The sequence below is a fragment of the Citrobacter sp. HN-141 genome (genome assembly GCF_033341895.1).
Lineage (GTDB): Bacteria > Pseudomonadota > Gammaproteobacteria > Enterobacterales > Enterobacteriaceae > Citrobacter.
In genome coordinates this window covers 115343-171567 of the sequence record NZ_JAWPBF010000004.1, presented here as the reverse complement: position 1 = coordinate 171567, position 56225 = coordinate 115343, and the positions used below count along the sequence as shown (strand labels likewise).

Genomic DNA, 56225 nt, shown 5'->3' with positions numbered 1-56225 from the left:
GATGGCGACTCCATAATTCTGGATGCGGGCAGTACGGTGCTGCAGATGGTGCCGATGCTCAGCCGCTTTAGCAACATCACCGTCATGACCAACAGCCTGCACATTGTTAATGCGCTTTCAGAGCTGGACAACGAGCAAACCATCCTGATGCCCGGCGGAACATTCCGCAAAAAATCTGCGTCATTTCACGGACAGCTGGCAGAAAATGCCTTTGAGCAGTTCAGCTTTGATAAACTCTTCATGGGCACCGACGGCATCGATCTCAATGCCGGCGTAACCACATTTAATGAGGTGTTTAGCGTCAGTAAAGCGATGTGCAATGCCGCTCGCGAAGTCATTCTGATGGCTGACTCGTCAAAATTTGGTCGCAAAAGCCCCAATGTTGTGTGTAGTCTGGAAAGCGTCGACAAATTGATTACCGATGCGGGTATTAATCCTGCGTTTCGTCAGGCGCTGGAAGCAAAAGGGATTGAAGTGATTATAACCGGAGAGACCAATGAGTGATGCACTACTGAACGCGGGCCGTCAGACGTTAATGCTGGAATTACAAGAAGCCAGCCGACTGCCAGAGCGACTGGGCGATGATTTTGTTCGAGCCGCCAATACTATCATCCACTGTGAAGGAAAAGTGATTGTTTCCGGGATTGGCAAGTCAGGCCATATTGGCAAAAAAATCGCGGCAACCCTCGCCAGTACAGGCACGCCCGCCTTTTTTGTGCATCCGGCAGAAGCGCTGCACGGCGACTTAGGAATGATTGAAAGCCGCGATGTCATGCTGTTTATCTCCTACTCTGGCGGGGCTAAAGAGCTGGATCTCATCATTCCACGCCTGGAAGACAAATCCGTCACCCTGCTGGCAATGACCGGAAAACCAACCTCGCCACTGGGCCTGGCAGCCAAAGCGGTGTTGGATATTTCAGTAGAGCGCGAAGCCTGCCCGATGCGTCTGGCACCAACCTCCAGCACCGTCAACACGCTGATGATGGGCGATGCGCTGGCAATAGCCGTGATGCAGGCACGCGGGTTTAACGAAGAAGATTTTGCCCGTTCCCATCCGGCCGGTGCGCTGGGCGCGCGTCTGTTAAATAAAGTGCATCACCTGATGCGTCGTGATGATGCAGTGCCACAAGTGACGCTCACCACCAGCGTCATGGATGCCATGCTGGAACTGAGTCGTACAGGTCTGGGTCTGGTAGCGGTCTGCGACGATCAATCGCTGGTGAAAGGTGTCTTTACCGACGGCGACCTGCGCCGTTGGCTGGTCGGCGGTGGTGCGCTCACGACTCAGGTAAGCGAAGCGATGACCCATAATGGCGTCACGCTACAGGCGCAGAGCCGTGCGATTGATGCCAAAGAAGTTCTGATGAAGCGCAAAATCACTGCCGCGCCGGTGGTGGATGAAAACGGTAAGCTCACCGGCGCTATCAACCTGCAGGATTTCTATCAGGCAGGGATTATTTAATCCTTCAGTCCAAGACGCTTCGCCAGCCGGTGCAGGTTGGCGACGTCTGTTTCCAGTGCCCGCGCACTTGCCGCCCAACTGTGATTATTCTGCGTCAGCGCCCGACGAATCATCTCCCGTTGGAAAGACTCTGTTGCCTCACGCAGGTTATGATGTAGCGGAACCTCGGGAAGAACCTGCGACGGCAGGACAGAACTGTCATCCTGTAAAGCAAAATGCTGTGCTTCCAGAACCACTTCATCCCCTGCCCTTGTCGCCCTTGCCAGCACCACCGCCCGGTGAATGGCATGTTCCAGTTCACGAACGTTTCCCGGCCAGCCATAATTCAACAAATGGCTACGCGCGCCGGGGCTTAACACCACACGGGAAAGCCCCAGTCGCAGCCGACATTGCTCGCAAAAATATCCCGCCAGCAACACGACGTCCTCACCGCGTTCGCGCAGCGGTGGCACAGAAAGTGGAAAGACGCTCAGGCGATGAAACAAATCCGCGCGGAAATTCCCGGCCAGCACCTCTTCACGCAAATCGCGGTTGGTTGCTGCCAGCACGCGTACGTCAACGCGCAGACTGCGATCGTCCCCCACGCGCTGAATATCCCCGTACTGCAATACGCGCAGCAGCTTGGCCTGTAGCGCCAGCGACAATTCACCTATCTCATCCAGAAACAGCGTACCGTTGTCCGCCATTTCAAACTTGCCGCTACGGTTGCTGATAGCCCCGGTAAACGCCCCTTTGACGTGACCAAACAGCTCGCTTTCCGCCACGCTTTCCGGCAACGCCGCGCAGTTCAGATACACCAGTGGATTGACCGCACGCGGTGAACCTTCATGGATGGCCTTCGCCACCAGCTCTTTCCCGGTTCCCGTCTCACCGCTGATCAAAACATTGAGATCGGAGCCCGCAACAATCTCGATCTCTTTTTTCAGTTGCATCATATTGGGCGACAGGCCAATCATTTGCGTTTCTTTCACCTGCTCGAAGGCCGTTGACGAGCCTGGCAGCATGTTCTGGCTTTCCAGCTGCTCAATCAGCAGCGCATTACTGAGCGCGCCCGCCGCCAGCGCGGCAATCAGCCTAAGCTCTTCATCACTGAACACATCGAACTGATCGGGCTCCATGCCATCCAGCGTGAGCGCCCCGATCAGATTTTGTCCGGCAAACAGCGGCAATCCGATACAGGCATGCACCTTCAGGCTCTCCTGACCGGGGATCAGCCCATCATAAGGATCGGGCAAATCGCTGTCGGCGGGGAAACGCACCACATCCCCGGCACGGGCAATCGCCTCCAGCCGCGGGTGCCCCTCCAGCGTAAAGCGCCTGCCGAGAACATCCTGCGTCAGTCCATCGATCGCCAGCGGAATAAATTGTCGGGATTCATAGCGCAACAATGCCGACGCATCGCACTCCAGCACCTGGCGTAACGTCGTGATCAGGCGTTGAAAACGGTCCTGATGCCCAATACCGCTTTGTAATTCAATGGCGATGCCCGCCAGCACGTCTACAGAAAAGCTCATGACCACCTCATTGTCATTTTGACAATTTATATTGTCATATTGACAATGAAATGAATAGTCATTTTGACTACCTCTTTGTAGGCAATAAATATTAAATCTTTATAAATCAAATGAATAAAAAGTTGGCACGCAACCTGCAATAAGCAAAACATCTTTTTTAGAAAAACGCGAAATTAATTACTGAGGTTGCTATGTCTATTCTGGTTAAAAATAACATTCATTGGGTTGGCCAACGTGACTGGGAAGTTCGTGATTTCCACGGAACCGAATACAAAACGCTGCGCGGCAGCAGCTACAACAGCTATCTTATCCGTGAAGAAAAAAATGTCCTGATCGATACAGTAGACCACAAGTTTAGCCGTGAATTCGTGCAGAACCTGCGCAGTGAAATCGACCTGGCAGATATCGATTACATCATCATTAACCATGCGGAAGAAGACCACGCCGGGGCGTTGACCGAGCTGATGTCCTGCATCCCGGATACCCCGATTTACTGCACAGCCAACGCCATTGACTCCATCAACGGTCACCACCATCACCCGGAATGGAACTTTAACGTGGTGAAAACCGGTGATTCACTGGACATTGGTAACGGCAAACAGCTGATCTTCGTGGAAACACCGATGCTGCACTGGCCGGACAGCATGATGACCTACATGACCGGTGATGCGGTACTGTTCAGTAACGACGCCTTTGGCCAGCACTATTGTGACGAACGCCTGTTCAATGACGAAGTGGATCAGACGGAGTTGTTCGAACAGTGTCAGCGCTACTACGCCAATATCCTGACCCCGTTCAGCCGTCTGGTCACACCGAAAATCACGGAGATCCTCGGCTTCAACCTGCCGGTCGATATGATTGCCACCTCCCACGGTGTGGTATGGCGCGACAACCCAACACAAATCGTGGAGATGTACCTGAAATGGGCGGCGGATTATCAGGAAGACCGTATCACCATTTTCTACGACACCATGTCGAACAACACCCGCATGATGGCCGATGCGATTGCCCAGGGTATCAACGAAGTGGACCCGAACGTCGCGGTGAAAATCTTCAACGTTGCCCGCAGCGATAAAAACGAAGTCCTAACTAACGTCTTCCGCTCTAAAGGCGTGCTGGTCGGGACCTCAACCATGAACAACGTGATGATGCCGAAAATCGCCGGTCTGGTGGAAGAGATGACCGGCCTGCGTTTTCGTAACAAACGCGCCAGCGCCTTCGGTTCACACGGCTGGAGCGGCGGTGCGGTAGACCGTTTGTCCACTCGCCTGCAGGATGCAGGTTTTGAAATGTCACTGAGCCTGAAAGCAAAATGGCGTCCGGATCTGGATGCGCTGGAACTGTGCCGCCAGCACGGTCGAGAAATTGCACGTCAGTGGGCACTTGCTCCGCTGCCGGAAACCCACGTGAAAGCCGTCGCCGAGGAAGAAGCCTGTGCCTGTGCCGCTGCGGCTGCCGCGGACCTCGGCCCAAGCATGCAGTGCAGCGTGTGCCAGTGGATCTACGATCCAGCAAAAGGTGAGCCGCTGCAGGATGTCGCACCGGGTACACCATGGAGCGACGTGCCGGACAACTTCCTGTGCCCGGAATGTTCATTAGGTAAAGACGTCTTTGACGTACTGGCAACGGAGGCAAAATGAGCCGCGGAATTGTCATTATTGGTTCGGGCTTTGCCGCCCGCCAGTTAGTCAAAAATATCCGTAAACAGGATGCAACGGTTCCGTTGACCCTGATTGCCGCTGACAGCATGGATGAGTACAACAAGCCCGATCTCAGCCACGTGATCAGTCAGGCACAGCGCGCAGACGACCTCACCCGCCAGTCGGCGGGGGAGTTTGCCGAACAGTTTAACTTACGCCTGTTTCCACATACCTGGGTTACTGATATCGATGCAGATGCTCACATGGTGAAAAGCCAGGAGCAGCAATGGGAGTACGACAAGCTGGTACTGGCAACGGGCGCATCGGCTTTTGTGCCACCTGTTTCCGGGCGTGAGTTAATGCTTACTCTGAATAGCCAGCAAGAGTACCGCGCTTGTGAAACTCAGCTGCGTGATGCCCGGCGGGTACTGATTGTCGGTGGCGGTCTGATTGGCAGTGAACTGGCGATGGATTTCTGTCGTGCCGGCAAAGCGGTGACGCTTATCGATAACGCCGCCAGCATTCTGGCCTCGTTAATGCCGCCGGAAGTCAGCAGCCGTTTGCAGCATCGTCTGACCGATATGGGTGTGCATCTGCTGTTGAAATCGCAACTGCAGGGTCTGGAGAAAACCAGCACCGGTATCCGCGCCACGCTCGATCGTCACCGTAGTGTCGAAGTTGATGCAGTGATCGCTGCAACCGGTCTGCGCCCGGAAACCGCACTGGCGCGTCGCGCCGGATTGAACATCAATCGGGGCGTTTGCGTCGACAGCTACTTGCAAACCAGTCATCCGGACATCTATGCGCTCGGTGACTGTGCGGAAATTAACGGTCAGGTACTGCCTTTCCTGCAACCGATTCAGTTAAGCGCCATGTATCTGGCGAAAAACCTGCTCGGTGGTAACGCGCCGTTGAAGCTGCCCGCCATGCTGGTAAAAGTCAAAACGCCGGAACTGCCGTTACACCTGGCGGGGGAAACCCAGCGCCGCGATCTGAACTGGCATATTGCCGCCGAAGCGCAAGGGATGGTCGCCCGAGGGATGAACGACGAAGGTCAATTGTGTGCCTTCGTCGTCAGTGAAGACCGGATGAAAGAAGCCTTCGCACTGCTGAAAACATTGCCCGTGTAAGTCTGTGGCGCCGGATGGCGGCTTCGCCTTATCCAGCAACGCGGCTACTGATTTTTAACCTCACGCATATGGATGTGCGTTGCCACTTGTCGGTATGCCCCGACATGCTTTTCTTGCCCCGCCAGTCCCGGGGCTTTTTTTATTTTTGCCCTAACGCTCGCGCCGCGGCAATCACCCCCTGCCCCAATGACAATCCACCGTCACCCGCCGGTAAACGCTGCGGGAACAATAACGTAAAATCAGCCAGGTAAAATGCCAGTCGGGCTGACAATAAACGGTTATGCATTACACCGCCGCTGAATACTAACGTCTTAATCCTGCGCGCTTCGGCCTGTTCCCGCATCAGGGTGGCAAACCCACGCGCCAGCGCATCGTGAAACGCCCACGCTCTTTCTGTAGATTTAGCCTGCCAGTTCAGCCATTGCTGCCAAAAAGCCGCTAAGTCCAGATGGTTGCCATCAAGCGGCACCGTGACAGGATGATCAACGCCAGCACATTGCGATGCCATCGTCTCCAGGGCACAGGCCGCTTCGCCCTCGTAACTCAGCGATTCCGGCGCGCACTGGAGTGCGGCTGCAACGGCATCAAACAACCGTCCGCACGATGAGGCCTGCGGAGTATTGATCCCTCGCTCGATGGCGCGAGCCAACACTGGCCAGTTTTGCTGTTGCAGCGCTGACGTTTCCGGGTAACGCTGCCAGTCAGGAACAAAACGCAGGCACTGCGCCAACAAATTGCGCCACGGCTGTTTTGCCGCCAGATCGCCGCCGGCCAGCGCCACGGCCGGTAAGCCACCAAGGTGTTCGCATTCGCGATAATTGACCCGCAGACACTCGCCGCCCCACAGCACCCCGTTTTCGCCCATGCCAATGCCGTCCAGCGTCAGGGCAATCACATCGCCACCGTCCAGCGGCCAGCCGTGCTCGGCCAGGCACGCAGCAGCATGGGCATGATGATGCAGCACCGTTTCAGTCGGCAGATTCATCTCGCTGGCCCACTGACTGGAAACATAACCAGGGTGCGCGTCATGGACGATACGCTGCGGCGTAAAGTCATAAGTATTCTGGATCAGGCGCAACGCGTCACGCCACTGATGTTGAATACCATCATCGCTAAGATCGCCCAAATGCTGGCTGATAACCGCCTGCTCACCACGCACCAGACAGAAAGTATTTTTTAAATCTGCGCCTAAACACAACATCGGCGGCACATCGCGAAAGCCCGGCGGTAGCGCAACCGCATCCGGCACGTAGCCCCGGGATCGGCGCAGCATTTCCCCGCTTTGACGTACCACGGAGTCATCCATGCGCTGCACAATTTCACGGTTGTGCAGCAGGAAACCGTCGGCAATCTCACGCAAATCATCCAGAGCCTGCGCATTGGTAATAGCCGGTGGCCTGCCGCTGAGATTGCCGGAGGTCATCACCAGTGGGCAGTTCAGTGCCTGTAACAGCAGATGCTGTAACGGATTAGCGGGTAGCATTACCCCAACTTCCGTCAGCCCGGGCGCAATCTCCTCACTGAGCGCAACCACATCGTGTTTATTCACCAACACGATCGGCGCAGCGGGTGTTGTCAGCAGACGACGAGCGGCATCTGGCAATCCGTTATCATCGGGCAACATCACCGCCAGAGGCTTAGCCGGACGGTGTTTGCGCTGCCTGAGTCGGGCCACGGCATTATCGTTACGGGCATCGCAGACCAGATGAAATCCGCCAATGCCTTTCACCGCCACAATACCGCCCGCTTTCAGCTGTACCACCGCCGCCTGCAGTGCGTCTTCTTTTTCAGCCCGCACGTCAGCACTGATCCATTCCAGATGCGGGCCGCATGCCGGGCAAGCAACGGGCTGGGCGTGGAAGCGACGGTCATACGGATCGCGATACTCTTTGTCGCACTGCGGACAGAGCGGGAAAGACGCCATGACGGTCAACGGACGGTCATACGGCATCGCGCGGATAATCGTAAAACGTGGGCCACAGTGGGTGCAGTTGATAAAGGGATAGCGATAGCGACGTTCGCCGGGCGTGTTCATTTCAACAAGGCATTCAGGACAGGTCGCGGCATCGGGGACAATTTGCGTATTCATCGTTCCGCCCGCGCTCTGTCGAATCGAGAAATCAGCAGGCTGCTTCGTCCAGGCGAATGGTTCTCTCTCAACGCTGTCAATGCGCGCCAACGGTGGACAGTGTTGATGCAACTGCGCAATAAACTCCGCCGGATCTTCCTGTAAGCGCACAACCACACCGTCACCGTCGTTACACACGTCGCCGTGTAGCTGTAGGCGTTGCGCCAGTTGCCAGACAAAGGGGCGAAATCCGACGCCCTGAACCTTGCCGCGAATACGCAGTTGTACGCCGGAGTGGTGGTTTATTGTCATTAAGTAGTCCCGCAGTCATCTATCCCCGTAGGCCGGATAAGGCAAAGCCGCTATCCGGCATAAGTACTACCGTATTTTACGCGGATTTTCAGATATCAGAACAGCAAAGATGCGGTAGAGTCCAGCGCGGCGCGGCGACGTTTTTCGGCGCTCAGTTGCTCAAGCTTATTGCGATCCACATAAATCAGTGCGTGCGTTGGGCAGACCTCCATACAGGCAGGGCCCGCTTCGCGGTGGTGGCACAGGTCGCATTTATTGGCTTCGGCTTTTTCTGCACGAACATTCAGACCCGCGCCGCTGTTACGCACAACCGGACGTACGACCACTTCCATCGCACCGTAAGGGCACGCCACAACGCAGGTTTTACACCCAATGCAGCGTTCCTGCATCACATGGACAAAGCCTTTATCACGGCTGATAGCACCGTTCGGGCAGACGTTAGCGCACGGCGCGTCTTCGCACTGGCGGCACAGCGTCGCCGTGGAGACATTAACGCCTTTGATCACGTGAATGCGGGGTAAAAAAGTTTCAGGGGTCAGCGATGCGCAGTCCTGGTTATCCTGATGGGATACCACGCAGGCCACTTCACAGGTACGGCAACCAATGCATTTATTGGCGTCTGCAATGATGAAACGGTTCATCAAATTCTCCAGCAATGACAGATTATCTGCCGAAACATACACAAATCGTGCCAGAATTTAATTCGCTGTTATTTAAGGCTTTTTATTTAATGCTGGCGCTGTATGGGGTGTCATCGTCACTAGTGACGATGACTAATGACAGCGGTCAACGTGAAACTGACAGGGCAATGGCGTCGCGATCAATCTGCTCGCCGGTGAAACTTTTTGGCGGCGTAAAAACCCCATCTCCCGGCATAAAGATAAGGCGTCCAATCGCGACGCAAATCGCCCATGAAACCTACCCGCATAACACTTTTATTTCATTAATTGCATTCTCAATGTGGAATCCCCCTTCCAGTTTCAGGTTTGCCCCCATGCTTTTTTACTGGCATTTTATTCAGTAGTTTTTCGTCTTAACCATTCAGCACAAGGAAGCGTTCATGTCGGATAAAAATGGCAACACAACCGGGGTAATCACCAAGCCCGTACGCCGTTTAACCGTGGGGTATGTCAGAAAACGCCATGAAGATCGTAAGACAGGTTTCACGCTACGCATCAGCCGACACGCCTCGTTAACGTTGAATGGCGACTGGCTGGAACAGGCCGGGTTCCCTACCGGTACGGCAGTGAAGGTGTCAGTGATGCAGGGAAAATTAATTATTGAGCAAGCAACGGAATAGCAGAGGGTACGAGGAGCAAAACAGGCCGGACGCACAACGCATCCGGCACGGGTACAGTTTAGTCTTCCGGGGCTTCTAACTCAGAGAATCCACCGTGGCCTTCCCACCCAGCTAATCGCTGATACACGGTTTCAACCGCCTCTTTGATTGGCTGTGTCATCGGGTAGTAAAAGCCGACGATATCCGGCTGAATACCGAGGAAAATCACCTCTCCAACATCGTCTTTCAGCTGATCGACCAGGTAGTTCAGCGGCATGTTATGCGTGGTCATCATGAACATCTCGGCAATATCATCAGGATCGATGATACGGATCTCGCCGGGGTTTAACCCCATATCGGTGGCATCCACAATCAACAGACGCTCAGGACGCAGTTCACGGATCGCGACGATATCGTTCTCCGGCGCGCTGCCGCCATCAATGACCACCCAACTACCCTGAGGATTTGCAGCACACATTTCCGCCAACAGCGGCCCCGCGCCGTCATCGCCCATCATGCTGTTACCCACACATAATAAAACGTCAGTCACGGTGTCTCCTCACCATCAGATAGATAGCGCTTTCCTGGTGAATGTCATGAAGCATACTCAGCATCAGCTTGCTCCATTCCTGTTGCTGCGGCGTCTGCACGGCGCGTGCGTCGTCAAACGCGCGCGCCAGCATTTGCACATGGTTAAAATCGATGACGATTTCCCCGTACTTTGGCACACCTTCCATTTTACGTCGGGCTTCGCTGCCTTCGGCAAGTGTAGCAATCCACGCCAGATACTCATCCCATGGACAGGTTAACGCCGCCTCCAGGCAATCGATGACCCCCAGGTGGTGACCAATCGCCAGGCTGTAATAGACAACCTGCTGCGCCTCGGCGGGCGTTGCATCGTTCTCATCAATAAACTTACGGCTCAGTTGACTGAACACCACCGTTTCACTCATCGGATACGCGCCTCTTCGACTACATGGTTAAGATGGGTAACGATCTCAGTCAGACGCGGATCGTTTTCCGCCTCCAGCCAGCGTGCCACCTGCTGCTCACCCTGCCCTAACTGCAGCATATAGTCATCGGCAATCTGGCGACCATAGCGATAACCTGCCAGACGACGCGCTTCTCGATCCACCTTCACGCGCAGCGGTTGAACCATATCCGGGTGCAGAATTTCCGCAGGCTGTGCGTCCAGTTCACCCGGTGCACGTGCATGAATTTTCTGCTCCAGCAGGCCAAGCGCCATCGCAAAACCGTACAGTGTTGCCGCAGGCGTCGGAGGACAGCCAGGAATATACACATCCACCGGTACAATTTTGTCGGTACCGCCCCATACGCAGTATAGGTCGTGAAAAATACCACCGCTGTTACCGCAGGCACCGTAGGAGATACAAATCTTCGGGTCTGGCGCAGACTGCCAGGCGCGCAGTGCCGGAGAGCGCATTGCACGAGTTACCGCGCCAGTGAACAGCAAAATATCCGCATGGCGCGGTGATGGAACGACTTTGATACCGAAACGTTCAGCATCAAACAGCGGAGAAAGCGTCGCAAAGATTTCGATTTCGCAACCATTGCAACCACCGCAGTCCACACGGTAAACATACGCTGAACGCTTGATACTTTTCAGCAGCGACGCTTTCATGCTGGCAATGGATTCATCCACCGTCATCGGTACCGGAATACCGTTGGCATCACGTGGGCCTAATAAATTGCTCATCAGCTGGCCTCTTTCATATGGCGAGTCAGTTCAATACGGTCAGACGGCACCAGACATTTCTGGCGCTTACAGTCCGGGCAGGTCTCAAAGCTGTCACGGTGATTTTCCGCACGGGTGTCACCGTTGTGCTTCAGCAGCGCAATGGCGTAATCAATCTCTTTTTGCACCGCAAATGGACGGTTACATACGCGGCAATTGCACAGCGCAAAGCGAGACTGCTGCAGGAAATCCTCTTTCTTCCACACCGCCAGCTCATACTCCTGCGACAGCTTGATTGCCGCCGTCGGGCAAACTTCTTCGCAGCGGGCACAGAAAATGCAGCGACCTAGGTTGAACTGCCACGCCAGCTCATGGGTGACAAGATCGGTTTCAACCGTCAACGCATTGGACGGACAGGCATTCACGCAGGCTGCGCAGCCAATGCACTGCTGTGGATTGTGTTCCGGCTTACCACGGAAGTTTTTATCGACCGCGATCGGCTCCAGTGGATACGACGACGTCGGCGCCCCGGTTTTGATGACTTTTTTGATAAAGGTAAACATGGCGATTCCTTATTTCAGCGGCGAGTTTTTACGCTCGATGCTGTAGCGCTCAAGTTCTTTGTACGGCACGACTTTGCTCTTCTTCTTACGCACATCAACCACGGTCATACGGTCAGTACAGGAGTAGCAAGGATCGAGGCTACCGATAATCAGCGGGGCATCGGAAACGGTGTTGCCACGCAGCATGTAGCGCAGCGTCGGCCAGTTCGCGTAGGTCGCCGCACGGCAGCGCCAGCGATACAGTTTCTGGTTGTCGCCAGTCATACTCCAGTGGATATCATCTCCGCGTGGCGCTTCAGCAAAGCCCAGTGCGAAACGGTGAGGAATATAGGTAAAGCCTTCCACCATCAACGGACCGCCCGGCAGGTTATCCAGGCCAAAGTCGATCATGTTCAGTGCGGTATAGACTTCGTTGATACGGACTTTCAGACGAGAAATGACGTCACAACCCTGCTCGCTGTGAACTTCCATCGGCAGCAGACCATAACCGACAAACGGGTGATCGGCGCGGGTGTCACGTGCGTGACCGCTGGCGCGGACCATCGGGCCGACGTTACTGAAGTCGCGGGCAATTTCCGGATCCAGACGACCAATGCCAACGGTACGCTGTTCCATGTTCGGCGTGCTGAGCAGCATGTCGACCAGTTCCTGCACGTCACGACGCATTTGCTGCGCCAGTTGACGGGTCTGGATCATGTCTTCTTTCAGCAGGTCACGACGGATCCCGCCGATCAGGTTCAGACCGTATGTTTTACGCGCCCCGGTGAGAATTTCCGCCATTTTCATGGACGTTTCGCGTACCCGGAAGAATTGCATGAAGCCGGAATCGAAACCGGTAAAGTGACAGGCCAGACCGAGGTTCAGCAGGTGCGAGTGCAGACGTTCAACTTCCAGCAGAATGGCGCGGATCATCTGTGCGCGTTCCGGCACCACGATACCCATCGCATTCTCAACGGAGGTAGTGTACGCAGTGCTGTGGGCAAAACCACAGATGCCGCAAACACGGTCCGACAGGAACGTCACTTCGTTATAACCCATGCGGGTTTCTGCCAGCTTTTCCATGCCACGGTGGACATAGAACAGGCGGTAGTCGGCGTCGATGATGTTTTCGCCATCAACAAACAGACGGAAGTGCCCCGGTTCATCGGAGGTCACATGCAGTGGGCCAATTGGCACCACGTTATTTTTCTTGTCGCCCAGTTCGTTGATGAACTCGTAGGTTTCGGCATCGGTAGTCGGCGCCGGGCGCTGACGATAATCCATACTGTCTTTACGCAGCGGATAGAGTTCGTCCGGCCAGTCATCCGGCAGGACCAGACGACGTTCATCCGGCAGCCCCACCGGGATCAAACCGTACATATCACGCACTTCACGCTCACCCCAGACCGCAGCCGGAACGCGTGGCGTAACAGACGGGAATTCCAGTTTATTGGCATCAACTTCAACGCGGACGGTTATCCAGCACTTGGTACCCTGCTCCATCGACATCACGTAGTAAACGGCGTAATGACCGCACAACTGGCGTTCGTCGTTACCAAACAGTACGGACAACCAACCGCCCTGTTTGTAGTACAGGAACTCCACCACTTCAGGCAGATAGTTCACTTTGACGGTAATTGTCAGCTGATCTTTGGTCTGCCAGGCTTCATCTAACACCACACCCGGGAAGGCCTGGTGCAGTGCGGCGAGATAGTGTTGACCTAATTTTTCTTCAGACATGCTCAAACTCTCTTAAATCACGCCACCAGCAAGGAGACGAACGCTAAAAACGCAAACCCAAAACCGGCCCAGGTCACGCGTGAAGTGGCGCAAAAACGCAGACGCGCCATGCTGTTTTCGAACAGGGCGATGACCAGCACGCCGAGGACCAGCTTGACGACGGCAATAACCAGCGCCAGCAGCAGTCCACTGGCGGTGAAGGTTTCCATCTGTCCCCACGGCAAGAATACGCCGACGAACATTTGCAGTACGACCAGCTGTTTGAGGCTAATGCCCCACTTCAGCACCGCAAAACCGCTGCCGCTGTATTCGGTCAGTGGACCTTCCTGCAGTTCCTGTTCTGCTTCCGCCAGGTCGAACGGCAGTTTGCCCATTTCGATAAAGGTGGCGAAGGCACAGGCGCACAGCGCCAGAATCAGCGGGATACTGCGCGCCGCAGGCCAGTGATAAACGGTATCGGCGATATTGCTGATATGAGTTGAACCCGCAACCTGCGCCGCGACCCACAGACCCAGCAGCAGGATAGGTTCAACCAGCACGCCGAGCATCGCTTCGCGGCTGGCGCCAATGGCGGTAAACGGGCTACCGGTATCCAGACCGGCGATAGAAAAGAAGAAACGGGCAATCGCGAACAGGTAAATTAAGGTTATCAAATCACCCAATTGCGGCAGCGGCGAACCCACGGTCACCACCGGCAACGCGGTAGCGATAGTCAGCATCACGCCCACCATCACAAACGGCGTCAGGCGGAAAACCCAGCTGGAATCCGCAGGCGCAATGCTCTGGCGACCCAGCAGTTTGATAATGTCGCGGTATTCCTGCAACACGCCTGGACCGCGACGGTTGTGCAAACGCGCACGCGCCACGCGGGTAATACCGGACAGCAGCGGCGCCACGGCAAACAGCACCAGCGCCTGAATTAACGGATATAAAACACTCATTCTCAGGCTCCTCGTGAAACCACAATCACCACCAGCACCGCCAGTTCAATCAGCGCCAGGCGACGGAACAGAACCGGTGCAGCTGCGTTCTGCCAGCCCGGAACCAGTGATACCGGGTTCAGCCATTTACGCAGTTTGAGTACCGGAGCAAAGGCTTCTTTAACCGGCATGGCAAAGCCGTGCGCGGTGATCACCATTGACTGCTCGTGATCGTAACCACACACCCAGGCCGCACCGCGTGAACGCGACGGCAGGCGGTTGCCTTTGAAAATCGCCATGATGATGAATGGCAGCAGCGGACACGCGATCAGCAGCAGCGTGATCATTGGCTGAGAAACGGTGGTGTTCGCGGTTTCCAACGGCAGCGGAACGGCAGAGGAAATCATCGGCAGCAGCCACGGCGCAGCCACGCCGCCAATCACGCAGCAGATAGCCAGCGCGACGACGCTCACGCCCATCAGGATGGGCGCGCAGCAGGCATTTTCAGCTTCCTTCGTGCGCGGTGCGCCAAGGAACGTCACACCGTAGACTTTCGCCATACACATCACCGCCAGTGCGCCGGTAATTGCCAGGCCAACAGCCAACAGTGGTCCTAACAGACGACCGACAAACGCACCGCTGTTACCCAGCCTGAAGAAGGATTGATAGATAACCCACTCACCGGCAAAACCGTTCAGCGGCGGCAGCGCGGCCATCGCCATCAGGCCAACCAGCATCGCCAGAGAAATCACCGGCATGCGTTTACCGATCCCGCCCAGTTTTTCGATATCACGATGACCGGTACGGAACCAGATGCTGCCTGCGCCCAGGAACAGGACACTTTTGAACAAACTGTGGTTAACCAGATGATACAGACCGCCGGTCAAACCCAGCGCAATCAGCGCCGGTTGATTCAGCGAAATACCGGTCACGCCAGCGCCCAGCCCCAGCAGAATAATGCCGATGTTTTCCAGCGTGTGGTACGCCAGCAGGCGCTGGATATTGTGTTCCATCAGCGCATACAGACCGCCAACAAACGCGGTGATCATGCCCAGCACCAGCAGCGTAACGCCCCACCACAGCGGCGCGTTACCGCCCAGCAGCGACAGGGAGAGAATACCCAGCAGACCCACCTTCATGACGACGGTAGAGAACAGCGCCGCAGCCGGTGCGCTGGCATTGGCGTGTGCCTGTGGCACCCAACCGTGCAGCGGAATGATCCCGGCAAGCAGGCCAAAACCCGCCACGCCCAACAGCCAGATGTCAGACCCGAGCGGCAGCTCCTGGGTGCGCAGGTCAAGCAGACGCAGCTCCAGGGTGCCGTAGCGTTGCCATACCAGGTAGCAGGCAATAGCCAACAGCAGCGTACCGATACGCCCCAGCGCAAACCACAGTTTGCCTTCTTTACTGCATCCGGTGAGGAACACGGCACATAGCGCCATGATTTCCGCCATCACCACCAGCGTACCGAGGTTGCTGGCGACCACCGCACATACCGCCGCGGCCATCAGCAGATTCACCAGCAGGCCGTTAGCTTTCACCTGCGGATGACGATGCCAGTCAATGTTGTACAGGCTGACAAACAGGCCGCACAGGCCCAGCGTAATCAGCCAGATAGCATTCAGCGGAGTAATTTGCAGACTGTGACCAATAAACGGCATCACGCCGCTCACCGCCAGCGCATTAGTCAGAACGGTAAAACCGGCGGCTGCGGTACACAGGCTGCCGACCGCACCGCCAACCCCAGCAATCCAGCCGCTCAGCGATTTATGAAATGAAAACAGAAATGCCAAAACCGCAGCCGCCGTAAACCAGGCTACGCCGCTGTTAATCAGTGAAATTGCGCTCATTTTGCATCCCCACTCTGAGCCTGCTGAAACAAGGTGAGATCGCCGAAATCGGTATTGAAAGTCAGCTCACGCTTACGTTTGCTGGCGCGGGCGATATCCATATTGCTCACCAGGTGCAGGGCTTTGGTCGGGCACATGCGCACGCAGGCCGGACCAAGCTCGTCAAAACTACACAGATCGCATTTCACCGCGATAGCGCGAACGCCCGGAACCCAGTCCAGCAGTGTGCTCACACGCGCAGGAGCCGGCGGAGCCGGAGGCGCTTTTGGCGTATTGGCGTTCGCCGGGATGTGCAGTGGACGGCTGCCGGAAAACTCAATCGCGCCGAACGGACAGGCGATCCCGCACAATTTGCAGCTGACACACAGGCTTTCATTCAGCTGTACGGCGCCATCGACACGGTTAATCGCATTAACCGGGCAAACTGTGGCACAAGGCGCATCTTCACACTGGTGGCAAAGCTGCGGTGCAGATTCTTTTTCATTTAACATCACTTTCAGGCGCGGCATTGACTGCAGGCCATGCTGGCGATGTGTCTCTGAGCAGGCGGCCTCACAGGTGTGGCAGCCAATGCAAAGAGTGGAGTCAGCAATTACAAAACGATTCACCAGGCATTCCTCAGGTGATAGTCATTTTTGACGAAAACATGTCTGTGAAATGTCATTTCGACATTTTTCGACATGCCCATTCCCTAAACCGTCGTGATGCAGAGCAAACCGCATCATGACTCAAGTGGGCAACACCCGAGGCTTAAGCCGGGTTATGTCCTTCAACCAGCTGGCTTAAATTCACCGGCATATTGTTTTCAACCGCGGTGTACAGGCTGTCGTAGACACTGGCGATTTTTTCGAGATAGTGCTCCAGCACCTGCTCGCGATCGCGGTTGCTGATGCGCTCATCGACTTTACCGTCGAGGGTCAACTCTGCCTGTGCAATCAGTTGCTTATCATCACCGTCTTTCGTTTCAACGTAGTACTCGATGGTGTGGCTGTTAAAGCCGTCCGCCAGCGTGACGTAGATAGTGAAGTGTTCAAAAAGGACAAAGCACAAATCCTTGTCCGGCGCGCAGCTCATCGCATGATGCAAACGCGCTTTTGACAGGGTGATCCCCTGAACCAGCGAGTTGCAGTAGATACGCCACTGGTCCTGTAGGCGACGATGCCGTTCAGCGATGTAATCGGCTTTTTCGCTTATTTCCCAAATAGTCATGTCAGGTTACCCGTTTAGCAGAGATGAACAGCCTTAAGCACATTTCATGCCAAAATTAATTTTGTTTATTTTCATATTGTTATGAATTTATGGTGCGGTGACGACATGTCATTTCGTCATCGTCGACATTGTCACGAACGTGAAAATTCAACCTGGCATGTTTATTGCTTTTAAAACGGCAACATCTTAGGAGGCGATATGCACGAAATAACCCTCTGCCAACGGGCACTGGAATTGATTGAACAACAGGCCACCCAACACGGCGCAAAGCGGGTAACTGGGGTCTGGCTCAAAATTGGCGCATTTTCTTGCGTAGAAACCAGCGCTCTCGCCTTTTGTTTTGATCTGGTATGCCGTGGCACCCTTGCAGAAGGTTGTAAACTCCACCTCGAAGAACAAGAAGCCGAATGTTGGTGCGAATCTTGTCAGCAATACGTTACGTTGCTGACGCAGCGCGTGCGTCGGTGTCCGCAATGCAATAGCGATATGCTGAGAATTGTGGCCGACGATGGCTTACAGATTCGAAGAATTGAAATAGGCGACGCCGAAGACTAATTCCGGTGACACCTGCCAGGCCGGATAAGGCAAAGCTGCCATCCGGCAACAGATATACCGCAAGATATAGATCAGGAGTGAGCGATGTGTACGACATGTGGTTGCGCTGAAGGCAACCTATATATAGAGGGTGATGAACATAACCCCCACTCGGCGTTCCGCAGCGCGCCATTTGCCCCGGCGGCTCGCCCGGCACTGAATATTACCGGTGTGAAAACCTCCAGTTTCGCACCGAGCCAGACCGCTGAAGGCGATCTGCACTACGGTCACGGAGAAGCAGGCACTCACGCGCCAGGTATGAGCCAGCGCCGCATGCTGGAAGTCGAAATAGACGTGCTGGACAAAAACAATCGTCTGGCCGAGCGCAACCGCGCCCGATTTGCTGCCCGTCAGCATCTGGTACTGAACCTTGTCTCAAGCCCAGGCTCCGGTAAAACGACGCTGCTGACCGAAACGCTGATGAAGCTGAAAGACAGCGTGCCATGTGCCGTCATTGAAGGCGACCAGCAGACGGTTAACGATGCCGCCCGTATTCGCGCTACCGGCACCCCCGCAATCCAGGTCAACACCGGTAAAGGTTGCCACCTTGATGCGCAAATGATTGCCGATGCCGCGCCGCGCCTGCCGCTTGATGACAACGGCATTCTGTTCATTGAGAACGTTGGTAACCTGGTCTGCCCGGCCAGCTTTGACCTCGGCGAGCGTCATAAAGTCGCCGTGCTCTCTGTTACCGAAGGCGAAGATAAGCCGCTGAAATACCCGCATATGTTTGCTGCTGCATCACTGATGCTGCTCAACAAAGTGGATCTGCTGCCTTACCTTAATTTTGATGTTGAGAAGTGCATCGCCAGCGCCCGGGAAGTGAACCCGGACATTGAAATCATCCTGATTTCCGCCACCAGCGGTGAAGGGATGGATCAATGGCTGGCATGGCTGGAGAATCAGCGATGTGCATAGGTGTTCCGGGTCAAATCCGCACCATTGATGGCAACCAGGCTAAGGTCGATGTTTGCGGTATTCAGCGCGACGTCGATCTGACGCTGGTCGGGAGCTGTGATGAAAAGGGTGAGCCACGTCTGGGCCAGTGGGTACTGGTTCACGTCGGTTTCGCCATGAGCATCATTAATGAAGCAGAAGCGCGCGACACGCTCGACGCGCTGCAAAACATGTTTGACGTTGAGCCGGATGTCGGCGCGTTGCTGTATGGCGAGGAAAAATAAATGCGTTTTGTTGACGAATATCGCGCACCAGAACAGGTGATGCAGTTGATAGAGCACCTGTGCGAGCGTGCCGCTCACCTCTCCTACACCGCTGAACGCCCGCTGCGCATTATGGAAGTTTGTGGTGGTCATACCCACGCTATCTTTAAATTCGGCCTCGATCAGCTCCTGCCCGCAAACGTGGAGTTTATTCACGGTCCAGGCTGCCCGGTGTGCGTCCTGCCGATGGGCAGAATTGACAGCTGTGTCGAAATCGCCAGCCACCCGGAAGTGATTTTCTGCACCTTTGGCGACGCGATGCGTGTCCCAGGAAAACAGGGCTCACTGCTACAGGCCAAAGCACGCGGCGCGGATGTCCGTATCGTCTATTCCCCGATGGATGCGCTGAAGCTTGCCGAGGAAAACCCAACGCGCAAAGTGGTGTTCTTTGGCCTGGGTTTTGAAACCACCATGCCGACAACCGCCATCACTCTGCAGCAGGCCAAACAGCGCGATGTGCAGAACTTTTACTTTTTCTGCCAGCACATCACCTTGATCCCAACGCTGCGCAGCCTGCTGGAACAGCCGGACAACGGTATCGACGCCTTTTTGGCGCCAGGTCACGTCAGTATGGTGATTGGCACTGACGCCTATAATTTCATTGCCTCAGATTTCCATCGCCCGCTGGTGGTCGCCGGCTTCGAGCCGCTTGATCTGCTGCAAGGCGTCGTGATGTTGATCGAGCAGAAAATAGCGGCCCAAAGCCAGGTTGAAAACCAGTACCGCCGCGTGGTACCGGATGCCGGTAACGCGTTAGCCCAGCAGGCTATCGCCGACGTGTTCAGTGTCAACGGTGACAGCGAATGGCGGGGTCTGGGCGTGATCGAATCTTCCGGCGTTCACCTGACGCCTGATTATCAGCGTTTTGACGCCGAAGCACATTTCCAGCCAGCGCCGCAGCAGGTCTATGACGATCCGCGCGCACGTTGCGGAGAGGTGCTGACTGGCCGATGCAAACCGCATCAGTGCCCATTATTTGGTAAAACCTGTAACCCGGAGACCGCATTTGGTGCCCTGATGGTCTCCTCCGAAGGAGCATGTGCCGCCTGGTATCAGTATCGTCAGCAGGAGTGTGAAGCATGAACAGCGTACAACTCGCCCACGGTAGCGGCGGTCAGGCTATGCAGCAGTTGATCAACAGTCTGTTTATGGAAGCTTTTGCTAACCCGTGGCTGGCAGAACAGGAAGATCAGGCGCGCCTGGAACTGGCGCAGCTGGTCGCAGAAGGCGATCGTCTGGCGTTTTCAACGGACAGCTACGTTATCGACCCACTGTTCTTCCCCGGCGGCAACATTGGCAAGCTGGCAATCTGCGGTACGGCTAACGATGTCGCGGTCAGCGGCGCGATACCGCGCTACCTCTCCTGCGGTTTTATCCTCGAAGAGGGTCTGCCAATGGACACGCTGAAAACCGTCGTGAACAGCATGGCAGCAACCGCCCGTGAAGCGGGGATTGCTATCGTAACCGGCGATACCAAAGTTGTGCAGCGCGGTGCCGCGGACAAACTGTTCATCAACACCGCCGGTATGGGCGCGATTCCCGCCAATATTCACTGGGGTGCGCAAACCCTGAGCGTGGGTGATGTGCTGCTGGTAAGTGGTACGCTTGGCGATCACGGTGCGACTATCCTCAACCTGCGCGAACAGCTGGGGCTTGATGGCGAACTGGTCAGCGACTGTGCGGTGTTAACGCCGCTTATCCAGACGCTACGCGATATTCCTGGCGTGAAAGCGCTGCGTGATGCCACCCGCGGCGGCGTAAATGCGGTAACACATGAGTTTGCGGCCTCTTGCGGATTTGGCATTGAGTTGTCTGAAGCGGCACTGCCGGTGAAACCTGCCGTGCGTGGCGTTTGCGAACTGCTGGGTCTGGACGCGCTCAACTTTGCCAACGAAGGCAAGCTGGTGATTGCCGTTGAACGTCAGGCTGCTGAAGCCGTGCTCGCCGCACTCCACGCCCATCCTTTAGGACGCGATGCCGCGCTGATTGGTGAAGTGGTTGAACGTAAAGGCGTACGTCTTGCCGGACTGTACGGCGTGAAACGGACCCTCGATTTACCACACGCCGAACCATTACCTCGTATATGCTAGCAGCCGGTTGGCAATCTGTTCCTGGCCGGATAAACCGCGTTTGGGTCGTTATCCGGCATTAACACTGTATTACTGCCTGATGGCGCTTTGCTTATCAGGCCTACGGTTTGAATACCCGACCCATCCGGCAATAATTTACGACTTATACCTATAATTCATTTACCGTTTTCGCACCGTTCTGCGGTGTTTTCCCTGGAAAAGCAATATGTCGTATACACCGATGAGTGACCTCGGACAGCAAGGCCTGTTCGATATTACTCGTACATTATTACAGCAGCCCGATCTTCAGTCTCTTAGTGAGGCGCTTTCGCAGCTGGTCAAGCGTTCAGCGCTGGCCGACTGCGCGGCTATTGTGTTATGGCAGGCACAGACGCAGCGTGCGCGTTATTTTGCAACGCGTGAAAATGGTAAACCCATCGACTATGAAGACGAAACGGTGCTGGCACACGGTCCGGTACGCCGTATTTTGTCTCGCCCCGATGCGCTGCACTGCAACTATCATGAGTTCACGGAAACCTGGCCACAGTTGGCTTCAGGTGGACTGTATTCTGAATTTGGCCACTACTGCCTGCTGCCGCTGGCGGCGGACGGACGCATCTTTGGCGGCTGCGAATTTATCCGCAACGAGGATCGCCCGTGGAGTGAAAAAGAGTACAACCGGCTACAGACCTTCACCCAGATAGTCGGCGTCGTTGCGGAACAAATTCAAAGCAGGGTCAGCAACAACGTCGATTACGATTTGCTGTGTCGCGAACGTGACAACTTTCGTATCCTGGTCGCCATCACCAATGCAGTACTCTCCCGACTGGATATTGACGAACTGGTCAGCGAAGTCGCCAAAGAGATCCACCACTATTTCGACATTGATGCCATCAGCATCGTATTACGCAGCGATCGCAAAAATAAGCTGAGCATCTACTCCACCCACTATCTGGATGAGAATAATCCGGCTCACGAACAAAGTGAAGTGGACGAAGCGGGCACGCTTTCCGAGCGAGTATTCCGCAGCAAAGAGATGCTGCTGATTAACCTGAGCGAACGCGATACCCTGGCGCCTTATGAACGCATGCTGTTCGAAACCTGGGGTAACCAGTTACAAACGCTGTGCCTGCTGCCGCTGATGTCCGGCAATACGATGCTTGGCGTGCTCAAACTGGCGCAGTGTGAAGAAAAAGTTTTCACCACCGCCAACCTGAAACTGTTGCGCCAGATTGCCGAACGCGTAGCCATTGCGGTAGATAACGCGCTTGCCTATCAGGAGATACATCGCCTGAAAGAACGTCTGGTCGATGAAAACCTGGCGCTGACCGAGCAACTGAACAATGTGGACAGTGAGTTCGGCGAAATCATCGGTCGCAGCGAAGCCATGTACAGCGTACTCAAACAGGTCGAAATGGTGGCGCAAAGCGACAGCACCGTCTTAATTCTGGGTGAGACAGGTACGGGTAAAGAGCTGATCGCCAGAGCGATTCATAATCTGAGTGGACGTAATACCCGCCGGATGGTGAAGATGAACTGCGCAGCAATGCCTGCCGGATTACTGGAAAGCGACCTGTTTGGTCACGAGCGCGGCGCGTTTACCGGGGCCAGCACACAGCGAATTGGCCGTTTCGAACTGGCGGATAAAAGCTCACTGTTCCTCGACGAAGTCGGTGACATGCCGCTGGAACTCCAGCCGAAGTTACTGCGTGTACTTCAGGAGCAGGAATTTGAACGCCTGGGCAGCAACAAGCTGATCCAAACCGACGTTCGGTTGATCGCCGCCACCAACCGCGATCTGAAAAAGATGGTTGCCGATCGGGAATTCCGTAACGATCTGTATTACCGGCTGAACGTTTTCCCGATCCATTTACCTCCGCTGCGCGAGCGCCCGGAAGATATCCCACTGCTGGTGAAAGCCTTCACCTTTAAAATCGCTCGCCGGATGGGGCGCAATATCGACAGTATTCCTGCCGAAGCGCTTCGTACCCTGAGCAGCATGGAGTGGCCGGGTAACGTCCGCGAACTGGAAAACGTAGTGGAACGCGCCGTTCTGCTGACCCGAGGCAACGTACTGCAATTATCCCTACCGGATATCACCACGCAGACGCCCCCCCCTCCGGTCGCAACTGAAGTCGCACAGGATGGCGAAGATGAATACCAGCTGATTATGCGGGTACTGAAAGAGACCAATGGCGTTGTCGCCGGCCCTAAAGGTGCTGCGCAGCGGCTGGGGCTAAAACGAACCACGTTGTTGTCGCGTATGAAGCGATTAGGTATTGATAAGGATGCGCTGGTTTAGCCATTGTGGCTATACTGGGTGATAACTCAACGAAAGGAGGCAGTATGGCAGTATCAGCACGTAATCAATTAACCGGTACAGTCAGTGCAGTTGCCACTGGCGCAGTGAATGATGAAGTTGAACTGACGCTGGCTGGCGGCGCAAAACTGGTCGCGATTGTGACCCATAGCAGTCAGCAGGCACTGGGTCTGGCGAAAGGAAAAGAAGCCATTGCGCTGATCAAAGCGCCGTGGGTGACGCTGGCGACTGAAGACTGCGGTCTGAAGTTCTCTGCCCGCAACCAGTTTGCCGGTAGCGTTTCACAGGTCACCGAAGGCGCCGTTAACGCCACCGTACACATCAAAACTGATGCCGGTTTTGACATTGTCGCGGTCGTGACGAACGAAAGTCAGCAAGAGATGAAACTGAGCCAGGGAAGCCGGGTCATCGCGCTGATCAAAGCCTCGGCCATTCTTATTGCCACCAAAGCGTAACCGCTATCCGGTATCGGATAGTTAATGCCCGATGGCGCTACGCTTATCGGGCCTACGCGACGGTGCACTTGCTCTTGTAGGCCGGATAAGGCATCACCGCCATCCGGCACAAAATAACCAGATTACTTCTTGCGCTGATATTTCTCAGGTAATTCCGGGACAGGACGCTTGTCATCAATCAGATGGCGAACGGTCAGAATCGGGTGACGCCAGAGCATTCTCGGCCCGGCCCAACGCATAATTTGCTTCATCTCTTCCCGTTTGGCTGGCTGATAGCAGTGTACCGGGCACTGTTTGCAGGCCGGTTTTTCCTCGCCAAACACGCACTTATCGAGGCGCTTTTGCGCATAAGCAAACAATGCATCGTAATGCCCCTGCTCATCTGAAGCTTCCGGACACTGGCTTTCGTACAGCGAGATCATCTTTTGGATCGTCATTTTTTCACGAGCAATACGTTTGCCGGACATGAGGCCTCCACAATTAAGTTGCATAAATAATACACCTTAATCGTGAAGGCAACCAAGACCCGAGTACCGCTTACTCGTCACAACGGCTAAATTGCCCTGCGTTTATAAGGACGGTAGTGCGGTAACCAAAAGTTATCTTTTATGCTTTGCAACAGCGCGTCGTCGCTCATATTACCTGCTACACCCGACTGCTGTGCCGCCTTACCGACCTCAAAGGCAATGCTACGGGTCACCTCGCAGATTGTCCCAATCTCCGGCAACAGAGCGCCTTCCCCGTTACGCACCAACGGGGAAGCATCAGCCAGCGCACGACTTGCCGCCATCAGCATAGCCTCTGTTACGCGTGTCGCGCCGCTGGCAATAGCCCCCAGACCGATGGCCGGGAAAACATACACATTATTGCACTGCGCCACCGGAATGGAGCATCCATTAAATTCAATCACACCGCAGGGACTGCCGGTCGCGATGATGGCCTGTCCCTCGGTCCAGCGAATGATATCTTCTGGTCGCGCTTCCATTCTCGAAGTGGGATTCGACAACGGCATAACGATCGGACGGTCGCAGTATTGGTACATCGTGCTAATGACCTCCTGCGAGAACAATCCAGCCTGACCTGACACACCCAGCATAACCGCCGGTTTAGCATTGTGGATCACCTCCAGTAACGACGGTGTCTGCCCCTCATACTGCCAGTCAGATACAGCCTCGGGAGGCTGCGCCAGCGGTTGCTGGAAATCAGCTAAGGTATTATTGGTGGTCATCACCAGACCGTCGCGATCCACCATAAAAATGGTCCGTCTGGCTTCGGTCTGGCTCATTCCTTCACTGATACGGCAGGCAATAATATGCCGGGCGATCCCACATCCTGCAGCACCCGCCCCGACAATTACGATTGATTGCTGACGGAAGTCACGACCGCTGCCTCGGCAGGCAGCAACCAGAGTCGCCAGAGCCACCGACGCCGTGCCCTGAATATCATCATTAAAACAGCACAGCTCATCGCGATAACGGTCCAGCAGCGGCACGGCGGTATGCTGGGCAAAATCTTCAAATTGCAGCAGAACGTTAGGCCAGCGCCGTTTTACGGCAGCAATAAACATTCCAATAAATGCGAAATAGTCTTCACCAGTTATGCGCGGATGACGCCAGCCGATATAGCGCGGATCGTCCAGCAGCCGCGTATTGTTCGTACCGACATCCAGCAAAATAGGTAGCGTATTCGCCGGATTTACCCCGCCACAGACGGTATAGAGCGACAGTTTCCCGATAGGAATCCCCATGCCGCCAACGCCCTGGTCACCTAGCCCCAGAATGCGCTCACCATCGGTGACGACGATGACCTTGATATCGTGCCGCGGAATATCATGCAAAATATCGTCAATACGATCGCGATCGGGCCAGGAGATAAAGACACCGCGTGCACGACGATAAATCCACGAGAATTTTTCACAGGCTGCCCCGACTACCGGGGTATAAACGATGGGTAGCATCTCTGGCAGATGCTTTTTCAACAGGTAATAAAATAACGTTTCGTTAGTATCCTGGATATTACGCAGGTAAATATGTCGAGCGTTGTGGGATTCAGCCTCAAGATATTGTTGATACGCCCGTTCGGCTTGTTCATCAATATTCTCAATGGCGCAAGGCAGTAGCCCACTCAGGTTAAAGTCATGCCTTTCTTGCTGCGTGAAGCTGCTTCCCTTGTTTAATAACGGCGACTCAAGCAGTAACTTCCCCGTAAACGGGACGTATAAAACATCGTTTGTCACGTTGCCATCCATAAATTACAACCAGATAAAAAAATAAGAGCCTGCATTTGCAGGCTCTCGGGATTCAAATCAGGACATAGTTGGCAACCAGCATCGCCGCGATACCGGCCAACGCTGGAAGCAGCGTTCTTCTGACGATCATAAACGGTGAACATTCTCCTGCTTTACTCACCGCAATAATGATTCCAGCCACTGGGGACATTGAGCGCCCCATTCCCGCCATTAACTGCATAGGCAGGATCATATTGACGGCGCTCTCACCAAATTTTGCCGCAATGGAGGGTGCCAGGCCGGAGAAGGAGAAAAAGGCGGCAACGCCAGAGCCCGTCAGGACGGCGGTTACGCCCACCAGCGCGGTCATCACCAGGGTCATGCTGGTAAAGCCCAGTCCTGCGTTTTGCACTGACTGTAACAGGTAGTCCACCGCGCCAATTTTCTGCAGCCCCTGGGCATAGATATCCGCACACACCAGCAAGGAAACGATGCTGGTAAACATGCTGCCCATCCCTTTGAAAAAGACCTGTATCCCTTTGCAGCAGCTTTTGAAATCTCGGGTAGCCACCAGTTCAAAGATAAATGCGACGACAGCGCCAAGGATCATCGCCGTGACCACGTCTATTTTGATGGACTTGATAACCAAAGGGCTAAAGACCAGCACCAGTACGACAGGCAGGACGGGTAACAGCGCGTAAATAGCGGGTACCTTTCGGCCTTCTTCTTCCGCTTGCGCCACGCTTTGCGCCCCCGGTACGAAGCCATCTTTTTTGTCGAAATACTTCGCGGTAAAGTAAATCACCACCGCCACAGCCAGCATCACCACCACCGCCACCGGCATCTGGTAATGGGCAAAGTAGATAGCACTTTCCATGCCAGCATGTTTAGCCGCCAGATTCGCCGTACCTACCGCGGGCCCTAGATCCATAAACGCGCACAGACCAATCATCGCGGCCGCAGAGGCTTTACTGACCCCCAGACGAACCAGAACCGGAAAGAATGTCACCAGCAGCAACATCGCCAGTCCCGCCGCACTTGAAATTGCCACATGCAGAAGCTGTGCACAGATATACCCCAGCGCGAGGATCAGATAAGGCGCTTTAATTACCTGCAGCGGACGAATGCACATATTGACCATCGCATTCGACGCTTTAATGTGATCCATATAGCTGGCAAATCCACCCGCAGCCATGATGATAAGACCAATACCTGCAATTTGTGTGGTAAGCGATTCTTTTGCAAAGCTAAAGATATCCAGCCAGGTTGACCCCGTAGATTTTGCTTTATCATAGAGAATGCTGTTTTCAGGGTAAAAAAGTACAGTAATGGTCAATAATGCCAGTCCAGCGAGTAATAAAACAGTTTGCGGCTGATAATTTTTCACAATTAACCATGCAGCAATAACTGTTATCACTATTGCTATAATAAACGCCGTCATAATAACAATTCCTATGCCATACAAATTTGGTAGGGTTACCCGTCATCTCATCATAGCTTATGTAGGATTGTAAAAAACCACACCCATATATAAGCAGCAATAATATGTCCGTAAATTTATCGTATTACACACTCAAATATTGAGATTTAATTGTAATGGGTTGTGTGGCTGTAAAATACGGGAAAGGTGTTTTCCCACCCCTTTTTGTGAGTAAGATCGCAACTCATCTGAATATGGTCGCACCGTCCAAAGAAGGCTGGATACGGGTTTCCAACATATTCATTCTATGATTGACGTCGAAAGCGTATTACCCTATAACAACGTTGATATACAACAGCCATCGGGTGTTATCCATGTACAAAAAAAACACATTAAGTCTGGATGAGTATAACTCACTTACTCTTAATATGGGTGATCTGACTGAATCTGAGTGTCGACTTAATGAGTATATTAATAAACACTTCAATGAACTTCCCTATCATGGCATTGTTGATCTCTCGCAAAATGCGATGGTCAGCAAAGCAACCATTGGCCGATTTTTAAATAAAATTGGGTTTACGGGTTATGCTGCTTTCCGCAAAGCATTAGACATTACGCTGTCTAAGAATAAAATATCTGCACCTTTTGAGAAAAATATCAAACTGCGTAACAATCCCAGCATCACAACCGAAAGTATCGTTACTAATTTCACCCACAAAGTATCAGAATTATTTAATCAATTTAAAAATAACATCGATATTGAAAGTCTTAATGCGTTTATCGATCTGGTACTGAATAATAAACGTCATATTTATGTCGTCGGCCCTTCATCTTCTCATGCAATGGCGACGCATTTTTGTACACTGCTAAAGTACTTTCGCAGTGACATCACTCTGTTACCGACGGACATCAGCGAACTCCCCAAATGTCTCATCAATATTGAGGAAGAGGATGTCCTGATTGTGTTCTCCTACTATCGATTTAATCGAGTTGCCCTCAATATTGCGAAGTGGTTCAGAAAAAAGAATGCCGTCGTGGTACTGGTTACCAACTCAGAAGCGAACCCTTACGGTAAATTCTGCGATCTGCAGTTTGTTCTTCCCAGCGACGTACAGTCCATTTTTCAAAGCCGTATACTCGGCTTCTTTTTTATCGAACTCATATTACATCTGGCTTATGAGAAAGGCGATAGCGAGGGGAATTTTGCCCAACTGGAGGAATTATTTGTCTTTTTCGAAACGTTTTCTGCATCAGCACACAACACTTAGCACCGCCAGCCGCCAGGAGAGTTATCCCTCCCGGCAGCAAGACGAATCAGGCAATCTCTGCCGTTTTCGCGCGATCGAACTCAGCTATAGTTTCAGCGATGAGCGCATCGTTAGCCCCGATATATGACAGCGGCTCGCAGGCGGTGGTAATTTCCTCTACAGACAATGATGCGCGGATTTCCGGGCTAGCCTGCACGATCTCCATGAAGCTGTGCTCTCCGGTTGCATGCTTTAGCATGTTTTTCAATAAGTTATAGGCGGACTCTCTGCCGATTTTGGCGGCAAGTTTCATCGTCAGTGATTCCGACATAATAAAGTGCTTCGAGCAATCGAAATTAGCACGCATCTTCTCTTTATTAATGATGAGATGCGAAAGCAGATTCTTTGCGCGTGTCAGGCTGGTCGATAAAGCATTAGAGGCCTCCGGGAGGATTGTCCAGTTTAATACCCTCATTGAGGCGGCGCGTACATCCTGTTGATCCAGCATGGCCGGAGCGCCAGATGCATACATCCATCCCATCCTTGCCAATGTTTGCATCATGTTACTGGCGCGTGGATTAACTTTGTGCGGCATCGTGCTCGACCCTCCACCGCCTTCTCCCTCCAGCACTTCAGCGATCGGTGTGCGCCCCATTGTTTCGACATCGTTGGCCAGACGACACAACGTGCCGTGAACAAGGGCAAAAAACTGCACAACTTCAACAACCGCATCCTGGCTGGCATTATTAATGCCGCAGGGCACATTCAGACCCAGCGCTCGCATCAGCCGTTCACGCGTTTCCATTCCCTGCTCGCCCACGGAGGCCAGATTACCTACCGCGCCGCCAAAAAGCCCGGTGACCGCACGCGGGTACAGTTGCTGGAGTCTTATCAGATGGCGGTTAACCTCCACCAGATAACTGCAAACATGCAGCCCCCATGTTGTCGCAGAGGCATCCACTGAATTAGTGCGCGCAACCATCACCGTTCTGGTATGACGTATTGCCATCGCTTTCATCACTTCGCCAACATCGAGCAATTGCTCGCGCAGCAGCTGCAACGTTTGTTGCAGTCTCATCGCCATGCCAGAGTCCAGCAGGTCCTGGGTAGTACATCCCCAGTGCAGATACTGACTTACTAACGGTGTACCGCAAGCAGAAATCTGATCGATCAGCGGTTTTATCGCCATACCAACCGTCTGTGTTTCCTGTGCAAGGGCCGGCCAATCTATCTGTATTTCCCTGCACGTTTTTTCAATTTCGACGGCGGCTTGCTCAGGGATAATCCCTAGCTCACCTTGCACGCGAGCGACGGTTTCCTCAAATCGCAACCAACACCGCAGCAGATTGTCGTCAGACCATATTTCCCGCATCCGACCTTGGGTGAACAATGAAGAATAAAGATCAGAATCAAATACCGTTGTTTGCTTACCGAACATACAGCGCCTCTCCGGCCAATGAATGCGTCATAATCGAAAATGTGATTAATCAATTTTGCGGGATCTGTTTTCTAAATTATAGGGGAAAATAGTATTCCCACCCCAAAAAAGGCCATGAGAATACAATATTCCCATTTTCAGTTTTTCCACCAAGTAGAAATGCGATGTACTTCACAGTAATTTGTGAATTATATTTTAAGTAGACGTAATATTTCAGAAAAAACGCGCATTAAATATAAAAACCATTAATACAATAGTAAAATTAGTGATATTTATGCGTGAATAATCACATTTAATTACGAGAAAAAATAATTCCCATACCGCTAACACTCCTTTCCCACAAACAATTATCCCGCTGTGAACTTTATTTTATGGTCAGGAAACTAATGCTGGTTTGAGGGATGATATGAAGCTAAAAAACTATTCACTAATATTACTAATGGGTATGAGTTCCTCGGCGTTCGCCTTAAACGTCTATAATAAGGATGGAAATACGCTGGATATCTATGGCCGTGTTGAGGGTAAAATTGCGAGTGGCCAGAATTCATTTGCTGGCAGTGAAAGCCGAAGCGATCTGGGTGGTCGTGTAGGTATTTACCTCACCCGAGATCTGGATCTTTTGCCAGATACCAAAATCGTGGGTCGCCTGGAATGGCAGGTGCGTACCGAAAAAAATGATAACAATACCGGTGAAAGCGATATGGAAGCCCGCTATTCCTATGTCGGTCTGTCAAATAAAACATGGGGTGAACTGATCACCGGGAGAACCAAAAACCCGTTGTATCAGGTCATGAAAATGACCGATAAGTACAAAAACTTCACCCCTAATATCTACAGCTATGGCATTACAACCATTGATGATTCGTACCAGTTCAACCGACAGGACGGCACCGTTCAATGGAACGCCAAATTTGCCGGTAACGAAATTCAACTGGCATGGGTCTCCGGTAATGGCAACAGCGATAACGAAGCCCTGGATTACGGCGCGATGGCCAGCTATCGCAAGTCTTTCAAATTTGGTGATTTTAGAATTACACCAGCACTCGCGGCCAGTCGTTACAAACGACAGGATGGCGTAGTGACCACCGATGGGCGTAATCAAAACGATCAAATTATGGGAGGGTTACAATTCAGCTATAAAGCCTATGAGGTCGCGGTAACCGCATTGCGTACTTCTATTTCTCGCGATAACAAAAGCGATAATAATTATAAAGGGATGGATTCACTTATTTCCTACAACTTTGGCACCGTCAAGGTTCTCACCGGATATAGTTTTCTAAATGAAGATGGTAAAGATATTGCGGAAAAAGAAGACTGGCGTGCTGAAGCGCAATTAACATTAGCTGAGGATACGTGGTTATCATTTACTTACGATAAAGAATTCGCCAGTAAGAACAAAAAAACCAATGATGATGCGCTCATCGTTGGACTTCGTTATGATTTCTAAGAGATAACTGATGAAAAAGATAACTTTACTTACTGCAGCAACGGCCCTGGCACTGAGCAGTATCTGTGCTCACGCAGATACGTTATTGGCGCCTTCCGCACATGCGAAAATGGATGGCGAGAATAAAATCGTCGCGCTGTATGGCAACTCGTTCACGTTCTATAACAACAATATCAATACCCGATTACGAGATTTGACGCAGTCTTTACTGCCTGATCATGCCAAAGGCTATAAGTATCGGGGTATCACGATTTCCAGCGGTCATTTAGGCTGGCAGATTGAGAATATGCGCTACCAGAATACGTTACAGAAATGGGATGTGGTGGTGCTACAGGGAAACTCCACAGAAACGATTTCAAAGAAAGAAAGCACCCGACAAAACTTCGTTGGCTCTGCCACCCAAATGGCCGACATGGCACATAAAGCGGGTGCAAAAGTTGTCTATTTCATGACCTGGCCGAAAAAAGACAAACCCGAAGACAGCCAAAAACTGGCGGACGCTTATATCTCGATTGCGCAGAAAACGGGGGGATATGTCGCTCCGGTAGGTCTCGCTTTCGAGAAAGCGCGCAAGACCCATCCGGAAATCAACCTGTATTATCATGATGGTGTCCACCCTTCTATTTCTGGTACGTATCTCGCCGCCTGCGTATTCTTCGCCACCCTGTATAACCAGTCTCCGGTCGGCGGCGCGCTTCCTGTTGATACAGACATGACCCCTGCCACCGCCAAAGCGTTACAACAGGTAGCATGGGAAACCGTCACTGAATTCCAGAAGTCATAATCTCCGTTTTTTTCGTCCCCTTCACGCCGGCAATCGTGCCGGTGTGAAACGTATTATCCCCCGTCTATTCCTTAGCACCCTACGCAAATAAGAATTATTTTCATTTGTTTATGCCATGTGCTATATAACATAGCAAAGGCTATATTAGATGATTAATTAACCACTTTGTTGTGAGGGATACTATGCCGCATCTGCCTCGTCTGAAGTCTGTTCTCCTTGCCAGTCTGTTGACGGCACTTGCGCTGTCGCCTGCCTGGGCGAAAGAAAAGTTCAAGGTCATCACGACGTTTACGATCATTGCTGATATGGCAAGCAATGTGGCAGGCGATGCGGCGGACGTCAGTTCAATTACCAAACCCGGGGCAGAGATTCACGAATACCAGCCCACGCCAGGCGACATTAAGCGGGCGCAGGGTGCGCAGTTAATTCTCTCTAATGGTCTCAATCTGGAGCTCTGGTTCGCCCGCTTCTACCAACATCTGTCCGGCGTACCGGAAGTGATGGTCTCAAACGGCGTACAACCGATGGGCATCAGCGAAGGGCCATACAATGGAAAACCCAATCCGCATGCCTGGATGTCGGCAGACAACGCCCTGATTTACGTGGATAACATTCGTGATGCGTTAATGAAGTATGACCCGGAAAACGCAGCGACCTACCAGAAGAATGCCGAGCGCTATAAAGCAGAAATTCAGCAAACGCTCGCGCCGCTCCAGGCCGAACTTGCCAAAATTCCTGCCGATAAACGCTGGCTGGTCACTAGCGAAGGGGCGTTCTCCTATCTGGCACGCGATAACGATCTGAAAGAACTGTACTTATGGCCGATCAACGCCGATCAACAAGGTACGCCGAAACAGGTACGCAAGGTGATCGATACCCTACGGGCGCATCAGATCCCCACGGTATTTAGCGAAAGTACCGTATCCGACAAACCCGCGCGTCAGGTAGCCCGGGAGTCTGGCGCACATTACGGCGGCGTGCTGTACGTCGATTCACTCAGCGCTGCCGACGGCCCGGTCCCGACCTATCTGGATCTACTGCGCGTCACCACGCAAACCATTGTTAACGGCATCAACAAGGGTCTGGAGAGCCAACCATGAGTCACTCTGCGATTACCGTAAATCAGGTTACGGTGACGTATCGCAACGGTCATACCGCACTGCGGGACGCCACTTTTCAGGTTCCGGGCGGCTCAATTGCCGCTCTGGTCGGCGTAAACGGTTCGGGAAAATCAACGCTTTTTAAAGCGCTGATGGGGTTTGTCCAGCTGGCGCAGGGGGAAATCTCTATCCTGCAACAGCCGGTCAGCAAGGCGCTAAAACAGAATCTGATTGCTTATGTGCCCCAGTCTGAAGAGGTGGACTGGTCGTTTCCGGTGCTGGTGGAAGATGTGGTCATGATGGGACGTTTTGGCCATATGGGCTGGCTGCGTCGACCAAAACAAATTGACCACGCCTGCGTGGATGCGGCACTGGCGCGGGTTGATATGCTGGACTATCGCCATCGTCAGATAGGTGAACTGTCCGGTGGGCAGAAAAAGCGTGTTTTTCTGGCAAGGGCCATCGCACAGGACGGACAGGTTATTTTACTGGATGAACCCTTCACCGGCGTGGATGTAAAAACCGAGGCACGTATCATCGGTCTGCTGCGTGAACTGCGTGATGAGGGTCGAACCATGCTGGTTTCCACCCATAACCTGGGCTCGGTCACCGAGTTTTGTGATTACACTGTAATGATTAAAGGCACCGTGCTGGCAAGCGGCCCAACTGACACCACCTTTACCACCGAGAACCTTGAACTAGCATTTAGCGGCGTTCTGCGTCATGTTGCGCTGAGCGGCGGTGAACAGCACGTGATTACCGATGATGAGCGCCCGTTTATTTCGCGTCGCGCGGCACGCGAAGGGGAATAGTCATGAACTGGCTGACAGAACCCTTTGGTTACCAGTACATGCTCAACGCCATGTGGGTTTCGGCGATGGTCGGCGGCCTGTGCGCGTTCCTCTCGTGCTACCTGATGCTCAAAGGCTGGTCGCTGATTGGCGATGCGCTATCGCATTCCATCGTACCCGGTGTTGCCGGAGCCTATATGTTAGGACTTCCCTTCGCGCTGGGGGCATTTCTTTCCGGCGGACTGGCGGCGGGCAGTATGCTGTTTCTCAATCAGCGCTCACGCCTGAAAGAAGATGCCATCATCGGGCTGATATTTTCCTCTTTCTTCGGTATCGGGCTGTTTATGGTGTCGCTCAATCCGATGTCGGTGAACATCCAGACCATTATTCTCGGCAACGTGCTGGCGATTGCGCCGGAAGATATTTTGCAACTGGCGATCATCGGCGTTATCTCACTGACCATCCTGCTGCTGAAGTGGAAAGACCTGATGGTGGTCTTTTTCGATGAAAACCATGCGCGCTCTATCGGTCTGAATCCTGGTCGGCTGAAGCTGCTATTTTTTACGCTGCTCTCCGTTTCCACCGTTGCCGCACTGCAAACCGTCGGCGCATTTCTGGTCATTTGCCTGGTGGTCACGCCTGGCGCGACCGCCTGGTTGCTGACGGATCGCTTTCCACGCCTGCTCACTATCGCGGTCGCTATCGGTAGCCTGACCAGCTTTTTTGGTGCCTGGCTAAGCTACTGGCTGGACGGTGCAACCGGAGGAATTATTGTGGTTCTGCAAACGCTGTTATTCCTGCTGGCGTTCGTGTTTGCGCCCAAACACGGTCTGCTGGCAAACCGCCGCCGCGCCCGACGGGTGAACAAGGAGTCCTCATGTTCTTAACCACATTACTGGAACCCTTTCAGTTCAGCTTTATGGTCAACGCGCTGACCATCTCCGTTATCGTCGCCATACCCTGCGCGCTGCTGTCGGTCTTTTTGGTGTTGAAAGGTTGGGCGCTGATGGGTGATGCCATGAGCCATGCGGTCTTTCCGGGGATTGTACTGGCCTGGATTGCGGGTATTCCGCTGGCGATTGGCGCTTTTGTCGCCGGACTGTTCTGCGCGGTCGCCACCGGGTATCTTGACGATAACAGCCGTATCAAGCGCGATACCCTGATGGGGATCGTCTTTTCCGGTATGTTTGGCGCCGGACTGGTGCTGTATGTGTCAATCCAGTCTGAAATTCATCTGGACCATATTTTGTTCGGTGACATGCTGGGCGTTTCGCTGGGCGATATTGCGCAAACTGCGGTTATCGCTTTAGGGATAGCGCTTATCATCGGGCTCAAATGGAAAGATCTGCTGCTGCATGCGTTCGATCCGCACCAGGCAAAGGCCAGCGGTCTTAACACCACACTGCTGCATTATGGTCTGCTGTGTATGATCGCCCTGACTATCGTCGCGACGCTAAAGTCGGTAGGTATTATTTTGTCGATCTCCTTGTTGATTGCCCCCGGTGCGATTGCGATTTTAATGACACGCAGGTTCGCCCAGGCATTGTTACTGGCTACCGCCATATCGGTTGCAACGTCATTTATGGGTGTATACCTGTCATTTTTCATCGACAGTGCCCCCGCGCCGACGATTGTCGTTTTATTTTCCCTGCTGTTTGTCATCACCTTTATTTATTCAACGCTGCGCGATCGTCATTCCGAGAGTCGGCTTCAGTCGCATGATGTATAAATAACATTTAATGGCATACTGACTAATATTTCTGACGTTGATAAATAGCCATGACATTAATATAGCCTCCTGCAGGAGGCTATATTAACCGTAGATTACAACATCTGTTTATGCCGCGGAATAAGCAGACAGTTTCCCCCGATTGAGCGTAATTTTTCCGTCATTCACCAGCTCCTGTAATACCTTATGAATAGCACTGCGCGAGATATGATTGCGGGTCAAAATGAAGGTATATACGGATGTTTTCTCACGTACCGCGGGCTCCATCCCCCAAATATATTTGACGTGTTCAATAATCAGCTCACGAATGGTTCTGTGCGATTGCAATGTTTCACGCTGGAAATAGCGTTGCAGATGGTGCGCCAGGATATCAAATGCCTGCTTCCAGAGATTTTTAGCGGAAAATAAAAGATCGGCGTTCTGTACACTCATGGCCCACATTTCACAATCGGTGTCGCAGCGTAAATAGTGTCCAGCGACCTCCGTGCGCATTTGCGGTAGTCCAAGGATCGCCGGCGCAGAAATACTTACCGTCACTAAGTCATTTTCTACACGATATACAGAGACCGTCCCTTTCTCCAGAAACAAGATATTTCCATCGACTTTCAGATCTATGCGCTGACGTTTTTTACGCAAGGACAGCCAGGCGTTATCCGATTTCTTTATTTCATCACCAATCAGCACTACAGATTTGTCTATTTCGTTCTGGAACATGGGACTCTCTAACGCAAATAATTGCTTCATCAAAATAATGGTGGAATTTAGTTAACGGACAAAATAAATGTCAGCTTTAATACAAGCTGACATTTATCCCTATCTACCTCTACCACCAGCATTCCCTGGTGCTTTTGACGCGCTAACGGCACTGACGTTGTTCTCGCGTGGTGGCGTCGAGCAGTATATTGCGCTGTCCACAAAGAATTAATGTTTATCACCTTTGTCATCACAATTTCGTCTTTTTGCTCTTTGTACAATAGCCAAAAAGACACAATTCATTGATTTATATGATCTTTATTTTCATTAAAAAGTTACTATTGTTGTAATATTATGCTATCGAATTGCAACACTGCGCGGTTCTGGCGTCTTTTTTGGACAAAGTGTTATCATGAGCCACTGACCACTGGGTGCATCATCAAGAGCTGAGGCATTATGTCCGAGACTGGCAATGTCAGTTATCTAATTGAAAATAAAATAATCTTCACGCCAGGCACACAGTGTCTGACGCGGGTAGACCATCCCGAGCTGCAGATAAAACTTAAACACTCGGCATCACTATGTCTTTTATTACTTATTCAACATCGCGGAAAGGTCGTCTCACAGAACGAATTGCTGGAGTTTGGCTGGGGTAGCAATCATCGCCAGGTCAGCTTCAATGCCTTTTATCAGAGCATCCTGTCTTTACGCAAAAGCCTGCTGCAACTGGAGCTGGAGCTGGAGCAAACGTTCATCACAACGATACCTCGCAAGGGACTGATTATTAATGAAGAGTTTGAAATCCTGGAGATTGCAACACCGGAGAGTATCCCTTTATCCATTGACATACCGGTAGCACCCGAATCTGGCTTAACGCCAGGAGCGGGTATAGAGGCGTTGTTGGCAGAGACACCACGTAAACCACGGGTAACCCCCACTGAAACGATAATGATGGCACTGACACTGATAATCTGCGTGCTGATCGTATTCCCGTGGAAAAGCAGTGATGATTATTTTTCCGGATATATTGCTGCGCCACAAGTATCAACTGACTGTCAGTATTATTTTAATAACGATGCCAGTAATTTTTCCCGGCATACTGCGTTTATCGACAAAAATCCTGCGTTGTGTCAGGACAATAAATTTATCTATATCACGACCTATCCGGAATCAAAAAAATTGTCGGTGCTGTTGTGCCGCTCGCCAATGAAAGGCGAACAAGAAAACGCGTGTCAGTCAGTCTATTACCCACGGTATGATAGCTAATGAATTTACTTCCTCGCACTCCCCGCTTCCGTACCCAGACGGGTATTATCCTGATGCTTTGCCTTTGCGTAATTGCAATTGCCAGCATCTGGCGGCTCGGCAATAATCATAATCACTTGCATAATCTTTCCTGTCGGGCAGCCATTGATATCGTGCGTAATACCGCCTCGTTTAAGGGGATCATTGATATCAAAAGCGGTGATACTAAAGGTATTGTGAATATTGATGGCATTATTAGTGACACCACTAATAATGAACAGACTGTACAACGCATGGTGCTCTTTACGCACTCCAGTTACGGCACCAGCCCGGTATGGGTCTCACAGAAAATTCATGTATCAAATCGTGAAACGGCTCCCGCCAGTTTAATCCAGCAGATCCTGCCCGATTTCTTCCTGACCAACACCAGCGTCTCTAATGTCGATCTTTTCGCACTGAACAGAGATACCTATCTGATTACCAAAGAAGGGATCCCCTATCTGTACTGCCAGAATTATGCTCTGCCGGAAAATGAGTAATCGCCAGGCATTCTGCCGGTACAACCGACGGATGAATCTCAGTGGTTGTCAGTGATAAGATACAGCATTCAGTCTGAGCCAACGCTCACCGTTACTGTCTTTTAGGCGGCTTTCGAATGACAAATTTGTGGGTTTATGTGAGTTTCCAGGGGCTCACATGAGACTTCCCCGGTACCCAAAAAGATTAAAAAAAGAGCAAAGGCGATATGAAAGAGTCACTTGATACGGACTTCACCAACCATACCCCCATGATGCAGCAGTATCTCAAGCTGAAGGCTCAGCACCCGGAGATCCTGCTGTTTTACCGCATGGGCGACTTTTACGAACTGTTTTATGACGACGCGAAACGTGCGTCGCAGCTACTCGATATCTCGCTAACCAAACGTGGCGCATCGGCAGGCGAGCCCATCCCGATGGCGGGCATTCCCCACCATGCGGTGGAAAACTACCTCGCTAAGCTGGTCAATCAGGGGGAATCTGTCGCTATTTGTGAGCAGATTGGCGATCCGGCGACCAGCAAAGGGCCGGTTGAACGCAAAGTGGTACGCATCGTCACGCCGGGTACCATCAGTGATGAAGCGCTGTTACAGGAACGTCAGGACAACCTGCTGGCCGCCGTCTGGCAGGACAGTAAAGGTTTTGGCTACGCCACACTGGACATCAGCTCCGGGCGTTTTCGCGTCAGTGAACCCGCAGACCGCGAGACAATGGCTGCGGAACTGCAGCGCACCAACCCTGCCGAGTTGCTGTATGCCGAAGATTTCGCAGAAACATCGCTGATCGAGGGCCGTCGCGGCCTGCGTCGTCGTCCGCTGTGGGAGTTTGAAATTGATACCGCCCGCCAGCAGTTAAACCTGCAGTTTGGCACTCGGGATCTGATCGGCTTTGGTGTGGAAAACGCGCCGCGTGGGTTATGCGCTGCCGGCTGCCTGCTGCAATATGTAAAAGATACCCAGCGCACCTCACTGCCACATATTCGCTCCATCACCATGGAACGCCAGCAGGACAGCATCATTATGGATGCCGCCACGCGCCGCAATCTGGAAATTACCCAGAACCTGGCCGGTGGCGCAGAAAACACGCTGGCATCAGTGCTTGATTGTACCGTGACGCCAATGGGTAGCCGTATGCTCAAACGCTGGCTGCATATGCCGGTGCGCGATACGCAGATACTGATCGAGCGCCAGCAGACCATCGGCGCGCTACAGGATGCCACCAGCGAATTACAACCCGTGCTGCGTCAGGTGGGCGATCTGGAACGTATTCTGGCGCGTCTGGCACTACGTACCGCGCGTCCACGCGATCTGGCGCGTATGCGTCACGCCTTCCAGCAATTACCGGAACTGCGCGCTCAACTGGAAAACGTAAACAGCGCTCCCGTGCAGATGCTGCGCGAAAAAATGGGCGAGTTCACAGAACTGCGTGAACTGCTGGAGCGTGCCGTGGTTGATGCCCCGCCAGTGCTGGTACGCGATGGTGGCGTTATCGCACCGGGCTATAACGAAGAGCTGGACGAATGGCGAGCGCTGGCTGATGGCGCAACTGATTATCTGGACAGACTGGAGATCCGCGAACGCGAGCGCACCGGCCTGGACACATTGAAAGTTGGATTTAACGCCGTCCACGGTTACTACATTCAGATCAGCCGTGGACAGAGCCACCTGGCGCCGATTAACTATGTGCGCCGTCAGACGCTGAAAAATGCCGAGCGCTACATCATTCCTGAGCTGAAAGAGTACGAAGACAAAGTTCTGACCTCAAAAGGTAAAGCGCTGGCACTGGAAAAACAGCTGTATGACGAGCTGTTCGACATGCTGTTGCCGCATCTGGCGGATTTACAGCAGAGCGCCAGCGCACTGGCAGAGCTGGACGTGCTGGTCAACCTGGCCGAACGCGCTTATACCCTGAACTATACCTGCCCGACATTCAGCGATAAGCCCGGTATCCGTATTGCAGAGGGTCGCCACCCGGTGGTGGAGCAGGTGCTGAGTGAGCCGTTTATCGCCAACCCACTTAGCCTTTCCCCGCAGCGGCGGATGCTGATTATTACCGGGCCAAATATGGGTGGTAAAAGCACCTATATGCGCCAGACCGCGCTGATTGCGCTGCTGGCCTACATCGGCAGCTATGTGCCGGCACAAAAGGTAGAAATAGGTCCAATCGACCGTATCTTTACCCGTGTGGGCGCGGCGGATGACCTCGCATCCGGTCGTTCAACCTTCATGGTAGAAATGACCGAAACGGCCAATATTCTGCATAACGCCACTGAGAACAGCCTGGTGCTAATGGATGAGATTGGACGCGGGACCTCTACCTATGACGGTTTATCTCTGGCCTGGGCTTGTGCTGAAAATCTGGCGAATAAAATCAAAGCACTCACGCTGTTTGCTACCCACTACTTCGAGCTGACTCAGTTACCGGAAAAAATGGAAGGCGTAGCGAACGTACATCTGGATGCGTTAGAGCATGGCGATACCATCGCCTTTATGCACAGCGTACAGGATGGCGCGGCGAGTAAGAGCTATGGTCTGGCGGTCGCGGCACTGGCTGGCGTGCCGAAAGAGGTTATCAAACGCGCACGGCAAAAACTGCGCGAGCTGGAAAGCATCACGCCAAACGCCGCGGCAACGCAAGTTGATGGTACGCAGATGTCACTGCTCAGTGCCCCGGAAGAGACATCACCTGCCGTTGAAGCTCTGGAAAATCTCGACCCGGATTCGCTGACGCCGCGCCAGGCGCTGGAGTGGATCTACCGGTTGAAGAGTCTGGTGTAACGTTGTAATGCCCGATGGCGCTTAGCTTATCGGGCCTACGGCAACAAGCGAGTACTTCTGAAATGGGTGCGAGAGGCCGAAACCAGACCATCAAGACGCGGGGTTTCCCCCGCGTTGTTGCTACTTCTTCGGTTCGTAAGCGAGAACAGCTTTAAACTCCATATTACGCTCTTTGATACTTAACTCGCACAGCGAATCTCGTACCATTAACGTAAATCCCAGCACCGTGAAACACAGCACTACAATCGCCACCAGGGCATATTTTGTCAGCATGTCTTGCCTCCCTGCAAAGAAGAGACTAACATCCAAATTGTTCAGGTTTGTACGCTAGCCTCAGGTTGATAGAACTATCTCCTGGGGCTTTTGTCTTTCCGGGACCTTGCAAATGCTCAAAGCTCAGAAAGCCTCAAGCACCCGTAGCTATTCTATTCCAGGCGTCATCTCCTCGAACAAATTAAGCCATTTGCTATGAGCCTGCTCGCAAAATAACAAGCCCCGGATATTCCGAGGCTTAATATTGGTATGTTCTGCCCGATGACGCTTTGCTTGTCGGGCCTACAAAATACCGCTATGTGTAGGCCGGGTAAGGCGAAGCCGCACCCGGCAATGTTGATTAGCGCTTATCTTCTGCCAGCAGCGGCGGAATACTCGGCACCATCGGTGCGTCATCAATATCCTTCTGCGTCATGCGAAACGCCTGCGGGTAGTGCTCGCGGCTGGTACGCCGTAGCGGTTCGGTATCACGCCAGGTGTACAGACAATGCTGACACTGATATACCGTCCAGACACCTTTCACCGGCGAGACCGCCATCAATTCTATCTGTTCATCAGCACAACGTGGACAAATCATCTGCATCTCCTTATTTACGGTTGGCCAGCATGGCGGTCAGCTTTTCAGCCCAGGCGTGAGTCTCAGGTAAATCACATACCGGCTGGCTGTAATGGCCACGGTTATCCGGGGCAACCGGGGTAGTGGCATCAATAATCAGCTTGTCCGTGATACCTGCCGGGCTGGAGCCAGGGTCCAGTTCCAGTACCGACATATTCGGCAACTGCACCAGATCGCCCGCCGGGTTAACCTTCGACGACAGCGCCCACATCACCTGCGGTAAGTTGAACGGATCAACATCCTCATCAACCATAATCACCATCTTCACATAGCCCAGACCATGCGGCGTCGTCATCGCCCGCAGCCCCACCGCACGGGCAAAGCCGCCGTAGCGTTTTTTAGTGGAGATAATCGCCAGCAAACCGTGGGTATACATGGCGTTAACCGCCTGCACTTCAGGGAATTCTGCTTTCAGTTGCTGGTATAACGGCACACAAGTCGCCGGGCCCATCAGGTAATCGATCTCCGTCCACGGCATGCCGAGATAGAGCGATTCAAAGATCGGCTTCGTACGGTAAGACACTTTATCAATGCGCACCACGGTCATGTTGCGTCCGCCAGAGTAGTGACCGGTAAATTCACCAAATGGCCCTTCTATTTCACGTTTACGGCTTTCGATGACCCCTTCAAGGATCACTTCAGAGCCCCACGGTACGTCAAAACCGGTCAACGGCGCGGTGGCGATCGGGTACGGGCTTTCACGCAGCGCCCCTGCCATTTCATATTCAGACTGATCGTACTTCAGCGGCGTCGCCCCCATCAGCGTGATGATCGGATCGTTGCCAAGGGTGATCGCAATTGGCAGATCCTCGCCGCGTTCTTCCGCTTTATGCAGGTGCAGCGCGATATCGTGCATTGGCACCGGCTGCAGGCCCAGCTTACGCTTGCCTTTTACTTCCATACGGTAAATACCGACGTTCTGCTTACCGAAATTGTCGACATCCAGCGGATCGCGTGAAACCACGCAGGCTTTATCAAGGTAGAAACCACCGTCGCCATCGTTCAGACGAAACAACGGCAGAATATCAAACAGGTTAATATCGTCGCCGTCGACGCTGTTTTCCGTCCACGCCGGATTGGCACGACGTTCTGGCGCAACCGGAAATTTATCCCAGCGGCGAATAAATTCATCGATCTGCTTTTTCACCGGCGTATTCGGTGGTAAACCCAACGAGATAGCGTGGTTCTGCCAGGAGCCGATAGTGTTCATTGCCACACGGGCATCGGTAAATCCACGAATGTTGTCAAACCACAGCGCAGGCGCGCCGTCACCAATACGCCCGGTGGCATTGGCAGCAGCCGCTAAATCCGGTTCAGCGTTCACTTCTTCACTGATTTTCAGCAATTGTCCCTGGTCGTCCAGCGCTTGCAAAAAGCTGCGCAAATCATCAAATGCCATTACTCATTCTCCTGTGAAAAATTCTGCGCCTGCCGTAATCCCTGCCAGCGACGGGCGTTTGGATGCTCCAGACCAAACTGATCGAGCACACGCGCAACGATATGCTGAGTGATGTCATCGACCGTTTGCGGGTGGTTGTAATACGCAGGCATCGGCGGGACCATCGCCACGCCCATACTGGAAAGTGCGAGCATATTTTCCAGATGAATGGTGCTCAGCGGCATTTCACGCGGAACCAGCACCAGCTTGCGTCCTTCTTTTAGCACCACATCAGCAGCCCGCCCCACCAGCCCTTCCGCATACCCAGCCCGAATACCGGCCAGCGTTTTCATGCTACAGGGGATAACAACCATGCCGTCGGTCCGAAACGATCCGGAGGAGATACTCGCCGCCTGATCCGCCGGATGGTGGCAGTAGTCCGCCAGCGCAGACACATCGTGAACGCTATACGGCGTTTCCAGCTCAATGGTCGTTTTCGCCCACTTCGATAACACCAGATGCGTTTCCACTTCCGACATTTGCCGCAGCGCCTGTAGCAGCGCCACGCCAAGCGGCGCTCCCGTTGCCCCGGTCATTCCTACGATGAGTCTCATTCAACCTCTCAATATTGTTCGTGTGCGAACATTTTGCTTAACATACTCCCACAACCGACTCCGGGCAAGGACACCTGGCACAGATAGCTAAAGTCGCGCTTGTTAAAAAATCACGCGTTACCCGCTATGATAGAGGCCGATCGTTTGCCCGGAGTTCCCATGGAGTTACGTAATACCGCGTTTCATTTACTACGCCAGCTTTTTCAAAAGCATACGGCTCGCTGGCAGCAGGCATTACCGGAACTGACTAAACCTCAGTACGCAGTGATGCGGGCCATTGCTGAACGTCCTGGTATCGAGCAAGTTGACTTAACAGAGGCCGCGGTGAGTACGAAAGCTACGCTTGCGGAAATGCTGAGCCGGATGGAAAGTCGGGGGCTGGTAAAACGCGAGCACGATCCGGCAGATAAGCGCAGGCGATTTGTCTATCTGACGCCTGAGGGTGATGCATTGCTTACCCACGTGACACAGCTGGGAGACAGTATAGATAATGAGTTTCTCGGGCGGCTTAGCGCGCAAGAACGCGAACAGTTTACGTATCTGGTGCGTAAGATGATGGGGTAATGTCCCGGATGACGGCTCCGCCTTACCCGGTCTGCATATCCACTAAAGAAAAAGGCCAGTCCCAATAGAACTGGCCTTTCTTGATAGAACTTGTGCTTACTCGCGGAACAGCGCTTCGATATTCAGCCCCTGCGTCTGCAGGATTTCACGCAGACGACGCAGACCTTCAACCTGAATCTGGCGAACACGTTCACGGGTCAGGCCAATTTCACGGCCCACGTCTTCCAGTGTCGCAGCTTCGTACCCCAGCAGACCAAAACGACGTGCCAGCACCTCACGCTGTTTGGCGTTCAGTTCGAACAGCCATTTGACGATGCTCTGTTTCATATCATCGTCTTGCGTGGTGTCTTCCGGACCGTTTTCCTTTTCGTCGGCCAGAATATCCAGCAACGCTTTTTCGGAATCGCCACCCAGCGGGGTGTCTACCGAGGTAATGCGCTCGTTGAGTCGGAGCATACGGCTGACGTCATCAACCGGTTTATCCAGTTGTTCCGCAATCTCTTCTGCGCTCGGTTCGTGGTCCAGTTTATGCGACAACTCACGCGCGGTACGCAGATAGACGTTCAGCTCTTTTACAATGTGAATCGGCAGTCGGATCGTACGGGTTTGATTCATAATCGCCCGTTCGATCGTCTGGCGGATCCACCAGGTCGCGTATGTTGAGAAGCGGAACCCGCGCTCAGGGTCAAACTTCTCGACGGCACGGATAAGCCCCAGATTGCCCTCTTCAATCAGGTCCAGCAACGCCAGACCACGATTGCCATAACGACGAGCAATTTTCACCACCAGACGCAGGTTACTTTCAATCATGCGGCGGCGAGAAGCGACATCTCCACGCAGTGCGCGACGCGCAAAATAAACTTCTTCTTCGGCTGTTAACAGTGGCGAATAACCAATCTCACCAAGGTAAAGCTGAGTCGCGTCCAACACACGCTGTGTGGCCCCCTGCGATAACAGCTCTTCTTCAGCCAGGTCGTTATCACTGGGTTCCTCTTCACTCAAGGCTTTCTCATCAAAAGCCTCTACTCCGTTCTCATCAAATTCCGCATCTTCATTTAAATCATGAACTTTCAGCGTATTCTGACTCATAAGGTGGCTCCTACCCGTGATCCCTAACGGAACTAGCACGTGAAAGCCTGGTTCCGCCGAATTATCGCTGCGGTAAATAGCGCAGCGGGTTTACGGATTTCCCCTTGTAACGAATTTCAAAATGCAAGCGTGTAGAACTGGTGCCGGTGCTACCCATGGTAGCTATCTTCTGCCCCGCCTTGATTTCTTGTTGTTCCCGGACCAGCATTGTATCGTTATGGGCGTAGGCACTCAGGTAATCATCGTTGTGTTTGATGATAATAAGATTACCGTAACCACGCAGCGCGTTACCGGCATACACGACGCGTCCATCTGCGGTCGCGACAATAGCCTGTCCTTTGCTGCCTGCAATGTCGATCCCTTTATTGCCACCTTCGGTAGCTGCGAAGTTTTCGATCACTTTGCCGTCAGTCGGCCAGCGCCAGGTAGAAATCGGCGAACTGGTAGAAGTTGAGCTTGCAGTCGATTCGGTTGCACTAACTGCCGGAGCCGTTACAGGCGCTGTGACGACGGTCCCAGCAGGCTTGTTGTTCGGCAACATTTTGTTAGCACTTTGTTCACCTGAATCCTCAGAATACGTAATTGTTGGTTTCGAAGCAACAGCAACGGTGGAATTTTGTGCAGGGTTGGTCACAACTCCTTGCTGTGCTGCATCCGCCTGGGTGATGGCATTACCACCGGTAATCGGTGCACCCGACGCGTTGCCCACTTGCAGAGTTTGTCCGACATTCAGGCCATACGGGGCCGGAACGTTATTGCGTTGTGCGAGGTCACGGAAATCGTTCCCGGTAATCCAGGCAATATAGAAAAGCGTATCGCCTTTCTTAACAGTATAGGTACTGCCACCCGTATAGCTACCTTTCGGAATATTCCCATATTGACGATTGTACACAATCCGCCCGTTTTCCATCTGGACAGGCTGCTCTGCAACCGGCTGAAGCTGTGTTGGCTGAGTCGCCGGGCGTTGCACCGGTTGGATCTGTGGCGTTTGTTGTACTGTCGCCGTTGATCCCATTTTTGGTGGGGGCGTGATCAGCATACCGGAGCTGGTGTTCGACGATGAGTTGCCGCCAACAGAGCTGACCGGCGCTGGTGGATTCGAGGTGTTTGAACAACCTGCCAGCCATAATGAAACCAGTGACAATGCCGCAATACGGCGAACGGTAAATTTGTGGCTTCCCGCGCTCATTTATCCCCCAGGAAAATTTGGTTAATACCCAGTGACGTAATCACCGTGCAAAGCATCGGACTGGACACTGGAAAACGTGACCACGATACGCTTACTAATTCCAGAATATCCAGGAAAACTCCAGGTATTCAGCAGCGTTAGCTACGCTAGCTCCCCTTTGACTAAGGGAACAAAGCGTACGGCTTCCACGGTGTCGATAATAAATTCGCCTCCCCGACGACGAACCCGTTTCAAAAACTGGTGCTCATCGCCCACGGGCAAGACGAGAATGCCGCCTTCATCCAACTGCATCATCAATGCCGTTGGGATCTCAGGCGGTGCAGCCGTCACAATGATAGCGTCAAACGGCGCTCGAGCCTGCCAACCTTGCCATCCATCACCATGACGGGTCGAAACATTATGTAAATCAAGCTGCTTCAGGCGACGACGCGCCTGCCATTGCAAACCTTTAATGCGCTCAACAGAGCACACGTGATGCACCAGATGCGCCAGGATCGCCGTCTGGTAGCCAGAGCCGGTACCAATTTCCAGTACCCGCGATTGCGGCGTTAGCTCCAGCAGCTCGGTCATGCGAGCCACCATATAGGGCTGTGAGATGGTCTGCCCCTGGCCAATCGGCAGGGCGATATTATCCCAGGCCTTATGTTCAAACGCCTCATCAACGAACTTTTCACGCGGCACAGCGGCGAGTGCATCCAGGACATGCTCATCTCTGATGCCCTGCGCACGTAATTGTTCAAGGAGAGTGTGTACGCGTCTGCTTACCATTGCGTGTCGACTCCCACGCTGTCTAACCAGTCAGAAACAACCTCATGCGCACCGTATGCGGTTAAATCGACATGCAGTGGCGTGATAGAAACATAGCCTTCATCAACGGCAGCAAAGTCCGTATCCGGACCGGCATCGCACTTTTCGCCCGGCGGCCCGATCCAATACAGCGTATTACCACGCGGGTCCTGCTGTGGGATCACCTGATCCGCCGGATGACGGCTGCCACAGCGGGTGACTCGCATACCTTTGATCTGATCCAGCGGTAAATCCGGCACGTTGATATTCAAAATGCGACCGGTGCGCAGCGGTTCACGGCTCAGCGCCCGTAAGATACGACAGGTTACTGCGGCAGCAGTATCGTAGTGTTTATGCCCATCGAGCGAGACCGCCAGCGCAGGGAACCCCAGATGACGACCTTCCATCGCCGCCGCAACGGTACCGGAATAAATAACATCATCACCCAGATTAGGACCCGCGTTAATACCAGAAACGACAATGTCCGGACGCGGACGCATTAATGCGTTTACGCCCAGATAGACGCAATCGGTAGGCGTACCCATTTGCACGGCGATATCGCCGTTATCATAGGTAAACGTGCGAAGTGAGGATTCCAGCGTCAGCGAGTTAGACGCGCCACTGCGGTTACGATCCGGGGCAACCACCTGTACGTCAGCAAACTCACGCAGCGCTTTCGCCAGCGTTTGTATACCGGGCGCGTGGACCCCATCATCGTTACTCAGCAATATACGCATAATCACCCATTGTGTTAATAAGTTCCCTTACAACACTGGTGGCGAAGCTACCTGCCGGTAGCCAGAAGCGCAACTCGACGGTTACGTCATCCCACCAGTTCCAGCTTAATTGTTGTGGATACAGCAACATAGCGCGGCGCGATGCCTCAACTTTCTCGCGCAATAACAGAGACTGTAGCGCGGTTTCGTCAGCAATAGCCGCCTCTTCAAACGCCAGAGCATCGCGCTGAGTTCCCCACTCACCGCAGCCCGGTAGTGCCGCTGTTACCATCAATTCTTTTTCATCAACACGACGCTGTAATTCGGTCTGTTCGTCCCGTGTGGCGACAAACCAGCTTCCGCGTCCCGACAATTGTAGCGCATCGCCGTCAACAACTTGATTAAAGTCTGTTTTTTTCAAGCGTTCATTGACTATCTGATTAAACAACGCGCTACGGGCCGCCGACAACCAAAAACTGCGTTTATTGCGATCGCGCACCGGCGCATCGCTTTGCGCCCAGCGCAGCGCCCCTTGCAGGTTGCTGCCGCCGATACCAAAACGCTGAGCGCCGAAATAGTTCGGGACGCCGCGCTCGCTAATCGCCTGTAAACGCGCTTCAACATCATCACGCTCGCTCACTTCACGCAACACCAGCGTAAACGCGTTGCCTTTCAGTGCGCCTAAACGCAGCTTACGCTTGTGGCGGGCGTACTCCAGCACTTTACAGCCTTCAAGCTCAAATTTGCTTAAATCGGGCATTGCATTACCCGGCACGCGCGCGCACAGCCACTGCTCGGTGACAGCATGCTTATCTTTCTGTCCGGCAAAGCTGACTTCGCGGGCGTGGATTTTAAGGAATTTGGCTAGCGCGTCAGCCACAAAACGGGTGTTACAACCGTTTTTCAGAATACGCACCAGAACGTGCTCGCCTTCGCCATCCGGTTCGAAGCCTAAATCTTCGACGACGACAAAGTCTTCCGGATTCGCTTTCAGAACGCCATGGCCGAGTGGTTTGCCATGGAGATACGTCAAATCTTCAAACGCAGTCATTTCGTTGCCTTAATGAGTAACGCCACCGCTTCACAGGCAATCCCTTCCCCACGCCCGGTGAAACCGAGTTTTTCCGTGGTGGTCGCTTTCACGTTAACATCATCCATATGGCAGCCGAGATCTTCGGCAATAAACACCCGCATTTGTGGAATGTGCGGCAGCATCTTCGGCGCCTGAGCAATAATAGTGACATCCACATTACCAAGCGTATAGCCTTTAGCCTGAATACGCCGCCAGGCCTCACGCAATAACTCGCGGCTATCGGCACCTTTGAACGCAGCATCGGTATCCGGGAAGAGTTTACCAATATCGCCCAACGCCGCCGCACCCAGCAGGGCATCGGTTAGCGCATGTAATGCCACATCGCCATCAGAATGCGCCAGCAATCCTTTTTCATACGGGATGCGCACACCACCAATGATAATTGGGCCAACACCGCCAAAGGCGTGTACGTCAAAACCGTGTCCAATTCGCATTATGCATTCTCCTGATAGACACATCATCCTTCAAGCCGCCTTTGTATTGGCCGCCTCGGTACATCATGAATGATGCTGTGTAGGGGTTGTTCGGGTCAGATAAAATTCCGCCAGTGCCAGATCTTCCGGACGGGTGACTTTAATGTTGTCAGCGCGTCCTTCAACCAGCAGCGGATGAAAGCCGCAATATTCCAGCGCCGAGGCCTCATCCGTAATGGTTGCGCCTTCGTTTAGCGCTCGGGTCAGGCAATCGTGTAACAGCTCGCGTGGGAAATACTGCGGTGTCAACGCATGCCATAAATCGGTGCGTTCGACCGTATGAGCAATCTCGGTCTTACCCGGCTCCGCACGTTTCATGGTGTCGCGTACGGGAGCCGCCAGGATACCGCCGATACGGCTGGTTTCACTTATTGCCAGTAAGCGGGCTAAATCATCCTGATGCAGACATGGCCGCGCGGCATCATGCACCAGTACCCACTGAGCGTCTCCAGCGGCTTGCAAACCAGCAAGGACAGAATCGGCACGCTCATCGCCGCCATCCACCACGGTAATTTGCGGATGCGCTGCAAGTGGAAGTTGGGCAAAGCGGCTGTCGCCGGGACTGATAGCGATAACGACACGCGTCACCCGGGGATGCGCCAGTAGCGCATCAACCGAGTGTTCAAGAATGGTTTTATTGCCAATTGAGAGGTACTGCTTAGGACACTCCGTCTGCATTCGGCGGCCAAATCCGGCAGCCGGCACCACGGCGCAAACGTCCAATAAAGTGGCTGCCATGTTAAATCCTTGGCTGGTTTATCGATTGTTTTGCCCTGCGGTCTGTGCGCGTTTAGACGCGTCAGGGACCAGGCGATAAAACGTTTCGCCCGGCTTAGTCATGCTGAGTTCGTTGCGTGCGCGTTCCTCGATAGCTTCCTGGCCGCCATTGAGATCGTCAATTTCAGCAAAGAGCTGATCGTTACGCGCTTTAAGTTTCGCGTTTGTAGCTTGCTGCGCAGCAACATCATCGTTGACGCGACTATAGTCATGTATGCCGTTCTTACCGAACCACAGCGAATACTGTAGCCAGACCAATAAAGCCAGCAACAGCAGCGTTAGTTTACCCATCCTGCCCCCTGAAAAACGGCATTAACATCCCATAACTTCCGTCGACGATTTTACGTCTGCGGGCGGGAATGCCGCGACAACGCGGGCAAATGTACCACATTTGCCCGTTGTTACGTATACCCCGTGTAAGGAGAACATAATCTCATTGTTGGTTACGGTTTGAATTAGAGCTGCCGGTATGCAGCACCACTCGCCATGACAAAAGGGAAGTGGCCTAGCCCAGCAGCCACAGGAACAAGGCGCCAAACATCGACCCAACCACCAGCAGGGTAAACGTAACGCTTAGCAGCAGCCGTCCCTGCATAAGCGAATGCAGGGCAATACCCGCCACAATGGCGACGGGCAGCAACGCGAGGAAAAAAGGCCAGGTATAAAGGAAGAAAAACAGCGTATTAGGGCCATACATCAGGCACGGGAACCCCAGCGCCAGCAACCACGCGGCAAAACCGACAACGGCACCCGGTAGTGACCAGGTGGTTTCGTCGTCGGCGGCGAAAGTCTCTGACTCTGTAATAGTAATGTTATGGCTGTTACGCATATCTAATCCTGTGACCGTGACTGACCGGGCATGCAAGCTCGGGTGTCTCAGGATCTGATAATATCTTCCTGCCTCAGCAGGTCTAATAATTGAGAGACCAAATTTGTTACTAATTGTTCACCATTCAGATGAATCTCTGGCGATTCAGGCGCTTCGTATACCGAGTCAATGCCAGTAAAATTGCGTAACTCACCCGCCCGCGCTTTTTTATACAACCCTTTTGGATCACGTGATTCACAGGTTGCCAGCGGCGTATCGACAAACACCTCTATAAAACGCCCATGACCCACACGTTCGCGAACCATCTGTCGTTCAGCACGATGAGGGGAAATAAAGGCAGTCAGTACCACTAGCCCCGCATCCACCATCAGGTTAGCCACTTCGCCAACCCGGCGAATATTCTCCTTACGATCGGCATCGCTAAATCCGAGATCGCTGCACAGGCCGTGGCGCACGTTATCGCCATCCAGCAGATAGGTGCTAACCCCCTGCTTGTGCAGCGCTTCTTCCAGCGCTCCCGCTACCGTGGATTTACCGGAACCAGACAGCCCGGTAAACCACAGCACAACACCACGATGGCCGTGGTGTTGCTCCCGCTGTTGCGGCGTAACAGGATGGGCATGCCAGACGACGTTTTCGTCATGCAGCGCCATTATTTTCCTCCCAGCAGATCGCGCGCACCCCAGTGTGGGAAGTGGCGACGCACCAGCGCATTGAGCTCCAGTTCAAACGCGCTGAACGGGGATGCCGTGGCCGGCTCCTGGACGATCGGCTCGCGTACCAGTCCCGCCCCGACGGTGACGTTCGTCAGACGGTCAATGATAATCAGGCCGCCCGTGACCGGATTATGCTGATAGGTATCCAGCACCAGCGGTTCATCAAACGTCAAATTAACCAGACCGATGCCGTTCAGCGGTAAGGCTTCGACTTCACGCTGGGTCAGGTTGTTTATATCGACCTGATATTGCACGCTATCTACGCGTGCGCGGGTCTTCTTACCTGCGACTTTTATGTCGTAGCTCTGCCCTGGCGACAACGGTTGTTCCGCCATCCACACCACATCAACTGCAGCGCTTTGTACTGTCGGCAGCGTTTCACCGGCATCAAGTAACAGGTCGCCCCGGCTAATATCGATCTCATCTTTTAGCACAAGGGTAATAGCTTCACCGGCATGCGCTTCCTGCAAGTCGCCATCAAACGTGACAATCCGGGCGACGCTCGACTCAACGCCAGACGGCAACACTTTGACGCGTTGTCCCACCTTCACACTACCGGAGGCCAGCGTTCCGGCATAACCACGAAAATCAAGATTTGGGCGGTTCACATACTGCACCGGGAAGCGCATCGGCTGCGTATCGACAACACGTTGGATTTCAACGGTTTCAAGCACTTCCAGCAGCGTCGGACCGCTGTACCACGGCATGCTGAAACTTTGCGACGCCACGTTGTCACCTTCCAGTGCTGAAAGCGGTACAAAACGGATATCCAGGTTGCCCGGCAACTGCTCTGCAAAGGTCAGATAGTCTTCACGAATGCGGTTAAATGTCTCTTCGCTAAAATCCACCAGATCCATTTTGTTGATCGCAACGATCAGATGTTTTATTCCCAACAGCGTAGAAATAAAGCTGTGACGGCGGGTCTGATCCAACACGCCTTTACGCGCATCGATCAGCAGGATCGCCAGATCGCAGGTCGACGCGCCGGTTGCCATATTGCGGGTGTACTGCTCATGACCGGGAGTATCCGCAATGATAAATTTGCGTTTTTCGGTGGAAAAATAACGGTAGGCCACATCAATAGTGATACCCTGTTCGCGCTCGGCCTGCAAACCGTCAACCAACAGCGCCAGATCGAGCTTCTCGCCCTGCGTGCCATGACGTTTACTATCGTTGTGCAGCGATGAGAGCTGATCTTCGTAGATCTGTCGGGTATCATGCAACAGACGTCCAATCAGGGTACTTTTCCCATCATCCACGCTACCGCAGGTTAAAAAGCGCAGCAGACTTTTGTGTTGCTGGGCAACCATCCAGGCTTCAACGCCGCCTTCATTAGCAATTTGTTGTGCAAGTGTCGTGTTCATGGCGGCTCCTTAGAAATACCCCTGACGTTTCTTCAGCTCCATGGAGCCCGCCTGGTCGCGGTCAATCACGCGGCCCTGACGTTCGCTGGTGGTTGAGACCAGCATCTCTTCGATGATTTCTGGTAGCGTCTGCGCATTAGATTCCACCGCGCCAGTGAGCGGCCAGCAGCCGAGAGTACGGAAACGCACCATCCGTTTTTTAATAACCTCACCAGGCTGCAGATCGATCCTGTCGTCGTCAATCATCATCAACATGCCGTCGCGCTCAAGCACCGGACGCTCCGCCGCGAGGTACAGCGGTACGATGTCGATATTTTCCAGCCAGATGTACTGCCAGATATCCTGTTCCGTCCAGTTAGAGAGGGGGAATACGCGAATGCTTTCGCCTTTGTTAATCTGGCCGTTGTAGTTATGCCACAGCTCCGGGCGCTGGTTTTTCGGGTCCCAGCGGTGGAAGCGGTCGCGGAAGGAGTAAATACGCTCTTTGGCACGCGATTTCTCTTCGTCACGACGTGCGCCGCCGAATGCTGCGTCAAAACCGTATTTGTTCAGCGCCTGCTTCAACCCTTCGGTTTTCATAATGTCGGTATGCTTGGCGCTACCGTGGACAAACGGGTTGATGCCCATCGCCACCCCTTCCGGGTTTTTATGTACCAGCAGTTCGCAGCCGTAGGCTTTTGCCGTGCGGTCACGAAACTCATACATCTCGCTGAATTTCCAACCGGTATCAACGTGCAGCAGAGGAAACGGCAGTGAACCAGGATAAAACGCTTTGCGCGCCAGATGCAGCATTACGCTGGAATCCTTGCCGATGGAATACATCATCACCGGATTCGAAAACTCGGCGGCCACCTCACGAATGATATGGATGCTTTCCGCTTCCAGTTGCCGCAGGTGGGTAAGTCGTTTTTGATCCATAACCGTTCCTATGTATTGCCGTTATTTTGCTAACGAAGTTCAGATAACCTGACTATAGGGAGGGCAAGAGAGCGAATGAAATTACGAATTGGAATGAGTAGTTCCTCAAAGGAATAACGATTTGGAAAAGCAAAGTTCAAAAAGTGCTTAAGCCGCCGGATTTCGGGCATTTAGGAGCAAATGAAATTGTTTTACTTCGATCACGGTTTCATACTATCGGCTAAAAATTTCTGCTTGGTATTTAAGGACTCACTATGTTTTCCGCATTGCGCCACCTGACTACCGCCCTGGCGCTCGGCGCGTGCTTTATCCTTCCCGTACAGGCAACCTCTTCGAAGCCCGGAGATATGGCAAATACTCAGGCCCGATATATCGCAACATTCTTTCCTGGCCGCGTGACGGGCTCTCCGGCAGAAATGCTCTCTGCTGATTATTTACGTCAGCAATTTCAGCAGATGGGCTATCGCAGTGATATTCGGACGTTTAATAGCCGTTATATTTATACCGCCAAAGACAACCGTAAGAACTGGCATAACGTGACGGGCAGTACCGTCATTGCAGCACATGAAGGCAAAGCACCGCAGCAGATTATTATCATGGCGCATCTCGACACTTACGCCGCGCAGAGCGATGCCGATTCCGATGCTAATCTGGGCGGATTAACCTTGCAGGGCATCGACGATAACGCCGCAGGTTTGGGCGTCATGCTGGAGCTGGCTGACAAACTTAAAAATGTGCCAACACAGTACGGCATTCGGTTTATCGCCACCAGCGGCGAGGAAGAAGGCAAACTGGGTGCAGAAAATACCCTCAAGCGCATGAGTGCAGCAGAGAAGAAAAATACGCTGCTGGTTATCAACCTCGATAACCTGATCGTCGGGGATAAGCTCTACTTCAATAGTGGGAAAAGAACCCCGGAAGCCGTACGAAAACTGACGCGCGACCGGGCGCTGGCAATTGCACGCAGTCGCGGTATCGCCGCCAGTACCAACCCGGGCCTGAACAAAGACTATCCGAAAGGAACCGGATGTTGTAACGATGCCGAGGTCTTCGACAAAGCGGGAATCGCCGTACTCTCGGTAGAAGCAACCAACTGGAGCCTGGGTAAAAAAGACGGTTATCAGCAACGCGCCAAAACTGCCTCTTTCCCCGCCGGTAACAGCTGGCACGACGTGCGTCTGGACAACCAGCAGCATATCGATAAAGCGCTTCCAGGCCGGATTGAACATCGCAGCCGCGACGTCGTACGCATTATGCTGCCGCTGGTCAAAGAACTGGCAAAGGCGGGTAAACCCTGAAGAAGTGGTCCGGTAGGATGTAAATCTTACCGGGCCACTTTCCTGTTACCCTTCGTGCAGCCCACATTCGCGTTTCAG

General features: G+C 53.1%; 58 protein-coding genes and 2 pseudogenes (2 of these 60 running past the window's edge). 25 read left to right on the top strand and 35 right to left on the bottom strand.

What is annotated here, in order from left to right:
- Window positions 1-504: the 3' portion of a glucitol operon DNA-binding transcriptional repressor SrlR gene (gene srlR, locus RYZ59_RS06875; RefSeq protein WP_137382784.1), read on the top strand. It extends 270 nt beyond the left edge of the window; the window shows 504 of its 774 coding nt (coding positions 271-774); the start codon falls outside the window, past its left edge; the stop codon is at window positions 502-504.
- Window positions 497-1462 (top strand): arabinose-5-phosphate isomerase GutQ, encoded by a 966-nt coding sequence (gutQ, locus tag RYZ59_RS06870; RefSeq protein WP_137382783.1) that lies wholly within the window; start codon window positions 497-499, stop codon window positions 1460-1462. The genes srlR and gutQ overlap by 8 nt, the downstream gene beginning before the upstream one ends.
- Here the strand turns inward: gutQ and norR are convergent.
- Window positions 1459-2976, bottom strand: coding sequence for a nitric oxide reductase transcriptional regulator NorR (norR, locus tag RYZ59_RS06865; protein ID WP_318045758.1), 1518 nt, complete (start codon window positions 2974-2976; stop codon window positions 1459-1461). The two genes, gutQ and norR, sit on opposite strands and share 4 nt — an antisense overlap.
- Window positions 2977-3167: 191 nt before the next feature.
- On the opposite strand from norR, the gene norV reads away from it, so the two are divergent.
- Both norV and norW read left to right on the top strand, forming a co-directional pair.
- Window positions 3168-4616, top strand: a complete 1449-nt coding sequence (gene norV / locus RYZ59_RS06860; RefSeq protein WP_202037935.1) for an anaerobic nitric oxide reductase flavorubredoxin — start codon at window positions 3168-3170, stop codon at window positions 4614-4616.
- Window positions 4613-5746, top strand: a complete 1134-nt coding sequence (gene norW / locus RYZ59_RS06855) for an NADH:flavorubredoxin reductase NorW (protein ID WP_318045757.1) — start codon at window positions 4613-4615, stop codon at window positions 5744-5746. The genes norV and norW overlap by 4 nt, the downstream gene beginning before the upstream one ends.
- 139 nt (window positions 5747-5885) lie before the next feature.
- On the opposite strand, the gene hypF is transcribed toward norW, so the two are convergent.
- From hypF to RYZ59_RS24710, 3 genes and pseudogenes are all read right to left on the bottom strand, one after another.
- Window positions 5886-8126 (bottom strand): carbamoyltransferase HypF, encoded by a 2241-nt coding sequence (gene hypF / locus RYZ59_RS06850; RefSeq protein ID WP_318045756.1) that lies wholly within the window; start codon window positions 8124-8126, stop codon window positions 5886-5888.
- A gap of 95 nt (window positions 8127-8221) precedes the next feature.
- On the bottom strand, window positions 8222-8767 hold the full coding sequence (gene hydN / locus RYZ59_RS06845; protein WP_003037366.1) for an electron transport protein HydN: 546 nt from the start codon (window positions 8765-8767) through the stop codon (window positions 8222-8224).
- Between the two features lie 145 nt (window positions 8768-8912).
- Window positions 8913-9020 (bottom strand): annotated as a pseudogene (locus RYZ59_RS24710) (transcriptional regulator); the annotation flags it as partial.
- 166 nt (window positions 9021-9186) lie between these two features.
- On the opposite strand from RYZ59_RS24710, the pseudogene RYZ59_RS06835 reads away from it, so the two are divergent.
- A pseudogene (locus RYZ59_RS06835) lies at window positions 9187-9411 on the top strand (SymE family type I addiction module toxin); the annotation flags it as partial.
- 73 nt (window positions 9412-9484) lie between these two features.
- Here RYZ59_RS06835 and hycI read toward each other — a convergent pair.
- From hycI to hycA, 9 genes are all read right to left on the bottom strand, one after another.
- Window positions 9485-9955, bottom strand: a complete 471-nt coding sequence (gene hycI / locus RYZ59_RS06830; RefSeq protein WP_202037931.1) for a hydrogenase maturation peptidase HycI — start codon at window positions 9953-9955, stop codon at window positions 9485-9487.
- Window positions 9948-10358, bottom strand: a complete 411-nt coding sequence (locus RYZ59_RS06825) for a formate hydrogenlyase maturation HycH family protein (RefSeq protein ID WP_069324564.1) — start codon at window positions 10356-10358, stop codon at window positions 9948-9950. The genes hycI and RYZ59_RS06825 overlap by 8 nt, the downstream gene beginning before the upstream one ends.
- Window positions 10355-11122, bottom strand: coding sequence for a formate hydrogenlyase subunit HycG (hycG, locus tag RYZ59_RS06820; RefSeq protein ID WP_202037930.1), 768 nt, complete (start codon window positions 11120-11122; stop codon window positions 10355-10357). The genes RYZ59_RS06825 and hycG overlap by 4 nt, the downstream gene beginning before the upstream one ends.
- Entirely contained in the window at window positions 11122-11664 is a 543-nt protein-coding gene (locus RYZ59_RS06815; RefSeq protein WP_318045754.1) for a formate hydrogenlyase complex iron-sulfur subunit, read from the bottom strand. The genes hycG and RYZ59_RS06815 overlap by 1 nt, the downstream gene beginning before the upstream one ends.
- 9 nt (window positions 11665-11673) lie before the next feature.
- Window positions 11674-13383, bottom strand: a complete 1710-nt coding sequence (gene hycE, locus RYZ59_RS06810; RefSeq protein WP_005130590.1) for a formate hydrogenlyase subunit HycE — start codon at window positions 13381-13383, stop codon at window positions 11674-11676.
- Window positions 13384-13400: 17 nt separating this feature from the next.
- The gene (locus tag RYZ59_RS06805) at window positions 13401-14324 is read right to left on the bottom strand and encodes a respiratory chain complex I subunit 1 family protein (protein ID WP_318045753.1); all 924 of its coding nucleotides are present in this window, start codon (window positions 14322-14324) and stop codon (window positions 13401-13403) included.
- Between the two features lie 2 nt (window positions 14325-14326).
- A complete protein-coding gene (gene hycC, locus RYZ59_RS06800) occupies window positions 14327-16153 on the bottom strand; it encodes a formate hydrogenlyase subunit 3 (protein WP_318045752.1) in 1827 nt (608 codons plus the stop codon).
- Window positions 16150-16761 carry a formate hydrogenlyase subunit HycB gene (gene hycB / locus RYZ59_RS06795; RefSeq protein WP_043017341.1) on the bottom strand — a complete coding sequence of 204 codons (612 nt, stop codon included), beginning with the start codon at window positions 16759-16761 and terminating at the stop codon, window positions 16150-16152. Before hycB ends, hycC begins: the two co-directional genes overlap by 4 nt.
- A gap of 142 nt (window positions 16762-16903) precedes the next feature.
- Window positions 16904-17362 (bottom strand): formate hydrogenlyase regulator HycA, encoded by a 459-nt coding sequence (hycA, locus tag RYZ59_RS06790; RefSeq protein ID WP_048213032.1) that lies wholly within the window; start codon window positions 17360-17362, stop codon window positions 16904-16906.
- Window positions 17363-17560: 198 nt separating this feature from the next.
- On the opposite strand from hycA, the gene hypA reads away from it, so the two are divergent.
- The 7 genes from hypA to RYZ59_RS06755 all read left to right on the top strand — a co-directional run bounded on the left by hypA (window position 17561) and on the right by RYZ59_RS06755 (window position 24020).
- Complete coding sequence (gene hypA, locus RYZ59_RS06785) at window positions 17561-17917, top strand: hydrogenase maturation nickel metallochaperone HypA (protein ID WP_101741655.1); 357 nt, start codon at window positions 17561-17563, stop codon at window positions 17915-17917.
- A gap of 84 nt (window positions 17918-18001) precedes the next feature.
- The gene (hypB, locus tag RYZ59_RS06780) at window positions 18002-18874 is read left to right on the top strand and encodes a hydrogenase nickel incorporation protein HypB (protein ID WP_202037924.1); all 873 of its coding nucleotides are present in this window, start codon (window positions 18002-18004) and stop codon (window positions 18872-18874) included.
- Window positions 18865-19137: a hydrogenase 3 maturation protein HypC gene (gene hypC, locus RYZ59_RS06775; protein ID WP_061068460.1), complete on the top strand. Its 273-nt coding sequence runs from the start codon at window positions 18865-18867 to the stop codon at window positions 19135-19137. Before hypB ends, hypC begins: the two co-directional genes overlap by 10 nt.
- On the top strand, window positions 19138-20259 hold the full coding sequence (hypD, locus tag RYZ59_RS06770; RefSeq protein ID WP_137382771.1) for a hydrogenase formation protein HypD: 1122 nt from the start codon (window positions 19138-19140) through the stop codon (window positions 20257-20259).
- On the top strand, window positions 20256-21266 hold the full coding sequence (hypE, locus tag RYZ59_RS06765) for a hydrogenase maturation carbamoyl dehydratase HypE (protein ID WP_061068461.1): 1011 nt from the start codon (window positions 20256-20258) through the stop codon (window positions 21264-21266). Before hypD ends, hypE begins: the two co-directional genes overlap by 4 nt.
- Window positions 21267-21471: 205 nt before the next feature.
- The gene (gene flhA / locus RYZ59_RS06760) at window positions 21472-23547 is read left to right on the top strand and encodes a formate hydrogenlyase transcriptional activator FlhA (protein WP_318045751.1); all 2076 of its coding nucleotides are present in this window, start codon (window positions 21472-21474) and stop codon (window positions 23545-23547) included.
- Window positions 23548-23591: 44 nt separating this feature from the next.
- Window positions 23592-24020 carry a molybdopterin-binding protein gene (locus tag RYZ59_RS06755; RefSeq protein WP_003037421.1) on the top strand — a complete coding sequence of 143 codons (429 nt, stop codon included), beginning with the start codon at window positions 23592-23594 and terminating at the stop codon, window positions 24018-24020.
- Between the two features lie 122 nt (window positions 24021-24142).
- Here RYZ59_RS06755 and RYZ59_RS06750 read toward each other — a convergent pair whose 3' ends face one another.
- The 3 genes from RYZ59_RS06750 to dcuC form a co-directional block, all read right to left on the bottom strand.
- Window positions 24143-24487 (bottom strand): nitrous oxide-stimulated promoter family protein, encoded by a 345-nt coding sequence (locus RYZ59_RS06750; protein ID WP_048213037.1) that lies wholly within the window; start codon window positions 24485-24487, stop codon window positions 24143-24145.
- Window positions 24488-24573: 86 nt separating this feature from the next.
- Window positions 24574-26268 (bottom strand): NAD-dependent malic enzyme, encoded by a 1695-nt coding sequence (locus RYZ59_RS06745; protein WP_318045750.1) that lies wholly within the window; start codon window positions 26266-26268, stop codon window positions 24574-24576.
- A gap of 52 nt (window positions 26269-26320) precedes the next feature.
- Window positions 26321-27688: a C4-dicarboxylate transporter DcuC gene (gene dcuC, locus RYZ59_RS06740; RefSeq protein ID WP_318045749.1), complete on the bottom strand. Its 1368-nt coding sequence runs from the start codon at window positions 27686-27688 to the stop codon at window positions 26321-26323.
- Between the two features lie 353 nt (window positions 27689-28041).
- Between dcuC and RYZ59_RS06735 the strand changes: the two genes are divergently transcribed.
- Window positions 28042-28935 (top strand): MurR/RpiR family transcriptional regulator, encoded by an 894-nt coding sequence (locus RYZ59_RS06735; RefSeq protein WP_318045748.1) that lies wholly within the window; start codon window positions 28042-28044, stop codon window positions 28933-28935.
- A 46-nt stretch (window positions 28936-28981) separates the two neighbouring features.
- Here RYZ59_RS06735 and RYZ59_RS06730 read toward each other — a convergent pair whose 3' ends face one another.
- Window positions 28982-30352, bottom strand: coding sequence for an adenylosuccinate lyase family protein (locus tag RYZ59_RS06730; protein ID WP_318045747.1), 1371 nt, complete (start codon window positions 30350-30352; stop codon window positions 28982-28984).
- A 406-nt stretch (window positions 30353-30758) separates the two neighbouring features.
- On the opposite strand from RYZ59_RS06730, the gene RYZ59_RS06725 reads away from it, so the two are divergent.
- The 6 genes from RYZ59_RS06725 (at window position 30759) to sitD (ending at window position 36203) form a co-directional block, all read left to right on the top strand.
- Window positions 30759-31799, top strand: a complete 1041-nt coding sequence (locus tag RYZ59_RS06725) for a porin (RefSeq protein ID WP_318045746.1) — start codon at window positions 30759-30761, stop codon at window positions 31797-31799.
- A 10-nt stretch (window positions 31800-31809) separates the two neighbouring features.
- On the top strand, window positions 31810-32583 hold the full coding sequence (locus RYZ59_RS06720) for a DUF4886 domain-containing protein (RefSeq protein ID WP_318045745.1): 774 nt from the start codon (window positions 31810-31812) through the stop codon (window positions 32581-32583).
- Between the two features lie 182 nt (window positions 32584-32765).
- A complete protein-coding gene (locus RYZ59_RS06715) occupies window positions 32766-33683 on the top strand; it encodes a metal ABC transporter substrate-binding protein (RefSeq protein ID WP_318045744.1) in 918 nt (305 codons plus the stop codon).
- Window positions 33680-34495, top strand: coding sequence for an iron/manganese ABC transporter ATP-binding protein SitB (gene sitB, locus RYZ59_RS06710; protein WP_318045743.1), 816 nt, complete (start codon window positions 33680-33682; stop codon window positions 34493-34495). Before RYZ59_RS06715 ends, sitB begins: the two co-directional genes overlap by 4 nt.
- A gap of 2 nt (window positions 34496-34497) precedes the next feature.
- Window positions 34498-35361 (top strand): iron/manganese ABC transporter permease subunit SitC, encoded by an 864-nt coding sequence (gene sitC, locus RYZ59_RS06705; RefSeq protein WP_202037915.1) that lies wholly within the window; start codon window positions 34498-34500, stop codon window positions 35359-35361.
- The gene (gene sitD / locus RYZ59_RS06700) at window positions 35352-36203 is read left to right on the top strand and encodes an iron/manganese ABC transporter permease subunit SitD (protein ID WP_137382763.1); all 852 of its coding nucleotides are present in this window, start codon (window positions 35352-35354) and stop codon (window positions 36201-36203) included. The genes sitC and sitD overlap by 10 nt, the downstream gene beginning before the upstream one ends.
- Window positions 36204-36311: 108 nt before the next feature.
- Here the strand turns inward: sitD and RYZ59_RS06695 are convergent, their stop codons facing one another.
- On the bottom strand, window positions 36312-36917 hold the full coding sequence (locus RYZ59_RS06695; RefSeq protein WP_202037913.1) for a helix-turn-helix domain-containing protein: 606 nt from the start codon (window positions 36915-36917) through the stop codon (window positions 36312-36314).
- A gap of 67 nt (window positions 36918-36984) precedes the next feature.
- Here RYZ59_RS06695 and RYZ59_RS06690 point away from each other — a divergent pair, with 67 nt between their 5' ends.
- From RYZ59_RS06690 to mutS, 4 genes are all read left to right on the top strand, one after another.
- Window positions 36985-37128: a hypothetical protein gene (locus RYZ59_RS06690; protein WP_170974368.1), complete on the top strand. Its 144-nt coding sequence runs from the start codon at window positions 36985-36987 to the stop codon at window positions 37126-37128.
- A 224-nt stretch (window positions 37129-37352) separates the two neighbouring features.
- Entirely contained in the window at window positions 37353-38162 is an 810-nt protein-coding gene (locus RYZ59_RS06685; RefSeq protein ID WP_318045742.1) for a transcriptional regulator, read from the top strand.
- Window positions 38162-38680: a hypothetical protein gene (locus tag RYZ59_RS06680; protein WP_202037910.1), complete on the top strand. Its 519-nt coding sequence runs from the start codon at window positions 38162-38164 to the stop codon at window positions 38678-38680. Before RYZ59_RS06685 ends, RYZ59_RS06680 begins: the two co-directional genes overlap by 1 nt.
- Before the next feature lie 206 nt (window positions 38681-38886).
- Window positions 38887-41454: a DNA mismatch repair protein MutS gene (gene mutS / locus RYZ59_RS06675; RefSeq protein ID WP_318045741.1), complete on the top strand. Its 2568-nt coding sequence runs from the start codon at window positions 38887-38889 to the stop codon at window positions 41452-41454.
- A 120-nt stretch (window positions 41455-41574) separates the two neighbouring features.
- Here mutS and RYZ59_RS06670 read toward each other — a convergent pair whose 3' ends face one another.
- From RYZ59_RS06670 to RYZ59_RS06655, 4 genes are all read right to left on the bottom strand, one after another.
- Window positions 41575-41727 (bottom strand): Hok/Gef family protein, encoded by a 153-nt coding sequence (locus RYZ59_RS06670; protein WP_043017378.1) that lies wholly within the window; start codon window positions 41725-41727, stop codon window positions 41575-41577.
- A gap of 340 nt (window positions 41728-42067) precedes the next feature.
- Window positions 42068-42304, bottom strand: a complete 237-nt coding sequence (locus RYZ59_RS06665; protein ID WP_137382758.1) for a non-oxidative hydroxyarylic acid decarboxylases subunit D — start codon at window positions 42302-42304, stop codon at window positions 42068-42070.
- Window positions 42305-42314: 10 nt separating this feature from the next.
- Complete coding sequence (locus RYZ59_RS06660; protein WP_318045740.1) at window positions 42315-43742, bottom strand: non-oxidative hydroxyarylic acid decarboxylases subunit C; 1428 nt, start codon at window positions 43740-43742, stop codon at window positions 42315-42317.
- Window positions 43742-44335: a non-oxidative hydroxyarylic acid decarboxylases subunit B gene (locus RYZ59_RS06655; protein ID WP_318045739.1), complete on the bottom strand. Its 594-nt coding sequence runs from the start codon at window positions 44333-44335 to the stop codon at window positions 43742-43744. The genes RYZ59_RS06660 and RYZ59_RS06655 overlap by 1 nt, the downstream gene beginning before the upstream one ends.
- 159 nt (window positions 44336-44494) lie before the next feature.
- Between RYZ59_RS06655 and RYZ59_RS06650 the strand changes: the two genes are divergently transcribed.
- The gene (locus tag RYZ59_RS06650) at window positions 44495-44899 is read left to right on the top strand and encodes a MarR family winged helix-turn-helix transcriptional regulator (RefSeq protein ID WP_121584982.1); all 405 of its coding nucleotides are present in this window, start codon (window positions 44495-44497) and stop codon (window positions 44897-44899) included.
- A 96-nt stretch (window positions 44900-44995) separates the two neighbouring features.
- On the opposite strand, the gene rpoS is transcribed toward RYZ59_RS06650, so the two are convergent.
- The 12 genes from rpoS to cysD all read right to left on the bottom strand — a co-directional run bounded on the left by rpoS (window position 44996) and on the right by cysD (window position 54849).
- Window positions 44996-45988, bottom strand: coding sequence for an RNA polymerase sigma factor RpoS (gene rpoS, locus RYZ59_RS06645; RefSeq protein ID WP_000081498.1), 993 nt, complete (start codon window positions 45986-45988; stop codon window positions 44996-44998).
- 61 nt (window positions 45989-46049) lie between these two features.
- Window positions 46050-47132 carry a murein hydrolase activator NlpD gene (nlpD, locus tag RYZ59_RS06640; RefSeq protein ID WP_318045738.1) on the bottom strand — a complete coding sequence of 361 codons (1083 nt, stop codon included), beginning with the start codon at window positions 47130-47132 and terminating at the stop codon, window positions 46050-46052.
- A gap of 186 nt (window positions 47133-47318) precedes the next feature.
- The gene (locus RYZ59_RS06635; RefSeq protein ID WP_061068474.1) at window positions 47319-47945 is read right to left on the bottom strand and encodes a protein-L-isoaspartate(D-aspartate) O-methyltransferase; all 627 of its coding nucleotides are present in this window, start codon (window positions 47943-47945) and stop codon (window positions 47319-47321) included.
- Entirely contained in the window at window positions 47939-48700 is a 762-nt protein-coding gene (gene surE / locus RYZ59_RS06630) for a 5'/3'-nucleotidase SurE (protein WP_137382755.1), read from the bottom strand. Before surE ends, RYZ59_RS06635 begins: the two co-directional genes overlap by 7 nt.
- On the bottom strand, window positions 48681-49730 hold the full coding sequence (gene truD, locus RYZ59_RS06625) for a tRNA pseudouridine(13) synthase TruD (protein WP_318045737.1): 1050 nt from the start codon (window positions 49728-49730) through the stop codon (window positions 48681-48683). Before truD ends, surE begins: the two co-directional genes overlap by 20 nt.
- Complete coding sequence (gene ispF, locus RYZ59_RS06620) at window positions 49727-50206, bottom strand: 2-C-methyl-D-erythritol 2,4-cyclodiphosphate synthase (protein WP_005130881.1); 480 nt, start codon at window positions 50204-50206, stop codon at window positions 49727-49729. The genes truD and ispF overlap by 4 nt, the downstream gene beginning before the upstream one ends.
- Window positions 50207-50269: 63 nt before the next feature.
- Window positions 50270-50983: a 2-C-methyl-D-erythritol 4-phosphate cytidylyltransferase gene (ispD, locus tag RYZ59_RS06615; RefSeq protein WP_271442475.1), complete on the bottom strand. Its 714-nt coding sequence runs from the start codon at window positions 50981-50983 to the stop codon at window positions 50270-50272.
- 18 nt (window positions 50984-51001) lie between these two features.
- Entirely contained in the window at window positions 51002-51313 is a 312-nt protein-coding gene (gene ftsB, locus RYZ59_RS06610; protein ID WP_003034163.1) for a cell division protein FtsB, read from the bottom strand.
- Window positions 51314-51527: 214 nt separating this feature from the next.
- On the bottom strand, window positions 51528-51851 hold the full coding sequence (locus RYZ59_RS06605; protein ID WP_318045736.1) for a DUF3561 family protein: 324 nt from the start codon (window positions 51849-51851) through the stop codon (window positions 51528-51530).
- A 47-nt stretch (window positions 51852-51898) separates the two neighbouring features.
- Window positions 51899-52504: an adenylyl-sulfate kinase gene (cysC, locus tag RYZ59_RS06600; protein ID WP_271442473.1), complete on the bottom strand. Its 606-nt coding sequence runs from the start codon at window positions 52502-52504 to the stop codon at window positions 51899-51901.
- Window positions 52504-53931 carry a sulfate adenylyltransferase subunit CysN gene (gene cysN / locus RYZ59_RS06595; RefSeq protein ID WP_318045735.1) on the bottom strand — a complete coding sequence of 476 codons (1428 nt, stop codon included), beginning with the start codon at window positions 53929-53931 and terminating at the stop codon, window positions 52504-52506. Before cysN ends, cysC begins: the two co-directional genes overlap by 1 nt.
- A 9-nt stretch (window positions 53932-53940) precedes the next feature.
- Window positions 53941-54849 carry a sulfate adenylyltransferase subunit CysD gene (gene cysD / locus RYZ59_RS06590; protein WP_137382749.1) on the bottom strand — a complete coding sequence of 303 codons (909 nt, stop codon included), beginning with the start codon at window positions 54847-54849 and terminating at the stop codon, window positions 53941-53943.
- 254 nt (window positions 54850-55103) lie between these two features.
- On the opposite strand from cysD, the gene RYZ59_RS06585 reads away from it, so the two are divergent.
- A complete protein-coding gene (locus RYZ59_RS06585; protein WP_318045734.1) occupies window positions 55104-56147 on the top strand; it encodes an aminopeptidase in 1044 nt (347 codons plus the stop codon).
- A 45-nt stretch (window positions 56148-56192) separates the two neighbouring features.
- Here the strand turns inward: RYZ59_RS06585 and cysH are convergent, their stop codons facing one another.
- A protein-coding gene (gene cysH / locus RYZ59_RS06580; RefSeq protein ID WP_318045733.1) for a phosphoadenosine phosphosulfate reductase crosses the window boundary here: on the bottom strand, window positions 56193-56225 show its end. The gene runs 702 nt beyond the window's last position; 33 of the gene's 735 nt are visible here — the last part of the coding sequence; the start codon falls outside the window, past its right edge; the stop codon is at window positions 56193-56195.

Excerpts from the sequence above, each read along its gene's own strand:
- hycA (WP_048213032.1), bottom strand. The coding sequence starts at position 17,362 with ATGACTATTTGGGAAATAAGCGAAAAAGCCGATTACATCGCTGAACGG.
- sitD (WP_137382763.1), top strand. The coding sequence starts at position 35,352 with ATGTTCTTAACCACATTACTGGAACCCTTTCAGTTCAGCTTTATGGTC.
- RYZ59_RS06665 (WP_137382758.1), bottom strand. The coding sequence starts at position 42,304 with ATGATTTGTCCACGTTGTGCTGATGAACAGATAGAATTGATGGCGGTC.
- RYZ59_RS06680 (WP_202037910.1), top strand. The coding sequence starts at position 38,162 with ATGAATTTACTTCCTCGCACTCCCCGCTTCCGTACCCAGACGGGTATT.
- hypE (WP_061068461.1), top strand. The coding sequence starts at position 20,256 with ATGAACAGCGTACAACTCGCCCACGGTAGCGGCGGTCAGGCTATGCAG.
- truD (WP_318045737.1), bottom strand. The coding sequence starts at position 49,730 with ATGACTGCGTTTGAAGATTTGACGTATCTCCATGGCAAACCACTCGGC.
- norR (WP_318045758.1), bottom strand. The coding sequence starts at position 2,976 with ATGAGCTTTTCTGTAGACGTGCTGGCGGGCATCGCCATTGAATTACAA.
- RYZ59_RS06685 (WP_318045742.1), top strand. The coding sequence starts at position 37,353 with ATGTCCGAGACTGGCAATGTCAGTTATCTAATTGAAAATAAAATAATC.
- RYZ59_RS06735 (WP_318045748.1), top strand. The coding sequence starts at position 28,042 with ATGTACAAAAAAAACACATTAAGTCTGGATGAGTATAACTCACTTACT.
- RYZ59_RS06650 (WP_121584982.1), top strand. The coding sequence starts at position 44,495 with ATGGAGTTACGTAATACCGCGTTTCATTTACTACGCCAGCTTTTTCAA.
- ispD (WP_271442475.1), bottom strand. The coding sequence starts at position 50,983 with ATGGCAGCCACTTTATTGGACGTTTGCGCCGTGGTGCCGGCTGCCGGA.
- RYZ59_RS06605 (WP_318045736.1), bottom strand. The coding sequence starts at position 51,851 with ATGCGTAACAGCCATAACATTACTATTACAGAGTCAGAGACTTTCGCC.
- cysN (WP_318045735.1), bottom strand. The coding sequence starts at position 53,931 with ATGAACACGACACTTGCACAACAAATTGCTAATGAAGGCGGCGTTGAA.
- RYZ59_RS06655 (WP_318045739.1), bottom strand. The coding sequence starts at position 44,335 with ATGAGACTCATCGTAGGAATGACCGGGGCAACGGGAGCGCCGCTTGGC.
- RYZ59_RS06825 (WP_069324564.1), bottom strand. The coding sequence starts at position 10,358 with ATGAGTGAAACGGTGGTGTTCAGTCAACTGAGCCGTAAGTTTATTGAT.
- hypF (WP_318045756.1), bottom strand. The coding sequence starts at position 8,126 with ATGACAATAAACCACCACTCCGGCGTACAACTGCGTATTCGCGGCAAG.
- RYZ59_RS06670 (WP_043017378.1), bottom strand. The coding sequence starts at position 41,727 with ATGCTGACAAAATATGCCCTGGTGGCGATTGTAGTGCTGTGTTTCACG.
- surE (WP_137382755.1), bottom strand. The coding sequence starts at position 48,700 with ATGCGTATATTGCTGAGTAACGATGATGGGGTCCACGCGCCCGGTATA.
- sitB (WP_318045743.1), top strand. The coding sequence starts at position 33,680 with ATGAGTCACTCTGCGATTACCGTAAATCAGGTTACGGTGACGTATCGC.
- hypD (WP_137382771.1), top strand. The coding sequence starts at position 19,138 with ATGCGTTTTGTTGACGAATATCGCGCACCAGAACAGGTGATGCAGTTG.
- RYZ59_RS06660 (WP_318045740.1), bottom strand. The coding sequence starts at position 43,742 with ATGGCATTTGATGATTTGCGCAGCTTTTTGCAAGCGCTGGACGACCAG.
- mutS (WP_318045741.1), top strand. The coding sequence starts at position 38,887 with ATGAAAGAGTCACTTGATACGGACTTCACCAACCATACCCCCATGATG.
- flhA (WP_318045751.1), top strand. The coding sequence starts at position 21,472 with ATGTCGTATACACCGATGAGTGACCTCGGACAGCAAGGCCTGTTCGAT.
- RYZ59_RS06720 (WP_318045745.1), top strand. The coding sequence starts at position 31,810 with ATGAAAAAGATAACTTTACTTACTGCAGCAACGGCCCTGGCACTGAGC.
- norW (WP_318045757.1), top strand. The coding sequence starts at position 4,613 with ATGAGCCGCGGAATTGTCATTATTGGTTCGGGCTTTGCCGCCCGCCAG.
- RYZ59_RS06730 (WP_318045747.1), bottom strand. The coding sequence starts at position 30,352 with ATGTTCGGTAAGCAAACAACGGTATTTGATTCTGATCTTTATTCTTCA.
- ftsB (WP_003034163.1), bottom strand. The coding sequence starts at position 51,313 with ATGGGTAAACTAACGCTGCTGTTGCTGGCTTTATTGGTCTGGCTACAG.
- hydN (WP_003037366.1), bottom strand. The coding sequence starts at position 8,767 with ATGAACCGTTTCATCATTGCAGACGCCAATAAATGCATTGGTTGCCGT.
- RYZ59_RS06750 (WP_048213037.1), bottom strand. The coding sequence starts at position 24,487 with ATGTCCGGCAAACGTATTGCTCGTGAAAAAATGACGATCCAAAAGATG.
- RYZ59_RS06745 (WP_318045750.1), bottom strand. The coding sequence starts at position 26,268 with ATGGATGGCAACGTGACAAACGATGTTTTATACGTCCCGTTTACGGGG.
- hycC (WP_318045752.1), bottom strand. The coding sequence starts at position 16,153 with ATGAGCGCAATTTCACTGATTAACAGCGGCGTAGCCTGGTTTACGGCG.
- hypB (WP_202037924.1), top strand. The coding sequence starts at position 18,002 with ATGTGTACGACATGTGGTTGCGCTGAAGGCAACCTATATATAGAGGGT.
- rpoS (WP_000081498.1), bottom strand. The coding sequence starts at position 45,988 with ATGAGTCAGAATACGCTGAAAGTTCATGATTTAAATGAAGATGCGGAA.
- sitC (WP_202037915.1), top strand. The coding sequence starts at position 34,498 with ATGAACTGGCTGACAGAACCCTTTGGTTACCAGTACATGCTCAACGCC.
- RYZ59_RS06690 (WP_170974368.1), top strand. The coding sequence starts at position 36,985 with ATGTCAGCTTTAATACAAGCTGACATTTATCCCTATCTACCTCTACCA.
- RYZ59_RS06815 (WP_318045754.1), bottom strand. The coding sequence starts at position 11,664 with ATGTTTACCTTTATCAAAAAAGTCATCAAAACCGGGGCGCCGACGTCG.
- RYZ59_RS06585 (WP_318045734.1), top strand. The coding sequence starts at position 55,104 with ATGTTTTCCGCATTGCGCCACCTGACTACCGCCCTGGCGCTCGGCGCG.
- RYZ59_RS06725 (WP_318045746.1), top strand. The coding sequence starts at position 30,759 with ATGAAGCTAAAAAACTATTCACTAATATTACTAATGGGTATGAGTTCC.
- cysD (WP_137382749.1), bottom strand. The coding sequence starts at position 54,849 with ATGGATCAAAAACGACTTACCCACCTGCGGCAACTGGAAGCGGAAAGC.
- RYZ59_RS06715 (WP_318045744.1), top strand. The coding sequence starts at position 32,766 with ATGCCGCATCTGCCTCGTCTGAAGTCTGTTCTCCTTGCCAGTCTGTTG.
- RYZ59_RS06635 (WP_061068474.1), bottom strand. The coding sequence starts at position 47,945 with ATGGTAAGCAGACGCGTACACACTCTCCTTGAACAATTACGTGCGCAG.
- norV (WP_202037935.1), top strand. The coding sequence starts at position 3,168 with ATGTCTATTCTGGTTAAAAATAACATTCATTGGGTTGGCCAACGTGAC.
- cysC (WP_271442473.1), bottom strand. The coding sequence starts at position 52,504 with ATGGCGCTGCATGACGAAAACGTCGTCTGGCATGCCCATCCTGTTACG.
- RYZ59_RS06805 (WP_318045753.1), bottom strand. The coding sequence starts at position 14,324 with ATGAGTGTTTTATATCCGTTAATTCAGGCGCTGGTGCTGTTTGCCGTG.
- hypC (WP_061068460.1), top strand. The coding sequence starts at position 18,865 with ATGTGCATAGGTGTTCCGGGTCAAATCCGCACCATTGATGGCAACCAG.
- RYZ59_RS06755 (WP_003037421.1), top strand. The coding sequence starts at position 23,592 with ATGGCAGTATCAGCACGTAATCAATTAACCGGTACAGTCAGTGCAGTT.
- dcuC (WP_318045749.1), bottom strand. The coding sequence starts at position 27,688 with ATGACGGCGTTTATTATAGCAATAGTGATAACAGTTATTGCTGCATGG.
- ispF (WP_005130881.1), bottom strand. The coding sequence starts at position 50,206 with ATGCGAATTGGACACGGTTTTGACGTACACGCCTTTGGCGGTGTTGGC.
- hycE (WP_005130590.1), bottom strand. The coding sequence starts at position 13,383 with ATGTCTGAAGAAAAATTAGGTCAACACTATCTCGCCGCACTGCACCAG.
- RYZ59_RS06695 (WP_202037913.1), bottom strand. The coding sequence starts at position 36,917 with ATGTTCCAGAACGAAATAGACAAATCTGTAGTGCTGATTGGTGATGAA.
- hypA (WP_101741655.1), top strand. The coding sequence starts at position 17,561 with ATGCACGAAATAACCCTCTGCCAACGGGCACTGGAATTGATTGAACAA.
- hycG (WP_202037930.1), bottom strand. The coding sequence starts at position 11,122 with ATGAGCAATTTATTAGGCCCACGTGATGCCAACGGTATTCCGGTACCG.
- gutQ (WP_137382783.1), top strand. The coding sequence starts at position 497 with ATGAGTGATGCACTACTGAACGCGGGCCGTCAGACGTTAATGCTGGAA.